Origin of the sequence: Neobacillus rhizophilus (assembly GCF_018343535.1) — a bacterium.
Lineage (GTDB): Bacteria > Bacillota > Bacilli > Bacillales > Cytobacillaceae > Neobacillus > Neobacillus rhizophilus.
The window spans coordinates 1-57,671 of sequence record NZ_JAGYPF010000006.1 but is presented as its reverse complement, the minus strand read 5'-3'; the positions used below and the strand labels follow the sequence as shown (position 1 = coordinate 57,671).

Below are 57,671 nucleotides of genomic sequence, written 5' to 3'. Positions count from 1 at the left end.
ATACTAGATAAATTGGTAATTAAAGTACCTGCGACGAAAGAAGGAATCAAGGCAATAAAAGCATTAAGCGAATCCGGTGTAAGAACAATGGCTACCGCCATATATACACCATTACAAGGATATCTAGCAGCAAAAGCAGGTGCCACATATGTTACTCCTTATGTTAATCGAATAGAAAACCTTGATGGAAATGCTGTTAATGTGGTGAAGGAGATTGTAGAAATAATAGAAAAACATCACTTTAACAGTAAAGTGCTTGCTGCAAGTTTTAAAAGTGTCCAACAAGTGCATGATGTCTGTCTAATTGGAGCACACGGTGTTACAGTCCCACCGGATATTCTAAGATTATTTCTTTCACATCGTGCAACGGAAGCAAATGTGAAAGTATTTATTGAAGAATGGCAAACGGCATATGGAGAGAAGAGTATTATAGATGCGAATAAAATAAAAATTTAATAGAAAGCAGAGGTATTTTTTGGATGATCAAAATTGCACCCTCCATTCTTTCAGCCAACTTTGCAAGGCTTGAAGATGAAATAAAAGATGTTGAAAGGGGCGGAGCCGATTATATTCATGTTGATGTAATGGATGGTCATTTTGTTCCGAATATAACAATTGGTCCACTAATTGTAGAAGCAATTCGACCAGTCACAAATTTACCGCTAGATGTTCATTTAATGATAGAAAATCCAGAAAGATACATTGGGGCGTTTGCAAAAGCAGGTGCAGATATATTAACCATTCATGTGGAAGCATGCACACATTTGCATAGTGCCATTCACCAAATTAAATCAGCAGGGATCAAGGCGGGAGTAGTATTAAATCCACACACACCAGTCTCTTTCATTCAACATATTCTGGAAGATATCGACCTTGTATTGCTGATGACCGTTAATCCAGGTTTTGGCGGGCAATCATTCATACATTCTGTCCTGCCAAAAATTAGACAGGTTGCAAGAATGGTAGAAGAAAAAAATTTGGATGTTGAAATTGAAATAGATGGCGGAGTAAATTTGGAAACAGCAAAACTCTGCATTGAGGCAGGAGCTAATGTCCTTGTTGCTGGATCAGCAATATACAATCAATCTGATCGAGGTAAGGCAATTAGAGAAATTAGGAATGCAAAAGAAATAGTTTCATATTGAGTCAAGAAGTATAATGTTTAACAAGTTATTTAAATAATAACCAAATCCCCATCCTGAATTAGAGATGGGGATTATTTTTTCTAACTGATAAAGGGATTTTTCCACTCCATCAATGTTCCAAAATTGCACGACTCTTCATCTTCCAAATAGTTTGCGACAATTTGAACTGGGGTACGACCACAACGAAGCAAAAACGTGATAACAGGGTCTTTTAATTCCCCTTTTACAACAGCATCCAAGTATTGTTCAGGGGTCAGTTCTCTTGCTTTTTTATGATAGCCTGGCATCCTTCCTCCGCCAAGCAATCGTTCTAAACCTTTAAAAACAACTACATCATACATTGACATCATTAACCATTTACCTAATCCGAGAGTTCGATAGGAGGGACTCACGCTTATATCAACAACATAAAGAGTATTACCGTGGGGATTATGATTACGGATATAACCGTTATCTGTGATTTCCTCCCATGTATGTTCTGGATGTCTAGAATCAAAATCAACCAACAGACCAGTCATAGAACCTGCAATTTTTCCATCAACCTCAATGCAAAGGGCACCCTCGGGGAATAAAGTAATATGATTATTCAATTGTTCTCTATTCCACCATAATTCTGGAGGAAATGGAGGAGGAAAACTTTCCTGTTGAACACGGATTAAATCTGAAAAATCTTTTTCTGTATAATTTCGGATTATAGCTGGGACGGCACGATCTTGATTGAAGACAAAAAATTTTTTAAAATACACCGCTTCCTTACCCCCTAAATTATGTCGAATGAGTTTTTGCGGGCAGCCAATCTGGATATAAATCTATACGGCGATCACGCCAAGTTGTGACGGAACCACTTTCACGAACTTGATAAAGAAGGTTCAAATCTAAGTCGGCTGTTATGATCATATCTTGATTCATTTCACCCTCTGCTTGAATACCACGAGGAGGGAAGGGGATATCGTTAGGTGTAATTACTGCAGCTTGGCCAAAGTTCGCCCGCATAAAATCAATTGTTGGAAGGGAACCAACAGTTCCGGTGGTCACAACATAGATTTGATTTTCTATTGCCCTGGCATGGCTGGTGTATCGAACACGGTGGAATCCGTGCCGATCATCAGTACAAGATGGACTAAAAATGATGTCAGCTCCCTTTGCCTTTGCTATCCGAACTATTTCTGGGAATTCAATATCATAGCAAGTTAACATGGCAATTTTGCCTTTATCAGTTTCAAACACTTCCAGTTTTTCACCAGGTGTTATTTTCCACTCTTTAATTTCAGTTGGAGTAAGATGAAGTTTTGATTGTTCAGCAACTCTTCCATCAGGATAAAATAGGTGTGCAACGTTATATAATTGTCCACCCTTTCGGAGAATGTGGGTTCCTCCAATAATGTGCATCTTTGTTTGCATGGCCAAATTTTTAAATAAGCTTAGGTATTGTTCAGTGAAATTCGGAAGATCTTGAATGGTCAGGGGCTCTCCCTGATTATTACTAATAGACAGTAGCTGCGTGGTGAAAAATTCTGGGAATAAGATAAAGTTTGATTCAAATTCTGCAGCAGTTTTAATATAATGTTCTACCTGGTTAGAAAACTGTTCAAATGAACTTATTGTATGAAGATGATACTGTACCGCTGAAACTCTTAGCTTCATAGTCTCTCCTCCTTTTTTAAGCAAAATTCAATTTTGGTATATTACTGTCTATGAAATGGTGTTATTGTTATTATTAGGTACATAATGGGTTTTAACAAGTACACACTTTTTTGTTAGATAGTGAAAAAAAGTATACTTTCAAGGAAATCAATAGGGAATAAAAAGACGACTCAAAATTCATTTTATGAATTTTTAAGTCGTCTTTTTTGGCTGAAGATAGGAAAGGATAACTTGAAAGCCCTTTAATTAATTAAAAGAATTTAGTATTTTGTTTGATTTCTCTGGTAAAGCGGTTTCAATATATTGTTTTCCCCATTCATGCATGGATTCGAGAATAGGCATAAGACTTATTCCGCGTTCCGTAAGTGAATATTCCACTCTCGGAGGAACAACCGGATACACTTCCCGTGAAACGATCAGGTCATCCTCAAGTTCCCTTAATTGGCTTACGAGCATCCGATGAGTAATTCCCGGAATCATAGATTTTAATTCACCAAACCGTTTTGTCCCCTCTTTCCCTAAATGCCACATAATCAGCATTTTCCATTTGCCGCTAATGATGGATAATGTTAATTCCTTTTCACAATTAAAGATTTTCTCACATAAATGGCCCATTTTGTCTTCCTCCTTGCTCTCTTCAAGTCAGAATTATCAGAATTAAGTGTATTTTTCTATACTATATAATAAAAAAGTGCGTACTTACAAACAAAATTTTTTGAGATTATACTATTTTCATAAGAAACAATAACAAACTACTGGGAAATTTGTTTATAAGAGGGTTTAAAAAATCTAACAATCAGGAGGGGATAGCATGAATGGTGTAATGATTCCTAAGGAGTTTAAATCAGTCGTCAGTGATTTCAACAGTATGAAGCCATCGAAATTGGATTCGTTGACATTCGTTTTGTTTGGCGCAACCGGTGATTTGGCAAAGAGAAAAATAATTCCTTCGCTGTTTAATTTATTTTTGGATAAAAAAATGCCCGATTCATTAACCATCATTGGATTGGGCAGAAGAGAATGGTCCGATGAAGCATTTCAAAAACATGTTGAAAAATCACTGCAATCATTTTCTGAACGTTCAAATAATGTAGACGCTTACAAGGTAAAGGAATTTTTGCGATTTTTTCATTATCGAGCTTTAGATGTTACGGATCACGAATGTTATAACCAATTACTAAATGTCATTCAAAAATATGAGGAAGAGTTGAGTATTCCTGAAAATCGCCTCTTTTATTTATCCGTTGCCCCGGAGTTTTTTGATGTGATTGCCCTGAACATCAAAAAAAGCGGATTAGGGTCAAGCAAGGGATGGAAGCGTTTGGTGATTGAAAAGCCATTTGGGCATGATTTGAAGTCTGCGCAAGAATTAAATGCAAAATTAAGAGAAGCCTTTGAAGAAGATGAAATCTATCTTATCGATCACTATCTCGGCAAGCCGATGGTTCAGAATATCGAAGCCTTGGCGTTTGCAAACCCAATGCTGCAGGCGTTATGGAGCAATAAACATATTTCCAATATTCAAATTACCGCAAGCGAAACGGTCGGGGTTGAGGAAAGAGCAGGTTATTACGACCAGGCCGGTGCCATTCGTGATATGGTCCAGAATCATCTGCTTCAATTAGTGATGATGACTGGCATGCAGCAGCCCAAAAAAATAAGTGCAGAAGAGATTCGCAAGCAGAAGATTAAAGTATTAGAACACTTGAGACCGTTAAATATGGATGATGTCGGAAAAAACTTGGTCCGCGGCCAATACAGTCTTGGGGAGATTAATGGGGAATCAGTTCCATCCTACACAGCGGAACCTGGAATTAAGCCTTCTTCCATGAATGACACATTTATTGCTGCCCGTCTATGGATTGATGATGCTTTTTGGGGCGGCGTTCCATTCTATATCCGAACAGGAAAAAGAATGAAGGAGAAGTCTACTAGAATAGTCATTGAATTTAAAAATTCATTAACAGATTTATATAAAGAAAAAAATGAGAAAACACCTCCTAATCTGTTAATCATTGAAATCAGTCCAAATGAAAGTGTTTCCCTTCAGTTTAATAGCAAAAATCCGTTAAATAACAGCAAAATTGAGCCTATTAAGGTAACTTTTTCTGCAAATAAAAAGGATATCCCAGAGGCTTATGAACTCTTGTTATTTGACGCTCTAAATGGTGATTCCACGTTCTTCGTACATTGGAAAGAGGTAGAACTGTCTTGGAAATGGGTGCAGCCTATTTTGGATGCTTTTGAGCAAAATGCTTTGCCGCTTCATGGTTATTCAGCCGGAACAATGGGTCCAAGGGCAGCAGATCAACTATTGGAGGAAGATGGATTTAATTGGTGGTAAGCAAAAACAAGTGAAAGACAGGATTGGAGGAATGAGGAAATGAAGGCAAGAGTAGCCATCAATGGGTTTGGAAGAATCGGCAGGCTGGTTTTCCGCAAGGCGATTATGGACGATACACTTGATGTTGTGGCAATCAATGCCAGCTATCCGGCTGAAACCTTGGCCCACTTAATCAAATATGATACGATTCATGGCAAATTTAATGGCGACGTGATTCCTGCCGACAATCACCTGATTGTAAACGGCCGAACCATTCAGTTATTAAATAGCCGGGACCCTAAATACCTTCCTTGGAAGGAATATGAAATAGACATCGTTGTCGAAGCAACCGGGAAGTTTAATTCTAGGGAAAAAGCAGTGCTGCACTTAGAGGCAGGGGCACAGAAAGTGATTTTAACCGCCCCCGGTAAGAACGAGGATATAACGGTCGTGATGGGGGTCAACCAAGATCAGTTGGATGTTGAGCGGCATTTTATTATTTCCAATGCTTCATGTACAACAAATTGTCTTGCACCTGTTGTAAAAGTACTGGATGACCAGTTTGGGATTGAAAATGGTTTGGTGACCACGGTCCATTCTTACACTAATGATCAAAATAATCTTGATAATCCACACAAGGACCTGCGGCGGGCCCGGGCGTGCGGTCAGAGTATTATTCCGACAACGACCGGTGCGGCAAAGTCACTCTCGCTCGTATTGCCGCATTTAAAAGGTAAATTGCATGGCCTTGCACTTCGTGTGCCAACCCCCAATGTTTCACTTATTGATTTAGTTGTTGATTTAAAAACGGATGTAACTGTTGATGACATTAATCTTGCCTTTCTATATGCTGCGAACAGCTATTTAAACGGGATTTTGGAATACACAACCGAACCGCTTGTCTCCATTGATTTTAATACAAATTCTCATTCGGCCATTATCGATGGATTATCAACGATGGTGATTGGTGATAGGAAAATTAAGGTGCTGGCATGGTATGACAATGAATGGGGTTATTCAGTCAGGGTTGTCGAGCTTGTAAAGTTTGTGGCTGAAAAAATGGAAAAAGCAGCAAGGGTAAAGGTAAATTAGCAAATTAAAAAATCCCTGTCAAGGATTGACAGGGATTTCCAATGAGTAAGTCATTTTAAAACTAAGATCAATCTGCCTCAATCAATTTCTTTTTTTCAACCAATACTGTATCCATGTAATTCTTTCCCCATTCATACATCGATTCAAGAATAGGCAATAGGGTCTTCCCTTGTTCGGTCAGTGAGTATTCTACTTTTGGAGGGACTACAGGATAAACCTCACGATGGACAATCTGGTCATCCTCTAATTCGCGCAATTGATTAACAAGCATTCTTTGCGTAATTCCCGGCATCAGAGACTTCAGTTCGTTAAATCGTTTTGTCCCTTCTTTGCCAAGATACCATAAAATCAGCATCTTCCATTTTCCGCCGATAATCTCCAGCGTCAATTCTTTTTCACAGTTAAAGGTCTTACTATCAATATGGCCCATCATGAATCCTCCCAAAATCATTATTAGTATATTAATTGATACTATATGAAGTTAAAGTGCGTACTTACATAAAGATATTATACTATTTATAATCATATTTGTACAGATGATTCAGAATTTACGAGATATTCTGACTGTGGAATTCATATCAACCAAAAGGGGTGATGTTTTGGGTACTAGTAGTGTTGTAAAAGAAGGTGTTCATACCCTCGCAATGGATTTTCTTTCTGTTGCACAACAAGCAGCGATTGCTGCCTATCCTTGGGTCGGGAAAGGCAATAAAAATGATGCCGACCACGCCGGAACAGAAGCGATGCGCAAACGCATGAATCTCATTGAAATGAACGGACGGGTTGTTATCGGTGAAGGGGAAATGGACGAAGCCCCAATGCTTTATATTAACGAAGAGCTGGGAACAGGCCGGGGTCCATTGGTGGATATTGCCGTTGATCCAGTGGAAGGAACAACCTTTTTGGCAAAGGGGCAGGAAAACTCTATCACTGTTCTTGCTGTATCAACGAGAGGCAGTCTATTGCATGCTCCGGATATGTACATGAAAAAACTGGCTGTAGGTCCCAAGGCAAAAGGTCATATTAACATTCAGGCATCTTTAACAGAAAATATGATATCAGTCGCAAAGGCTTTAGGAAAGGATTTATCAGAATTAACCGTCATGATTCAAGATAGGCCGCGTCATGACCACTTAATTAAACAGGTTTTTGATGTCGGTGCCAGAGTGAAGCTATTCCCTGATGGCGACGTCACTGCCGCAATTGCTACAGCAATTGATGAATTAGGCATTGATATTTTAGTAGGGACAGGGGGGGCTCCGGAGGGAGTCATTGCTGCCACAGCTTTGAAATGCTTGGGAGGCGATTTCCAAGGTCAGCTTGCCCCGCAAAATCAGGAAGAATTTAATCGCTGTATTAAGATGGGAATACAAGATCCGGAACATGTCTTTACGTTAGACGAAATTGTCCAATCAGATGATTGCTTTTTTGCCGCAACCGGCATTACAGATGGGATGCTGATGCGGGGTGTAAAGAAAAAAGAAAATGGTTTAATGCTTACCCATTCGTTCATAACCGGCAAAGGGGTAAGTGAAAGATATCAGTTGATCGAAGCCTACCACTCGTTATGGACATAAGTTTTAATTGCCAGTTAAAAAACTAATTAAAAAAAGGAGAGGAAATAATATGCCATTAGTCTCAATGAAAGAAATGCTGATTCATGCAAAAGAAAACCATTACGCAGTTGGACAGTTTAACGTAAATAACCTTGAGTTTACGCAGGCCATTTTACAAGCGGCCCAAGAGGAGAATTCACCGGTCATTCTTGGCGTATCCGAAGGCGCTGCCAAATATATGGGCGGATTTAAGCTGATTGTAACCATAGTGAAAGAATTAATGGAAACATATAAGGTGACAGTACCTGTTGCAATTCATCTTGATCATGGTCCAAGTCTTGAGATGTGTGTCCAAGCAATCCATGCCGGATTTACCTCTGTTATGTTTGATGGCTCGCACTATCCGCTCGAGAAGAATATTAAATTAACGAAACGTGTAGTGGAAGTAGCACATGCTGTTGGCGTATCGGTTGAGGCAGAGCTTGGCCGAATTGGCGGACAGGAGGACGATTTAAGCGTTGAGGATGCCGAAGCGATGTATGCTATCCCTGCTGAATGTGAACAATTGGTCCGCGAAACTGGCGTAGACTGCTTTGCACCGGCTTTAGGTTCCGTCCATGGCCCGTATAAAGGAGAGCCAAGACTCGGTTTTGATCGGATGAAAGAAGTGAAAGAATTAACGGGTGTTCCGCTTGTTCTTCATGGCGGTACAGGAATTCCAACAAAGGACATCCAAAGAGCGATTTCGCTTGGAACTGCCAAAATTAATGTCAATACAGAAAGCCAAATTTCAGCTACAAAAGCTGTTCGTGAAGTATTAAGTGCGAAGCCAAAAGAATACGACCCGCGCAAATTCTTGGGACCTGCCCGTGAAGCAATTAAAGATACAGTGAAAGGCAAAATGCGTGAATTCGGTTCTTCAGGAAAAGCTCAACAAGCGGAAGCCAGCTTGGTGACAAACTAAGGGGCCGATAGAAGGAGAAAGGGGAAGCATGATGATTGATCAAAAGGTAGATTTGGATCTGCTATCCATTAACACGATTAGAACGCTAAGCATTGATGCAATTGAAAAAGCCGGAACAGGCCATCCCGGTATGCCGATGGGTGCAGCGCCGATGACTTACACCCTTTGGACGAAATTTATGAATTATAATCCAAAAAATCCAGGCTGGTTTAACCGTGATCGCTTTGTTTTATCCGCCGGCCATGGATCGATGCTGTTATACAGCTTATTGCATTTAACCGGCTATGACTTGTCGCTGGAAGATTTGAAAAATTTCCGTCAATGGGGAAGCAAAACACCAGGTCACCCTGAATTTGGCCATACAGCCGGCGTGGATGCCACAACGGGACCGCTTGGGCAGGGAATTGCAATGGCCGTTGGGATGGCGATGGCAGAAAGACATTTGGCATCCGTGTATAATCGCGATGAATTCAATGTGATTGACCACTGCACCTATAGTATTTGTGGTGATGGGGATTTGATGGAAGGTGTATCAGCCGAAGCGGCTTCACTTGCCGGTCATTTGAAACTTGGCCGTTTAATTGTGTTATATGATTCAAATGATATTTCCCTTGACGGCGATCTCCACATGTCATTTAGTGAAAGCGTTCAGGAGCGTTTCGAAGCATATGGCTGGCAAGTATTGCAGGTCGAAGATGGGAAGGATGTTGAGAAAATAGCGGGAGCGTTAGCTGCTGCCAAGGCTAATCAAGAACAACCAACCTTAATTGAAGTGAAAACAACCATTGGTTACGGTTCTCCTAATAAAGGCGGCAAGTCTGCTTCACATGGCGCCCCGCTTGGGAAAGCAGAAATAAAACTTGTAAAAGAGCAATATAATTGGGAATACGAAGAGGATTTTTATATCCCGGAAGATGTAAAACTTTACTTTAAGGAGCTGGAAGAGGCATCCCAGAAGAAGGAACAGGCTTGGAATGACTTGTTTGCCGAGTATGAGGAGGCCTTCCCATCTCTTGCAAACGAATTAAGATCTGCCATTAGCGGGCAGCTTCCTGAAGGCTGGGATAAGGATGTTCCGCAATATCAAGTAGGCAAAGATACGCTTGCAACTCGTTCTTCAGGCGGAGAGGTGTTAAACGCTCTTGCGAAAAGAGTTCCGCAATTATTTGGCGGCTCAGCCGATTTGTCATCTTCCAATAAGACCTTGTTGAAAGGTGAAGGAAACTTTAGTGCAGCAGATTATAGCGGAAGAAACATTTGGTTTGGAGTACGCGAGTTTGGAATGGGTGCTGCTGTAAATGGTGTGGCACTGCATGGCGGCGTAAAGGTATTCGGAGCAACCTTCTTCGTTTTTTCTGACTACCTGCGCCCGGCAATCCGTCTTTCTGCGCTAATGAAAGTGCCGGTCATCTATGTATTCACACATGACAGCATTGCCGTCGGGGAGGACGGTCCAACGCACGAACCGATTGAACAATTGGCATCCTTACGGGCAATGCCTGGACTTTCAACGATCCGCCCGGCAGACGGAAACGAAACAGCCGCAGCATGGAAGCTTGCAATAGAAAGTACACAAGAACCGACAGCGCTCATCCTTTCCCGTCAAGATTTGCCAACAATCATTGATGCTGAAACAGCCTATGAAGGTGTTAAAAAGGGAGCCTATGTTGTTTCCAAATCGAAAAATATGGATGGACTTTTACTCGCATCCGGTTCAGAGGTAACGCTTGCCATTGAGGCGCAAAAGGCACTTGAAAAAGAGGGAATTCGTGTTTCTGTGGTAAGCATGCCAAGCTGGGATCGCTTTGAAAAGCAATCGCAGGAATATAAAGAAAGTGTGCTCCCAAAAAATATTCCCGTGCGGCTTGCAATTGAAATGGGTGCTTCCTTGGGCTGGCATAAATACGTTGGTGATTGCGGAAGCGTCATTGCTGCAGACCAATTCGGCGCTTCAGCACCTTCCGAGAGAATAATGGAGGAATATGGATTTACCGTTAAGAATATTGTTTCCCAGTTTAAAGCGCTTCTATAAGGTTCTATGAACAATTTGGATAAGGGCAGACTTCAAGCTTTTGAATCTGCCCTTTTTATGGAGGGTTTTGCATGAAAAAGATAGCGGTATTAACGAGCGGCGGGGATGCACCAGGAATGAACACAGCGATTCGTGCTGTTGTTCGCAGAGGGATACACAAGGGATTAGATGTATTTGGGGTGGTAAATGGTTACAAGGGCTTGATTGAGGGCGATTTCACTCCAATGAGCTTAGGAAGTGTAGGGGATATTATTCATCGGGGAGGCACCATCTTAAAAACATCCAGGTGTGAGGAATTCAAGGACACAATCGTACAGCAGCAGGCTATTCAAATATTAAGAGAAAACGAGATTGAGGGATTAATTGTCATCGGCGGGGATGGTTCTTTCAGGGGTGCAAGAAAATTAACAGAGTTAGGCTTCCCGACGGTCGGTATTCCGGGCTCGATTGACAATGATATTGCAGGGACAGACTATTCGATTGGATTCGATACGGCCGTAAATACAGCTGTTCAAGCAATCGATAAAATTCGCGATACAGCATTTTCCCATGAACGTACTTATGTCATTGAGGTGATGGGCCGAGGTGCCGGGGATATTGCCTTATGGGCAGGTGTGTGCGGCGGGGCGGAGTCCATCATTATCCCAGAAGCCGACTATGATTTGGAAGATGTGATTGATCGGATCAAGCAGGGGCACCAGCGCGGAAAGAGACACAGTATTATTGTAGTGGCAGAAGGTGTTGGCAAAGGGCTGCAAATGGGAAAAGAGATTCAAGAAAAAACAGGATTTGAAACAAAGGTTACCATACTTGGGCATATTCAAAGAGGGGGTTCTCCAAGCGCCTATGATCGAATGATGAGCAGCCAAATGGGAGCACTAGCCGTTGATTTGCTCATGGAGGGGAAGAAAGGTGTCATGGTTGGTGTGAAAAGTGGGCAGCTAACCTTTACTACCTTTGTGGAAGTGGAAAAAGGCCGGCACACAATCGATCTTTCCATTTACGAGTTAGCTAGAAGCCTTTCTATTTAAGGAAAATATCCATCTTCAAAATTATGAATAGGAGAGTGGCCACAATGGAAAAAAAATATTGCATTCATTGCAGAGCGCTTTATTCAAAAGTATCGATCTGCAGTATATGCGGAAAAAGTGAATTTCAGGAAATAAAAATTTTAATCCACCACCAAGAACAATCGAATCAAAAAAAAATCCTGGCTGAAAACTCTATATCTTGTAACCTAGCATAATCCCCCTCTCATTATGCAGGGGGATTACGCTAACCACTACAATTATACTTCTACCTTTTTTTCTTGATCACTAACATTTTGGATTGTTTCGATAAATTTCTGCATCGTATTTGTCAAGAATGAATCTGCCCGGCGAATAAAAACCGTTGTGATTTTGGAGTATTTTTCGGGAATATGATAGATTCGAACGACCCCATCTGCCTCCAAGAGACTAACCGTAGATTTTGGGATAATCGTAATACCTAAACCGGCTATTACACTGCCCAAAATCGTCTCCCATGTGCCAAATTCCATGATTTTTGCATTGATTCTTCCTTCATCGCGGACCCAGCCCTCCAATTTTGAACGGTAGCTGCACCCTTGTTTGAAAACAAGGAGCGGCTTGTTTTTTAATTCCTCAAAAGGAATCTCTTCCTTGTTGGAGATTAAAACCAATTCCTCTTCAAAGACTTCATATTGAGCAATTTGTGGATGATTAAAATTTCCTGTTACAAACGCTCCGTCCAGTTTATAGCTGAGAATATCCTCGACAAGATCCTCTGTTACACCGCTTACAAGAGACAAGTCAATATTGGGATATTTCTTGTGATAGGCAGAAAGAATCAGTGGAAGTTTGTATAATGTCTCAACAGTGCCTATTTCAAGGGTACCAACGGGGTTATCCGAGTCTTGAACCACTTTTAACATCTCATCGACCATGGAAATAATTTTTTGAGCATAAAACAATAGTTTTTTTCCTTCCGAATTTATAACCATCCCGCGGCTTGAGCGGTGAAATAACTCGGTTTGAAGTTCTTCCTCCAGCTGCCTGACCCTTACGGTTACATAGGATTGAACATAATTTAGGCTTTTGGCGGCCTTTGAAATGCTACCGAACTCAGCTACCTTTTGAAAAATCCGCAAATCCTTAATTTCCATGGCTATTCCCCCGTATCAATCTGTTATTCCTAACCACATTGCTAATAGAGATAATATTTCTAATAGAGATAGATAGTATCTCTTTTAATCATTTTACATGATGGCAGAAAGGTCGTAAGATATTATTAAAGAATTAAGAAAATTTAAATTATTAAAAAGGAGAGCAGAAACGATGAGCAAAAAAGACTTTGATGTAATTGTTGTTGGCGCAGGATCGATGGGAATGGCGGCAGGTTATTACCTGGCCAAACAAGGTGTAAAAACATTATTGGTAGATGCATTTGATCCGCCTCATACAAATGGCAGCCATCACGGTGACACACGGATTATCCGCCATGCTTATGGTGAAGGACGTGAGTATGTACCGTTTGCATTAAGAGCCCAGGAGTTATGGTATGAACTTGAGAGAGAAACACATCATAAGATTTTTACCAAAACCGGTGTTTTAGTATTTGGCCCTAAAGGTGAATCTGACTTCGTTGCTGAAACGATAGAAGCCGCAAATATTCATGGATTGGATGTTGATCTACTAGAAGGCGATGAAATTCATCAGCGCTGGCCGGGTGTAACCGTCCCTGAAAATTTTAACGCTATTTACGAAAAGAACTCCGGTGTCTTGTTTAGTGAAAATTGCATCCGCGCTTACCGGGAACTAGCCGAAGCGCATGGTGCCAAAGTGTTAACGCATACACGGGTTGAGGATTTTGAGATTTCCGAGGACTCTGTCAAAATCCAAACAGAATTTGGTTCCTTTACAGGCAGTAAGTTAATCTTGAGCATGGGAGCTTGGAACAGCAAGCTTCTATCAAAGTTAAATATTGATATTCCATTACAGCCATACCGCCAAGTTGTAGGATTCTTCGAATGCGAAGAGTCCCAGTATAGCAATACCCATGGATTCCCGGCGTTCATGGTTGAAGTACCGACAGGCATCTATTACGGGTTCCCAAGCTTCAGCGGCTGCGGTTTGAAAATAGGATACCATACTTTTGGTCAAAAAATCGACCCAGATACAATTAATCGTGAATTTGGGATCTATACTGAGGATGAAGGAAATATTCGCAGATTCCTAGAAGAATACATGCCTGGTGCTACTGGAAGCCTTAAAAGAGGGGCAGTTTGCATGTACACCAAAACACCTGATGAGCATTTTGTGATTGATTTGCATCCACAGTATTCCAATGTCGCAATCGCAGCGGGATTCTCCGGCCATGGATTTAAATTCTCAAGTGTCGTTGGAGAAACGCTGAGCCAATTAGTGACAACCGGCAAAACGGAACATGATATTTCTCTCTTCTCTATCAATCGCCCTGCATTAAAACAGAAAGCAAAGATCTAATAGATTATTAAATTGCCAATATACTAGAACGATTAAAAAAATAATAAATTTAGAGGTGCAAAAATGAGCGAAAAAACATTAACACAAAGCCAATTATCTTATTTAGATGCAAAACCGGGCATTCAATTAATTAAAGCAGGAACCTATAAATTAAATGAATTAAGCGTATTGCGGGGAACACCTGAGTTAAAGGGGCAAATCCTTGATGTGCCGGTTACAGATAAAAAACAAGTATTAACAATGGGTTACTATGCACTCCAGCCTTCGGTTGATTATTCTGCAGAATTTACTTTTATTGAAATCAAAGTTGTTACCAAAGGCAAAATGGTTGTCCGCGATGTAGAAGGAAATAAATATGTGGCAGAAGTCGGGGACGTATTAGTTTTCTCCCCTAATACAACTGTTATTTTCGATGGTGAAAGTGATGGCGAAGTGGTTTACTTCAAAAATGTAGAAGCAAATCCTTCTTATTTGTGATAACCAAACTAATCTAAAAAAAGAATTGACAATTATAAACAGAATGATTATTCTGAAAATAATAAAATTGAATAGAGCGAATGATTGTTGTGGGAGAGTGTAATATCTACATCTACCACCGAAGGAGCAAGTTCCAAAAAAACCCTTGGAACCAATCTCTCAGGTAAAAGAACCATAACAGGACGCACCTCTGGAGAGCGTATTTGAAAATGCCACCAAAGGAGAAAGCTCCATAAATATTGGAGTTTAACTCTCAGGTAAAAGGACAGAGAAGGGATGATTTTACACCCCTTTTCTGTCCTTTTTTGTTTTTTAAAAAACAATGATGGAAAAATGGAGGAAGATCAATGAGCTTACAGCATAACGATTCAACAATTTTTGAAGCAATCGAAAGTGAAAAAAATCGCCAGCTCCATACGTTGGAGTTAATTGCATCAGAAAACTTTGTCAGCCCGGACGTTTTGGAAGCAATGGGAAGTGTGATGACGAACAAGTATGCCGAAGGGTATCCCGGAAAACGTTATTATGGCGGCTGTGAATTTGTAGATGTCGCAGAACAGGCAGCGATTGAAAGGCTGACTAAATTATTTGGCGCCAAATTTGCCAATGTCCAGCCTCACTCCGGTGCACAGGCCAATACAGCTGTTTTTTTCGCCCTGCTTAAACCAGGAGATAAGATTATGGGGATGAATTTATCGCATGGCGGCCATTTAACACACGGGAGTCCAGTGGCAATGTCAGGGAAATGGTTTGATGTCGTTTCTTATGGGGTAAGAGAAGACAATCACTTGATTGATTACGATGAATTGGAGGAGGTTGCCAATAAAGAACAACCAAAACTAATTATTGCCGGCACTAGCGCCTATCCAAGAATCATTGATTTTGCAAGGTTTAGAAAAATAGCCGATCAGGTTGGTGCAAAACTGATGGTTGATATGGCGCATATTGCTGGACTTGTTGCCGCCGGTCTCCATCCTTCTCCGGTGCCGTATGCGGATGTTGTGACCAGCACCACACATAAAACATTGCGCGGTCCGCGAGGCGGCGTCATTTTAACAAACGATGAAGAAATCTTAAAACAAATTAATAAAGCGGTTTTTCCGGGAATTCAGGGCGGTCCGCTCATGCATATCATTGCCGCTAAGGCAGTTGCTTTCAAGGAAGCATTGCAGCCAAGCTTTAAAGAATATGCCAAACAGATTATTGATAATTCTGCTGCGCTTGGAGAGGCATTAAAGCAGGAAGGTGCAGCTCTTGTATCCGGCGGGACTGATAATCATATTGTTCTCCTAGATGTGCGTCCGTGGGATTTAACCGGAAAAGAAGCAGAGAAATTGCTTGAAGAAGTCGGAATTACAGTTAACAAAAACACCATTCCATACGACCCGCAAAGCCCGTTTGTGACAAGTGGAATCCGTATGGGGACTGCAGCATTAACCACACGTGGGATGAAACAAGAAGAAATGGTGCAAATCGCAAAAGTGATCGCAGCCGTTCTTAAGAGCAAAGGGGATTTCGCCGTAATCGAACAGGGAAGAAAGACAACAAAAGCAATTTGCGGGGGATTTCCATTATTTCAACAGCCAATCACTGTTTAAGAAAGGGGTAGCTTAATGGAGTATCAAAGCTGTTTTGACATCATCGGCCCGATTATGGTAGGGCCATCCAGTTCTCATACAGCAGGTGTTGTATCAATCGGGAAATTTGTTTATGAGATGCTTGGAGGATCCCCAAAAAAGGCGGATATAACTTTCTATGATTCGTTCTCTGAAACATACCAGGGACACGGAACAGATAAAGCGCTTCTCGGCGGCCTGCTGGGGATGAATACAGATGATACCAGAATTAGATACGCGGTCGAATTAACCAATCGATACGGGCTTCACTACGAATTTAAATTTGAGAATCGCTGCCCGTATTATGATCATCCAAACACAACGGTTGTCAGGGCCAGACGGGCAGACCTTATTGTTAAAGTAGGCGGTGTATCTTTAGGCGGAGGTTTATCAAAAATCTTTATGATTGATGATGAAAAAGTTGATATTCGATTAAGCACAGATGATGATTTTTCGAAAATTGCCGCAAAATATCGTTCCAATACTTTTTATGAAGCGATGTTGGAGGGTGTATGATGGATTTTCGATCAATGAACGAGCTCACCGAACTTTGTACCCGAGAACGGAAAACTGTTGGCGAAATGATGCTGATGGTGGAAATGGAAAAATCGGGGAGAGACAAAGAGATGATTATCGATATGATGGCAGAGCGGTTAATTAAAATGAAGCATGCAGTTGAGAGCGGCGTAGAAGATGGATCCCCAGCACCAAGCGGTATCTCTGGCGGTGATGCCGTTAAGATGAGCGAATACGTAAATAACGGGAAGGGTTTATCTGGTCCGTATATTAACGATGCGATGACTTTCTCAATGGCCACATCGGAAACCAATGCACGGATGGGCGTGATTGTGGCAACGCCAACGGCAGGGGCCGCTGGTATTATACCCGGGGTATTATTTTCTCTTCGCAAGAATGACGGCACCTCCTATCGGGATTTAGTCATGGGTTTGTTTACCGCAAGTGCACTCGGATATGTGATTGCCAACCGCTCCTTTATCTCTGGAGCGGCCGGAGGATGCCAAGCGGAGGTCGGTTCGGCCACAGCAATGGCGGCCGGGGCGATTGCTGAATTAAAGGGCGGGACACCAGAGCAGGTGGTGAACGCCACGGCGCTCGCGATGAAATCCCTTTTAGGATTAGTATGTGACCCGGTTGCTGGTCTCGTGGAAGTTCCATGTATCAAGCGGAACGTAATCGGTACCTCGATTGCCTTTTCAGCAGCTGACCTGTCGCTTGCCGGGATTGAAAGCCGAATTCCATGTGATGAAGTCATTGAGGCAATGTACAAAATAGGCAAGGAAATGCCGCGCACGCTTCGGGAAACAGCGCTCGGCGGCCTGGCCATGACGGCCACAGGAATGAAATTGAAAGATCGGTTACTTTGCAGAAACACATAAGACGGAGGGGCTCAGATGAGTACAGATACAGTATTAAAACGGACACCGCTTTTTGAAACATATAAAAAGTACGGCGCAAAAGTGATAGATTTTGGAGGATGGGGACTGCCGGTTCAATTTTCCAGCATTTTAGAAGAACATGAGGCAGTCCGTAATGAAGCAGGTCTGTTCGATGTTTCGCATATGGGTGAGGTACTTGTAGAAGGAAAAGATGCTGAGAGCTATATTAATTACCTCGTAACAAACGATGTAACCAAGCTTCAGATCAACCAGGCACAGTATACGGCAATGTGTTACCCGGACGGCGGAACAGTCGATGATTTACTAGTTTACAAGTTAGCGAGTGAAAAATATCTTCTGGTGATTAATGCGGCAAATATTGAAAAAGATTACGAGTGGATGAAACAGCAGGCAAAAGGGAATGTCACCTTAACGAATATTTCTGCTGATACTGCCCAGCTGGCTATTCAAGGTCCAAAAGCCGAAAAAATTTTACAAAAAGTAACCGATACAAATTTAGCGGAAATTGGCTTTTTCCAGTTTGCCGATCATGTCACGGTTTCCGGGATCTCTGGTGTACTAGTCTCCCGCACCGGCTATACGGGAGAGGACGGATTTGAGCTTTATTTAGCGGCAGACAAAGTGGAAGCGCTTTGGGAGAGGCTGTTAGATGCAGGAAAAGAAGATGGCTTAAAGCCTTGCGGACTTGGGGCCCGGGACACACTTCGCTTTGAAGCCCGCTTGGCACTGTATGGTCAAGAGCTTTCCAGCGAAATCGGACCTCTGGAAGCAGGCATCGGGTTTGCCGTAAAAACAAACAAAGAATCAGTATTTTTAGGTAAGGAAGTACTTGCTAAGCAAAAAGAAGAAGGATTAAAACGAAAAATAGTCGGAATCGAAGTGACTGGAAGAGGGATCCCGCGGCATGGCTATAAAGTATTTTCTGAAGGCGGAGAGGAAATTGGCTTCATTACATCGGGAACCCATTCCCCGACATTGAAGAAAAGTTTAGGCCTTGCCCTTTTAAGCGCAGAATTTGCAGCAGTTGGAACTCAGGTTAAGGTTGAAATTCGCAATAAGCAAATTGAGGCAGTTGTTGTGAAAACACCTTTTTATAAAAAGAGTTAGGTTCATTTTTTCCGAGATTGATTGGTTTTACAGGATTGACTAAATTTATGAATACTAGGGTGGAAGGAAGGATTCATATGACAAACGCGACAGCAAACCTTTTATATAGCAAGGAGCATGAGTGGGTATTATCATTGGGTGAAAATCGGGTACGAATCGGAATCTCTGGTTATGCGCAGCACCAGTTGGGGGATATCGTTTTCGTTGAGAATCCAGCAGAAGGCGATGAATTAACGGCTAACGAAACAATCGGGACAATTGAGTCGGTTAAAGCAGTTTCTGATATTTACTCACCTGTATCTGGTACCGTTGTAAGTGTCAATGAGGAACTGGAAAGCGCTCCTGAGACAATCAATGAACAACCATATGATGCCGGCTGGTTGGTAGAGGTAGAATTGTCCAATCCAGAAGAATTAGAAGCACTCTTAAATGAAGCTGAGTATCAGGCATTTATTAATGAAGGAGAGGAATAAGATGACATCGACTTATCGATACCTTCCTGATACAAAACAAGATCAAGAGGAAATGCTTGCATTGTTAAGTATTTCTTCGACAGAAGCCTTATTTGAGGATTTACCAGAGGAGATTCGTCTGGATGGTGAGTTAAATATACCGGAAGCGGTTCCTGAACCGCTCCTTCTGAAAAAAATGCAGCAGCTTGCCGGGCAAAATATAAATGCCAATCAATACCCGACGTTTCTTGGTGCGGGGACATATGACCATTACATTCCAAGTGTTGTGAATCACATGATTTCCCGCTCTGAATTTTATACAGCCTATACACCTTACCAACCGGAAATCAGCCAGGGTGAACTGCAGGCGATATTTGAATTTCAAACAATGGTTTGTGAACTGACAGGCATGGATGTTGCCAATTCTTCGATGTACGATGGCTTTACCTCATTGGCAGAAGCGGCATCTCTTGCAGTTGCTCATACGAAGCGTTCTAAAGTAATTGTGTCACAGGCGGTTCATCCTGAATCACGTGCCGTCTTGAAAACGGTAGCTGATGGTCAGACATATATAATAGAAGAAACTCGTCTTGCTGGTGATGTAACAGACTTAAAGCAGCTCGAGGAACAAGTAGACCAAAACACTGCCGCTGTCATTGTCCAATACCCAAATTTCTTTGGTTCGATTGAAGACTTGGCGGAATTGAAGAAGATCGCAGCAGCAAAAGGGGTCCTGTTTATTGTCAGTGCCAACCCGCTTGCACTCGCACTCTTGGAGGCACCGGGAAATCTCGGGGCGGATATTGTGGTCGGTGATATGCAGCCATTAGGAATCCCGATGTCCTTTGGCGGTCCGCATTGTGGTTATTTTGCTGTTGATAAAAAGTTGATGCGTAAAATCCCAGGTAGGATTGTTGGGCAAACGGCAGATGATCAAGGGAAACGCGGCTTTGTATTGACCTTGCAAGCACGGGAGCAGCATATTCGCCGTGACAAAGCATCCTCCAATATTTGTTCTAATCAGGCATTGAATGCCCTTTCATCTGCCATTTGTATGTCGGCCCTTGGAAAACAAGGGATTCGTGACATGGCCCAGCTGAACTTTGAGAAAGCTGCCTATATGGCTAAACGGTTAAAAGAAAAAGGCTTTATCATTGAAAATCAAGCGCCATTCTTTAATGAGTTTATCGTTAAATTGCCGCTTTCGGTCAAGGAAGCAAATGCGAAACTTCTTGAAGCGGGTATCATTGGCGGGTTTGATTTGGGAAGTGATTACGGATTCGAAAATCAAATGCTGATTGCTGTAACTGAGCAGCGGTCGAAAGAAGAGATTGACCAATTTATCAATGTATTGGAGGCAGTTGTAAATGGTTGAATATAATCAGTTAATCTTTGAAGTCAGTCGCCCGGGCCGAGTTGGCTCCAGCCTCCCGGTAAGCGATGTTGATAAAATTAATTTACAAGAACTGCTTCCAAAGCATTTGATCCGTCAAGAAGCAGCAGAGCTTCCGGAAGTATCAGAGCTTCAGCTTGTACGTCATTACACAGCTCTTTCGAATAAAAATCACGGGATCGATAATGGGTTCTATCCGCTTGGTTCTTGTACGATGAAATACAATCCGAAAATTAACGAAGATGTGGCAAGGTTTGAAGGCTTTAGCCGCATTCACCCTTATCAGCCAGTTGAAACTGTACAGGGCGCCCTTAAGCTTCTATATGAATTGCAAGAAGATTTAGCGGTCATTACTGGAATGGATGCCGTTACCCTGCAGCCGTCTGCCGGTGCGCAAGGAGAATGGACCGGTTTGATGATGGTAAAAGCCTATCATGAGCAAAAGGGTGAAAAGAGAACAAAGGTGCTTGTTCCCGACTCGGCCCACGGAACGAACCCTGCCAGTGCAACAGTTGCCGGTTATAAAACAGTAACTATTCCATCCAATAAAGATGGGTTGGTCGACCTGGAAGAATTAAAGAAACATGTCGATAGTGACACAGCCGCTCTTATGCTGACAAACCCGAATACATTGGGACTATTTGAAAAAGAAATCCTGGAAATTGCCAAGGTTGTCCATGAAGCCGGCGGGTTATTGTATTACGATGGCGCCAATGCAAATGCGATATTAGGAAAAACAACGCCGGGGAAAATGGGCTTTGACATTGTCCATTTAAATCTTCATAAAACCTTTACAACCCCTCATGGAGGCGGAGGTCCTGGCGCGGGTCCAGTCGGTGTCAAGAAGAAGCTGATTCCGTTCCTGCCTGTACCGCGTGTTGACAAAGACGGTGACCGCTATGTGATGGACACGAATCATCCATTGTCAATCGGCAGGGTAAAAGGCTATTATGGGAATTTTGGCATTCTTGTTCGCGCGTATACCTATATTCGAACAATGGGGCCTGAAGGATTGCGGCAGGTATCGGAAAGTGCTGTGCTTCATGCAAATTATCTTCGCAAAAAACTTGAGCCGTATTTTGAAGCACCGTATTCGCAAGTTTGTAAGCACGAATTTGTTTTATCGGGATCCAAACAGAAAAAGCTTGGTGTCAGGACTCTTGATATGGCTAAACGCCTGCTTGATTTCGGCTATCATCCGCCGACCATCTACTTCCCGTTGAATGTAGAAGAATGCTTGATGATTGAACCGACAGAAACAGAGTCAAAAGAAACGCTGGATGCTTTTGCTGATGTGATGATTCAAATTGCTATAGAAGTAGAAGAAAATCCTGGCGTGGTGCTGGAGGCACCGCATACAACCGTCATTGGGCGTTTGGATGAAGTGCAGGCGGCAAGGCAGCCAATCCTGCGGTATACGAAGGAAAAACATAAAGAAACAGTAAAATCTTAACCGCTCATGGTTAAAAAATAAACCACTTTATTGGTTACGGAACAGGCGGCTGCTTCGGGGTTTTGGTCACCAATAGTCTTTATTGGTGACCGAACGGGTGGTTGCTACTCGGTTTTGGTCACCAATAGTCTTTATTGGTGACCGAACGGGTGGATGCTACTCGGTTTTGGTCACCAATAGTCTTTATTGGTGACCGAACGGGTGGATGCTACTCGGTTTTGGTCACCAATAGTCTTTATTGGTGACCGGGGCGGGTGGATGCTACTCGGTTTTGGTCACCAATAGTCTTTATTGGTGACCGAGCGGTGACTACTTCTTGGTTTTGGTCACCAATAGTCTTTATTGGTGACCGAGCGGGTGGTTGCTACTCGGTTTTGGTCACCAATACTCTTTATTGGTGACCAAATGGGTGAGTGCATCTTGGTTTTGGTCACCAATAGTCTTTATTGATGACAAAATGGGTGGATTCTTCCGTGTTCCAGGCCCCAACACCTTTAATTTAAATGTAATACAAACTGAATCAATGTATCTTAAATTTGACTCGATTCGTTCATAGGAGTAGATGAAATGTCTGTCGAACATGTTCGCAAACCAGATTGGCTTAAAATTAAATTAAATACGAATGAACAATATACCGGTTTAAAAAAAATGATGCGCGAAAAAAAACTTCATACGGTCTGTGAAGAGGCGAAATGTCCGAACATTCATGAGTGCTGGGCTATCCGGAGAACCGCAACATTTATGATATTAGGAAGTGTCTGCACCAGGGCTTGCCGTTTCTGTGCTGTGCAAACGGGGCTTCCGACAGAGCTGGATTGGGAAGAGCCGGAACGTGTAGCTGAATCGGTCGAGCAAATGGGCTTAAAGCATGTTGTCATCACCGCGGTTGCCCGTGACGATTTAAAAGATGGAGGAGCGCAGGTTTTTGCTGAAGCCGTACGTGCAGTAAGAAGAAGGAACCCATTTTGCAGTGTGGAAGTTCTTCCGTCCGATATGAACGGAGTTTATGACAATTTAAAAATATTAATGGATGCAAGACCCGATATTTTAAACCATAATATCGAAACAGTAAAACGCTTGACCCCAAAAGTGCGTGCCCGTGCCACCTATGAACGATCGCTGGAGTTTTTAAGAAGGGCAAAGGAAATAAACGCAAACATTCCAACGAAATCCAGCATTATGATTGGTCTTGGCGAAACAAAAGAAGAAATTATCGAAGCGATGGATGATCTTCGTGCCAACAATGTAGACATCATCACAATTGGTCAATATTTGCAGCCGACAAAACAACATTTAAAAGTCCAAAAGTATTGGAGTCCGCTAGAGTTTAACGAATTAAAGGAAATCGCCCTGCAAAAAGGGTTCAGTCATTGTGAGGCAGGTCCTCTTGTCCGCTCTTCTTATCATGCAGATGAGCAGGTCAATGCGATAAAAGTGAATGTGTAAGTAGCCGTGTAAGGCTATAAAGGGGGAGAGAGAGAATTGGTAATCAGCTTAACAGAAGCAGCAGTGAACAAGCTAAAAAAAATGAAGACGAACGAAGATCAGCTTCCGCGGATTGATGCTGATATTGCCGGCGGATGCGGAATTTCAGTGAAATTTAATCTTATTTTTGATGGAATGCGACGGAATGACACGGTTATTGAATATGAAGGAATTCAAATTCGAATTGACCATTTTACAAAACGCTATTTAGATGAAATAACTCAAATTGATTATACAGAGGAATATGGTTTTCAGGTTGGCGAAAGTTTTAGCTCAAGTGCATGTGCAATTGAGTTTTAAATAGATATAAAAGGAGATATATAGAATGTCAAAGCAATATGATGTTGTCATTATCGGCGGGGGAACAGGCGGGTATGTGTCAGCCATTCGGGCGTCTCAATTAGGTTTAAAAACAGCAGTAGTGGAAAAAGGGAAGCTCGGCGGAACATGTCTTCATGCAGGCTGTATTCCAAGCAAGGCATTGTTGAGAAGTGCGGAAGTATTTGCAAATGCAAAACACGGAGAAAAATTCGGGGTGATTGCTCCTGAAGTCAGCCTGGATTTTCGAAAAGTTCAGGCTCGGAAGGAAGAAATCACGGAACGCTTGTTTAAGGGTGTACAGCATTTGCTGAAAAAGGGAAAAATCGATGTTTATGAAGGTAAAGGCAGGGTTTTAGGGGCAGGTAATGTTTCGGTAAGACTGAACAATGAGGATGAGGATATCCTCTTAAACTGTCAAAATATTTTAATTGCAACAGGTTCCCGCCCAAGGACACTTCCCGGTTTGGAGGCGGACGGGAAGTATGTCATGACATCGGATGAAGCACTGCAAATGGAAGAACTGCCTAGTTCTATTCTGATTGTTGGCGGCGGTGTCATTGGTATCGAATGGGCTTCTATGTTAATTGACTTTGGTTTAGAAGTAACAGTCATCGAATATGCCGATCGCATTTTGCCGACAGAGGATAAAGAAATTTCGAAGGAAGCACAGCGTCTTATGAAGAAAAAAGGCGTAAAAATTGTCACTGGGGCAAAGGTACTGCCAGAAACATTGGAAAAAGGGGAAGGTGTATCGATTAAAGCGGAACTTAAAGGGAAGGAAGTTCCCTATTCCGCCGATAAACTGCTCGTATCAGTCGGAAGACTGGCCAATGTAGAAGGCTTTGGTCTAGAGAATACAACGGTTGCCGTGGAACGTGGAATCATTCAAACGAACGAATTCTATCAAACAAATGAACCGAACATTTATGCCATTGGTGATGTGATTGGCGGCTTGCAGCTTGCCCATGTTGCCTCCCATGAGGGCATCATCGCTGTTGAACATATGGCAGGCGAAAAAACAGCACCGCTCGATTATACGCTTGTTTCAAAATGTATATATTCAAGCCCTGAGGTAGCAAGTGTCGGCCTGACAGAAGATGAGGCAAAAGAAAAAGGATATCAGGTGAAAACCGGTAAATTCGCATTCCGGGCAATCGGTAAAGCGCTTGTGTTTGGGGAAGCAGATGGCTTTGTCAAGCTGGTTGTTGATCAAGAGTCCAATAAGCTGTTAGGGGCTCATATGATTGGACCGCATGTAACCGATATGATTACGGAACTGGGGCTAGCTCAAGTATTAAATGCTACCTCGATGGAGATTGCTCATACCATCCATCCTCATCCGACCTTAGCAGAGGCGATTGGTGAAGCGGCACTGGCAGTTGAGGGTAAGGAAATACATGCCTAATTATTAAAAGGGTAACCCAGTATTGGGTTACCCTTCTTACATAGGAATTCATTCATGGCTTTCCTTTAATTCATGATGCTTCTTTTCGAATAACAGCTTTCCTTTTATTTTTTTATTTAATTGTGTGGATAATACAAAGGCTGCTAGAAGGAGCCCGCTGCAAAGATATAACGCGGAGGGAATTCCACCAAGATAGTCGATGAACCAGCCGCCAAGGCCGGGGCCAATAAATTGTCCGACAGCAAAATAAACAGTGACATAGCCTAAGGCAACAGGGGCATAAGACTGATGAACCTGCTCTGTTGAAAGGGCTTGGATTAGTGAGAGCATTCCGACGTAAGTAATCCCCCACAGGAATTGACAGATGACAAACCCAAGGTAAACCGGAAATATGATCGGGATGATCATGGAGACGGCACCTAGAAAAAGGGTAATAAGCATGGACGTTTTCCTGCCAATTTTGTCCGAAATCGTTCCCCACAACGGCCCGCTAAAGATAGACATAATGCTTCCCAAAGACATGATATGGCCAGCAGAATATTGATTAATATGTGAGTCTAATAAAAAACTAAAAAGGAAACTTTGTGGAATTAAATAAGCAAATCCTATCAACCCATAAATGACTGCAACCAGGACAACCTTTTTATTTAGGTACACATCATGAACAAAAGAATGTCCCTTTTGATCAGTTTTATGTAACACTGTCGGAGGGTCTCGAAGGATTCGATAGGAAACAAAGGAGGAAAGAAGAGTAACGAAACTGAATAAAAGCCATAGATATCGCCAGCCATTGGTGGAAAACCAATCAGTAAAGACTGGTATTAGTAAGCTTGAAATTAGTGACCCTAATCCTAAACCGCTAATAATAAAGCCAATCATCATTCCTCTTTGCTGCGGGTACCATCCCACCACGATATTTACCAGCGGGGTATAGGTGAAAGCAGCCCCGATCCCTAACAGCACCATTCCAACTAAACAGCTAAGAAAAGTTTGCGTCCAGGTTAAATAGACTAAACCACAGGTGACAAGCAAGGTCCCGATGATGATTAACTTCCTCGATCCCCATTTCGCCGCAAATATGCCTACAAAGAGAACTAGGCTCAAATAGCCGACAGCAGTAACTGTGCCCAATAATCCGGCCTGCTGGTAAGTAAGTGATAAACTATCTTTCATAAAGGGCATTAGAATCCCATAAGACATCCTGCCAAAGCCAATTACACATAAAGATACCAATGTGGATGTCAAGGCATACTTCCAAATTTGCTGGTTTTTCTTCATTTATTTCTAATGCTCCTTTCGGCATAAATTAATAGCTGTTTCAGCAGCATTTCTACTGTAATATAGAGATAGAGTCTAGGCAGGGAGCTCCTGCTATAAAAATAGTATTTTGCTTTATAATCGAATAGAACTGGGGGTTATGAACCCCCAGTTCTAGCAAATTTTTTTAAAAGTTTAGTGCCTAAATTACTTTTTAATAATGTTATATTCAGGGCCGAATGGGAAGCCTGTGATATCTTCAGCAGTACCATCTTCATTAATAACTAGGATATCGTGCTCACGGTATCCGCCGGCACCTGGCTGTCCTTCAGGAATATTGAAGCATGGCTCCATAGAAACGACCATTCCTGGTTGAAGAACTGTTTCGATATCTTCGCGGAATTCCAGCCCGCCTTCACGGCCATAGTAGTGTGATAGAACCCCGAAAGAGTGACCATAACCGAATGTACGGTTTTTAACTAAATCATGCTCACGGAACATTTCATTTAACTCTGCACAGATATCTTTACATACTGCACCAGACTTGATTAATTCAATACCGCGTTTGTGTACTGCAACGTTGATTTCCCAGTATTTAAGATGGGCATCAGAAACTTCTTCCAAGAACATCGTACGCTCTAAAGCTGTATAGTAACCTGCAATCATCGGGAATGTGTTAAGGCTTAGGATATCACCTTTTTGTACTTGTCTAGATGTAGCCCAGCTATGAGCACCATCAGTATTAATACCAGACTGGAACCATACCCATGTGTCTCTTAATTCAGACTGCGGATATAATTTTGCAATTTCGCGAGTCATTGCTTGCGTTCCGGCAAGAGCTACTTCGTATTCAGGCACACCTTCACGGATTGCTTCAACAACTGCATAACCGCCAATGTCAGCGATCCTTGCACCATTTTTAATGTGTTGGATTTCTTCTGCAGATTTGATCCAACGTGATCTCTGAATATCGTGAGAAACATCGACTAATTCAAAGTTTGGAAATGCGTCAACAAATTTTCTGCGAAGATCAACTGATACATTGTCTTCTTCAATACCGATACGGCCATTTTTAACTCCGGCTTCTTCCAAAACTTTTAGGATTGCAAAGAAGTAGTTGTCTCTTCTCCAGTCAGTGTAAACGATATTTTCATCGAAGCTTCTTCTCCAAGGCATACCGCCATCGATGTTGGCACTGACTGTTACATGTTTGTTTTGTGTAACAACTAGTCCATAATTCCGATTGAAAGAAGTAAATAAGAAATCGCTGTAATAGTTAATGTTATGGTAAGAAGTGAATAGTACAGCGTCAATATCTTTTGAAGCCATGTAATTGCGAAGGTTTGTATTACGGCGCTCCATTTCAGCTTTTGAGAAAGTTCCTTTAAACTTTTCGCCGTTGTGCAGAATTTTCGTTCTTTCAAGATCTGTGATTTGTTGCATGTTTCTTCTCCTGCCTTCCTGATAATAAAATTTATTTTTAAACTTTGCTAACCTGAAAATCAAAGTCTTCTATTCTTATGTACTTATAGCAACCACCGCCAATTTTTTAATATTTTGAAAACTACCTGATATAATTTCATCTTACAACCGATATTCCGTGTTAACAATTGGATGTTCATGCTTAATATTTGATTTAAAAACAGGGGATATTTTGTGCACGCAGTACAAGATAGGTCCAATACATTGAAAGCTAGTTTGTAGAAATCTCCTCTTTTGCTTGTCATTTTGTTGTATTTGTCTAAAATAGATATAAAATTATGTACAATTTTCCGAAAATTCAGCACTTTGGGTCAATAGTAATCGTTTTCATAGGGTGTTAAGATTTAAAAAACAAAGCCATTAGCAGCTAGGAGGATACATGACAGAAGTTGGGAGGTAACAATAGGATTTCAGATTAATGAAGGCAGTTTCAGCACGTGATGCAGAAGATTATTACAATTGAAAGGAGTAGAGGAATGAATCGTCTTATTAGTAATATGACCTGGAAAGAATATCGTGACAAAGTAGAGAATGGGCTCTTAATATTGCCTGTCGGCTCTACAGAACAACATGGCCCCCATTTGCCGCTTGGTGTTGACACAATCATCGCGACGCAGTTTAGCTTAGCTATCGCCCAGGAAGTAAATGCGGTAGTAGCCCCAACAGTATCCTATGGGTATAAATCACTTCCGGCCTCAGGCGGCGGGCCGATGTTCCCGGGAACGATTGATCTAAACGGCTCTACTTTAACCTCATTAGTATACGATTTATTGAAAGAGTTCGCAGCTGATGGCTGGAAGCAAATTCTCATTTTCAGTGCCCATTATGAGAATGAGGCATTTCTTTCGGAAGCTTGCGATCTCTTGCTTCGAAATCAAACAGAAGAGTTTCCTAAGGTATTAATTTGCAATTGGTGGGATAATCTATCAGCTGAAACCATTTCAAAAGTATTTAATGAAGTAAAATTCCCGGGCTGGGCCCTGGAGCACGCAGCAATCTCAGAAACTTCCTTAATGATGCATTTTTCACCAGAACTTGTTAACGAAGATTTGATAACGGATGATGGAATGGTTAGTCCTCCAACGTATCAATGCTTTCCTCCTGATAAATCGCTTATCCCGCCTACAGGATGCTTGCATTCAGCACGATCCAGCTCTTCTGCAAAAGGAAAACTAATCGTAGAAGATGCAACAAAAACAATAGTTTCCTTTTTGAAAAAAGAATTCTCCTTAGATTTGGTCACCTTTAAATAGTCTCCATTTGTTTGTTTTACATCTAAACAAAAAATAATCTTTAATAAGGGGAGATTTTATGAACCAGGAAGGACAACTGCAAAAAGGCCTAAAGATTAGGCATTTGACAATGATTGCTTTTGGCGGCTCAATCGGTGCGGGTTTATTTGTGGGGAGCGGGGCTATCATCCAGATGACAGGTCCGGCTGCTGTAATTACAGCATTATTGGCGGGGATCCTAGTCATTCTTATTATGAGAATGCTCGGGGAAATGGTTGTTGCTAAGCCATCATTAGGATCATTTTCAGATTATGCACGCGAGGCACTGGGAAATTGGGCGGGTTTCACCGTGGGCTGGCTGTACTGGTATTTCTGGGTTATTGTTATTGCAGTAGAAGCAATTGCCGGGGCTGCTATATTAAGAGATTGGTTGTTTCCTAATGTATCTCTCTGGGCTTTAAATCTAATCTTGCTTGTAGCCTTAACGATCACGAATATATTTTCAGTTAAAGCCTATGGTGAATTTGAGTATTGGTTTTCATTAATTAAAATTGTTGCCATTACTTTATTTCTTACCCTAGGTGGCGCCTACATTTTTGGTTTATTACCTGGCACAGAAATGCACTTGTCTAACTTAACATCACATGGCGGATTTATTCCTAAAGGTCCTGGAATCGTCTTTATCGCTGTTGCTACCATTATTTTTTCCTTCGTTGGTTCCGAAATCGTAACAATTGCAGCTGCTGAGTCGGTAGAATCTGAAAAGGCAGTCGTAAAAGCGGTAAACTCTGTTATTGTCCGAATCATGACGTTCTATGTAGGGTCCGTCTTTATTATCGTAAGTGTTATTCCTTGGAATGATGCTAAAGCGCTTACAAATCCGTATGTTAGTGCACTTAAAGTAATGGGGATGCCATACGCTGATACGATTATGAACCTGGTTGTTGTAACAGCCGTCCTTTCATGTTTGAACTCCGGCATATACACTGCTTCGAGGATGTTATTTGCTCTGGGGGATAAAGGAGACGCCCCTAAATGGATTACACAAGTGACAAAAAGAGGAGTCCCGTTAAAAGCAATCCTGACATGTACGATATTTGGATTCATTTCCGTCATTATGGCTTTCGTATCACCAGATACAGTGTTTCAATTCTTACTGAACTCTTCCGGAGCTATTGCGCTGTTCGTCTACTTATTAATCGCTATTTCGCAGCTAATACTTCGCAAAAAGATCGAGCGTGAAGAGCCTGAGCGTCTTAAATTACGGATGTGGGCATACCCGTATCTGACAATTTTGGCCAGTTTATCAATCATCGCGGTCATCACGACAATGGCTTTTAACGCTAGTACCCGGTCTCAGTTTACCTTAAGCATACTTAGTGCCGTTGTAGTAGTCATCATTTATGCCATTAAAACGAACCTATCCCGGAAAAAATCAATAAATGCTAACATCCTTAATCCTGAAATAACTAATGCTGAATAGCGTGAAAAAGGTCTAATGGGAGTTCCCCATTAGACCTTTTTTAGATTATGCTATATCGCCTTCTAGTTCATTTTTCTGATCCGATTCTTTGTATTCAGTGGCCAATGATTCAAGGTCAAGAGCTACCTGAATCCAAAATTGGCATCGTGGCGACGTTAAGCTTTCATCAAAAAGTTGTTCGATTCTTTTAATGCGATAGCGTAAAGTATTAAGATGAATGTGAAGCTCTTTTGTTACCTTATCACGATTATAGTTATTTAATGCAAGGCATTTTAACGTTTCGTATAGAGTTGTTCCATGTTCAGTCAATAATTCCTTTGGTAAGATGATTGTTCTAAATTCCATCGCTTTTTTGGGGCTTAGTCCTCCGTAAAGGAACATTTCACGTTTCAATTGGTCAGAAAAGTAGGTACCCCCCGAATGGCTTTGATGGAGGACTAAAGGCGCTAAAGCTTTAGCCTCATGGTAACTTTCTTTAAAAGACAAAACGTGTTGTTTTGTTTCTCCTAATACCACGACGGGAGCTGTTTGGGCAGTTGTATTTCTTAAATTATTTTGTAAATGATTGACTGCTTGTTTAATAGGAGCTTTATCTAGATTAGATGATATAAATAGGACTAACTGCTCCTTATATATCTCGCAAAAGCCGTTCAACCCTTCGGTTTCATCAATCCATTTTTTACATTCATCACGTATTGACTCCATTCCAATTGAGAGGGGAGAAGTAAGCTTGTTTACCCCGACAAGGATAAGCCCTGCCAGCCAATGGTTTTGTTGTTGTTCGATTCTAAGCTCCTGAATTTTTTCTTCTATGACGATTGAGGCAGTTTCAGGATTTTCAAGCAGAAGTTCCAGTAATTCTAGACGTAACTGCCTGCTTCTTGCCTCGAGATCTTGATTATTTATAACGATATCACTCAGGATGTCTGCGGCAAAATTGAGGCTATATGCAAACTCTTCTTTTAATTCTTGTTCCGGACATATCAGCCATAGAGTACCCCTTTCTTTTCCCTCTATCTTTATCGGAACGTTCATAGTATAGGGCGGGGTATTGTTAGTTAAATATAAGGTTTTTACATTATTCATCTGCTGATGGGAGTGACTGTTTTGAATAAAAGTGTTTATGCACTTTTGGAAATTAACACGTTCTCCTCCGTTTGGAGACGCCTTTACAAAGATTTGATTGGCAGTATCCGTTATCGCAACTGGGCAATTAAGATAATCGGCAAGAATTTCGCAAATTGACGAGTAACTGGGAGAAGATTGTAATTTATCTTTGAGTTCAATTGGAACCCGGGCGGATCGCTCCATTTTCTTATAGTTGCGGTCTATAATTTCTAGATGAATATGTTCGGTAATTTTCACGAACGGGACATTATATGGGACCTCGATAATAGGAATGGAATTTTTTTCACCAAATTCTAATGCTGCAGCAGGGCATCCGGTTAAGTATCGTCCGGTGGCAAAGAGAATACCCGAAATTTGGTTGCGAAGAAAAGAGTTGAGAAGTCTTTCTTCCGCTTGTTTATTTTGTGGCCATACTTGTCCACATGTCAAAAGAAATTCTCCTCCCTCTAAAAAGAGGCCTACGTCCTCAGTATCCATTACATGAACCCAGCGAACCTTCCGGCTTAAACCGCCCTTCCCGGCATGGACCACCGCTTTCTGAAGTTCAGGGAAATGTAAAACTTCTCTCATTGTAATCATAGCGCTCACTCCTTAATTCTAAAATTACAAATATAGCGCTTTCATAATGGGCGTAAAAAGAAAATCGCTGCTGCAAACATAAAGATAGTATAGGGTCTAGAAGTGCAGAAAACGTATGTAAGTGTTAAAATAAATATAGTAAATATTAATAAGATTCAGAAAACTAAGTTTATAAAGTTAGAACGACTTTTTAATATTTTATCATAAAAATATTAACTTAATAAGATTAGCATTATTTAAAATCTTGTGCAATTGTACTATAATGCTAAAAAAAGGCAATTGATTTTTGAATTTTCTATATATTCAGCACAAGGGGGAAACTGCGTGATAACAGTTAAAGAGGCATTGCAGCTGCCACAATTGAGCAGTATAACAGTCCGTTCCGGTCATAAAGGGCTGTATCGAAGAGTTCGCTGGTCTCACGCTTTTGAATATGATGATGTGCAGCACTTTCTTGAGGGAGGGGAACTGCTTTTAACTAGCGGACAAAGCTGGCCAAAAGAGAAGGAATTAGAAGATAAACTGCTTGAGGGATATCTACGCTATCAAATTTCAGGTATTCTATTTGCGACCGGACGTTACTTGACAGAATGCCCTCCAGCCGCCTTGGAATTTGGAGAAAAATATGCGATTCCTGTTTTAGAAGCACCCTACCATGTACCATTTGTTAAAATCACACATGCGATTCATATAGAAATTATGAACCGCAAAATTAGAAAAAGAGAATTAGCTGCACAACTGCCTATTAAACTTGCTAAGGAATTAGGAGAGACAACTAGCAGAATAAAAGTTTGCGAGCTTTTAAGCGAACATTTGAAATGTCCAGTCGTCATTACCGATTCAGAGAACAAAGTACTTGAACAAGCAGTTCCAAATGAAACCAGCATCAACCTGTCAAAAGTATTGAGTCCACTTATTCCAATTTTCCAAAAAGGTTTATCAGATTGTCTGCTTGACGACAGACCGATAGAAACTCAAGTACAGGTTATCAGCGAACAAACTAAAACTTTTGTTGTTCCACTTCAAATAGAAGGGGATATTTGGGGAGCTCTTTGGATTTTACCCTCAGGTAAAGACTTGACGGAGGAACAGGTTCCTATCCTTGAATTTGCGGCAGCTCTCCTTATCGATCAGGTACTACATAACAAGGAAACGGAGCTGAAAAATAGACAGTTACGTTTGGAATTACTGGAGTTTCTAATCGAAAATCCGCAAGAAGCCCCCGCCATTATGGAAGAAAAAGTACAAGAGCTGGGCTTTTTACGGGGCACAAATTGGCTTGCGGGTCTGATTCTCTTTGATGAAAATAAGCATGGGCCTCAGGAGCGGGAAGAGATGGACAAGCTGCTGGATGAATGTGAACAATGGATCGAGGATACAGCTGAAGTTGACGGATTATGCGAGATATATGAGAATCAGTTTGTTCTAATCCTGTCTTTCAGCGGAGATCAAATACGAATCGAAGGTGAATTAAAGCGCTTACAAAACAACATCAACAAAAGCTGCCCTAAAAGTACCCCGGTGCTGATATTGGGGGAAACAAAGCCGCGCGTTTCATCCCTAGCTGAAAGCTACCGCGAGGCCAAAGCTTTAGTGCCCATCGTTTTATACAAAAGTCAAACAGAGGGGCCTTATTTTGCCGGACGATTTAGGCGTGAACTGCTTATTTATGGGGGATTGAGTTTGGATAAGGCTGAGCAATTACGGAACTTAATTCTGCCTAAGGAACTGCTTACTGAGCGTGGTTTCATATTCTATGAGACGCTAAAATGTCTCGCCTCGCTTGAGTACAACCGGGAAAGCGCCGCAAAAGCTATGCATATTCACCGGAATACCTTAAGGTATCGAATTGAACGGATTGAAGAACTCATTGGGGACAGCTTGTCATCTACGAGTTGTCAATTTTGGATTAAAGTTGCGCTCGACCTTGAATCATTGTCAAATCAAGCAGTTGTAAATGATAGAAAATAGTTTTTCTAAAAGTAAAAACAGCTTCACCAGGTGGTGAAGCTGTTTTAAAGTTTGCTAATAAGAAATTCAACTACGCCTCTGTCTTTCGTCCTAACGGACTCGCCAATCGGCGAGTTTTCATTTATTCTAAATTTGCATGTCTGCCATACATAACGCCTGACTCTAAACCCTTCTTGCTCATGATCCTTAAGATGGTGGCATCAAAGTAAAGTAAGAGGGTTTGCTCAAATAATGAGCCCATCGGTTGAATGGTTTTGTAATCACTATCCGCACCAGCTTTTGGTTTAGCCGGGATTTTAATGGCTACATCGCTTAATCTGCCAATGGTTGATTCTGGAGAAATCGTAACAACTGCAACGGTGGCATCGATTGATTTAGCCTTTTCTGCCATTGAGACGAGACTTTTCGTTTCACCTGATCCGGAAGCAATTATTAAAATATCATCTTCCTGCAGGCTAGGGGTTACTGTTTCACCAACAACATAAGCATCTAACCCCATATGCATCAAGCGCATCACAAAGGATTTGGCCATAAATCCAGATCTTCCGGCACCGGCTACAAACACTTTTCTGGCTTCAAGAATTCTGTCTACTAATCTTTCAGAATCCTCTTCGGTGATTTGGCCGATTGTCCGATCTACCTCTTTTACAATTTCTGTAGCATACTTAAGAGTTGTCATAATTGAATGGCCCTTCTTACACTAAAACATGTTGCTTAATCATGTCTTGCATTTTAGCCGCAACAGCTTTTTTGTCAGCTTGGTTAGCAATACCGCCGCCGACAATGACAAGATCAGGATTTGATTTAAGAACTTCTGGAAGAGTTTCTAATTTAATACCGCCAGCGATTGCAGTTTTTGCATTTTTCACGACACTTTTAAGTGTTTCAAGATCCTTAAAGGAGTTTTGACCCTTTGCTTGCAGGTCGTAACCTGTATGAACACAAATATAGTCTACACCCATTGCGTCAACTTCTGCCGCGCGCTTTGCAATATCTTTTACAGCGATTAAATCGATAAGGATCTTTTTGCCTTGTTTTTTCGCTTCTGCAACTGCACCTTTGATAGACTCGTCTTCTGCAACTGCTAGAATAGTAACGATATCAGCACCATGTTCTGCTGCTTTTAAAACTTCGTACCCTGCTGCATCCATTGTTTTCGTGTCAGCTAGTACTTTTAATTGAGGGAATGCTTCTTTAACAGCTTTTACTGCTTGAAGACCTTCAATTTTAACAACTGGTGTACCGATTTCTACAATATCGATGTAATCTTTAACTTCCTCCACCAATTTAATTGCTTCTTCAGTATTTACTAGGTCTAGGGCTAATTGTAATTCCATTTTCTCCACTCCTTCGATTATTTGGTTGCTACAATGTCATTATAATTTGCAATTTTCCAAAAACAAAGTATGCACTTTTTTTTCATATAGTGTTAAAAATGACACTGTAAAGGCGTGCCGAAAAGACATATGAACCTGTTTTAAATTTTGGCACCATCTAACAAACTAGGTGTTTTTTTTAGCACTATCTAACAAAAAAGTGTGTACTTGTTAAAACTCAAAATGTACCCAATAATAACTATAACGCCATTTTTATCCATATGGAATTTAAGCGAAAAAAAAGATGAAACCATCAAAAGGAGAGTGGAAAATATGGAATACTATCGAATTAATAGTATACAAGATCCTTATTTTAAACAGTTGCATCAGTTGATGGGAGAAGTGTTCCCTCCGGAAGAAGTGCTGGAATTTGATTTGTGGAAAGAGCCTTTGGAAGACCCAAATATTCGGGTTTTTGTGGCCGTTGAAAATAATAAAGTAGTAGGAGCGACAGAATACCGCTATTATAAAGACTTTAATATCGCGATGACTGATTTTACGATTATTGGCCAAGCAGGGCTGGGGATTGGCCCGTTTTTGGCAAATAAGAGGTTAGAAGATTTAAAAGCTTTAGCGGCAGATAACGGAGAAGAGTTGTATGGTATGTTTGCCGAGATTTACGATCCGTACCAAGTAGAGGATCATAAATTCGGCGGTGTTAAGCCGATGGATCCCTATGTCCGCCGCGAGGTATTGTCGCATCTTGGCTATAAACGCCTAGATTTTCCTTATGTCCATCCATCCTGGAACAATGATGGTGAGCCTGTAACCGGGCTCGATCTTTGTTTTCTTCCGACCGATGACAACATGAAGGAACTTCCCGCAAGCCTAATTGTGAAATTCCTAAAACGATATTATTCCGTTTTATCAAACAAACCAATTTCATGGTACGTAATGGTGCAGAACTTAGAAAAAAATAAACAGGTTCAGCTGCAGCCAATTTAGGTAAAACGAAATTGGCTGCAAGCAAAGCAACCACATTCAAGGTAATGAGAAATGCGCCGCAATATGCTTTATTCTTGAATAGAAAGGAAGAATAATATTTTGCCAAAACAACAGATTGGTGTAATTGGTTTAGCAGTAATGGGGAAAAACCTTGCATTAAATATTGAAAGCCGGGGATATACCGTCTCGGTTTATAACCGTTCCTCAGATAAGACGGAAATCTTTTTAAGCAAAGAAGCAGCAGGTAAAAGGATTGTCGGCACTTATAGTGTTGAAGAGTTTATACGTTCATTAGAAAGACCCCGAAAAATTTTGTTAATGGTTCAAGCTGGTTCGGCGACAGACGCAACCATCCAATCCTTACAACCCTATCTTAAAGAAGGGGACATTATTATTGATGGAGGCAATACATTTTTTCAAGATACCATTAGACGGAATAAAGAATTAGCGGAGTCGGGCATTCATTTTATTGGTACAGGTGTTTCGGGAGGCGAAGAAGGAGCATTAAAGGGTCCTTCCATCATGCCTGGCGGACAGAAGGAAGCATATGAATTGATGAAACCCATTTTGGAGGCGATTTCCGCAAAGGTAGAAGGGGATGCTTGCTGCACGTATATCGGACCAAATGGTGCCGGACATTATGTGAAAATGGTGCATAATGGAATTGAATATGGCGATATGCAGTTAATATCAGAGGCCTATTTTATTATGAAGCAGCTGCTGGGTTTAACTGCACAGGAGCTTCACGAAGTATTTTTAGAGTGGAACAAAGGGGAATTGGACAGTTATTTAATTGAGATCACAGCCAATATTTTTGCAAAGGTGGACGAACAAACAGGCAAGCCGCTGGTTGATGTCATTTTGGATTCGGCCGGGCAAAAAGGCACAGGCAAGTGGACAAGCCAGAATGCCCTAGATTTGGGAGTTCCGCTTCCGATTATCACCGAATCGGTATTTTCCCGTTTTATTTCTGCAATGAAAGACGAGCGCGTGAAGGCTAGCAAATTGTTAAAAGGGCCAAAAGCAACTGTCTTTGAAGGTAAAAGAGAAGTGTTCATAGAGGCGGTAAGAAAAGCCTTATATATGAGTAAAATCTGTTCCTATGCACAAGGATTTGCCCAAATGCGGACTGCGTCAGAAGAATATGATTGGAATCTTCGTTATGGTGAAATCGCCATGATATTCCGCGGCGGATGTATTATTCGGGCGCAATTTTTGCAAAAGATTAAAGAGGCATATGACCGGAATCCAGGTCTTACGAACCTATTATTGGATACTTATTTTCAAGAAATTGCCGAAACCTATCAATCTTCGTTACGAGAAGTAGTTGCTGTAGCCATTACATCCGGCATTCCGGTACCCGCTTTTTCGAGTGCAATCGCCTATTATGATAGTTATCGTTCAGAAACCCTGCCGGCTAATCTCCTTCAAGCACAACGGGACTACTTTGGAGCACACACGTATCAGCGTATTGATAGAGAGGGTATTTTTCATACTGAATGGTTGGAAAAATAAAAAGTTCTAATTAGGACCCTAGGCTTAGCCGAGGGTTTTTTATTTTTTAAAAGCAATTTGCAAATGAAGGGAAATAAGTACAGAGATGAAGACTAAACCGGCCCATGCCAGTGTGGAAAATGGTCTTCATAAGGTATATGAAGACCAAAACGGCTTGTCTGGGGGGCAGAATTGTCTTTCACATCCCCCTTCTTAGGAAGTTTTATGAGTGTCTCGGACGGTTCTTCTGTATCATTTTTGTCCAGAGACATGAATTGATACATGAGAACCGTCTCCGTCCCCTTACGTCAGATCCGGTTTAATCCAGATATTTTTAAAATCAACTTGTCCGTGGGCATTTAACTTTACACCTCTAATGGATGGGTCGAAGGTGGACTCAATGCTTTTATGAACCAGAAAGACGACCGCCTGCTGTGAAATTAGACGTGCCTGCATATCTGAAAATATCAGCGAACGGTCCTTTTCAGTCGAAGTCGAGAGAATGGCTTCTATCTTTCTATCAATAAAATCCGTGGTGCTCTGACTTAGATGCTGCCGTAAAAAGCTAAAGCCGGATTTGTAGAGTTCGAGTTTCGACAATTCCTTTTCTCCCCACACAGCCTCAAATAAAATACAGTCTGCTTGATCGATATATTCCTCTTTCAGTATTTCATCCCAGCCGAGAATCGTTACCTCAATCAAGATGCCATATTGGGCGGCTTCGGTTTTAATCCATTCTGCATCAGGTTGATGACGGTCATAGGTGAAAAGTTGAACAGGTTCTCCATGATAGTCTGATGTCTGCATAAGAAACCCAATTTCCTTATCCTCCACGTTTGGGGAAGTCGCGAGTAGCGAGTGGTGCATTTCAAAACTAAAAGAAGGGGCCATCCTTGGCGGCCCAAGATCAGCAATTAGTTTCTTTCGGTCAATCAGTTTATTTAAAGCTTGCCGAAAATGAATGTTTTGCAGCGGGCCGGTCTTTTTCCGCAAATTGAACGTAAACAGGGTGCTTCCTTCATAACTTCCTTTAATGCGTTCATGGCCCGAATTGCCAAAGTATTGGCCTTCGCCTGTGTTGACAAAAATGCTGCTTTTATCCTCTAACAATTCTACTTCATACTCTTTTGGCACATTCAAGATTTCAAACCGGTCGATGAAGGGCCTTCCTTCATAATAATGGGGATTGGCTTCGAGAACGCAGTAATTGGCATTGTATGTATGAACCATGAAAGGTCCAGATCCGATATAACCCGTACTCCCTAAAGGAATAATCGAGAGAGCCGGAAAGCTGAGGAAGGGCAGGAATAGGGCATTTTGTTTGTACAAATGGAAGCGTACTGCATACGGGTCCAAACATTCGATGGAACGGATATTCTCGACAAGCCATAATTGTTTAAAATCCGGTCGGGTAAGCAATGAAAACGTGTCATGTATGTCTTTCGAGGTCAGTTCCGTACCGTTGTGGAACAGGATTCCTTTTTTTAGATAGAACGTCCACTCTGTTTGATCCTCGTTGCATTCCCAATGATGGGCCAGTTTTCCCGCCGCTTTTTCAGATGAAAAATCATATGCAACAATCGTGTCATACACCTGCCTGATGAGATGGACGTCAAAGTCGAAGAAAGCTTGTGAAGGAATCATGGAATTGAAGGTGCGAAACATAGGGAGACGGATGATATCCTTCACTTCTTGTTTTTCGTAGCCGAAAAAATGAGTCAGCCATTGCAAAAGTTTGTTTTTTAAAGCGGGAGTGCCGTAACGTGCGGCAAGCTCCAATCCCTCCGTAATCTGTCCGGTTTTGAAAAGAGCAACCGCTTCGGCAAATACAGCATCGTCAACCGATTTTAAAAAAGTAAGGTGGGATTTGTTCCCGCGCCCGCGGCCGGGTGAAAAGGACACCAAGCCGGATTCCGCCAGCTTTGTTAAGATAAACTTTGCATTACGCTGCGAACAAAACAGAATGTTCGCAAGCTCTTCCATCGTGGTCGGAAAGGGTGCTTGATCAGGTTGATGCTTATAAAAATCCCGAATGGCTTTGTAGTCCTCGATTAATCTCATGTTCTCCCCCCTAAAAACTCGAAATAAAACCGCATCATTTCTTCTATTTTTACGATTGAAAACTCCCCTTACAATAAAAGCAAAGATAGGAAGGGGATGTAATCGTGTCGATATCATCTGTGAAGGTGAACAAAAAAACAATGAGTATTTGGAGGAATCAATCCTTCCTCATTCTGCTAAGTTCGACATTTCTACTGAGTATTGCCAATCGTATATATGAACTGCTGCTGCCATTGATTCTGTTGGAATTGACTAATTCTTCGGTTGCTGTCACCACGATGAGGACCTCGGAGTTATTGCCTAATTTACTGTTTGGCACCTTCATCGGTGTGTTCGTTGACCGCTTGAATAAAAAGAAGCTTGCCCTCTGGTCGATTGGTCTGCAAGCGGGGCTGCTCCTGTGCTTGGCCTGGATGTTAAAAATAGAAACCACTTTGCTAGCGCCCTATTATCTTATTGGATTCTTGCTGATGACTTTCAATTACGGATATTTCAATGCACAGGTAGGGCTGGTGAAAATGAACATCCCGCCCGAATATTTTAATTCAGCGAATGCCAAGTTTTCGTTCATTGAAACATTTGTTAGTGTGATGGGACCAGTCATTTCCGGATTGATGCTGCTGCTGCCGTTTTTCTATAATGGCCTGTTGGTGACCGCTTTTGCTTATATACTTTGCTTTGTCATACTGTTCCGATTATCACACCAATCGGAATCCCGCCGTCAGGCAAGCTCAGGTTTTATGGCCGACTTTATTGAGGGGTGGAATGCTTTCAAGACAAACAAAGCTCTATGGATGATGACCATGTTTATCATGGTATTAAATTCAACCATGGTAGTGGTCCAGACAACAGTGATTATTTTTGCAAAAATAGACCTTGGCCTCACGTCATCAAAAGTAGCGATGGTGATCTCGGCTGTCGGGATTGGCGGAATGGCGGGCAGTTTGTTGTCGGGCAAGCTGCGGAAGTCGTGGGGTCTCGGTGTGTTGTTCGGTGTGTCCGCAATTCTCCATACTGCTGCCTATTTGTTGATGTATATTTCAAATAATTACCATACGTTGATTATAGCACTGTTTATCAGTGGAATGGCTACATCATTTTATACCGTTTGTGCTTATACGTTCCGGCTTGAACAAACGTCACCCGAACTGATTGGCCGGATTAGCGGAATAACCGGAACGTTTTTCAGAGTGGGGATGCCGGTCACGGTCTATCTGTCGGGCTGGGTGATGAATGTTTGGGGAGCTGCTCCGATTTTTCTCGCGGCAGGGCTCGTGAATTTAATCGTGTTTCTTGCGTATCGCAAAACTTTTTTGTGGAAATTGAAGTAGGATTTCTTGGGGAGGGCTCATATATCCCTGTTCATTTTGGGAGGTTCATAACCACCGAACCCTTGAAAAAGCTAGTGGCCTGGTCGTTATTATAACGACTGAACACTAGGAAAAACCATGTCCCCGGTCGTTATGAAAGATATATATTTCTAACTTCTGGAATAAAAGAAACAATCTATTAGAAAAGAATTTAAAAATAACCTATGAGGTGAAATATGAAAAATTTGACCTTTCCCAATCCGGTCAAGAGAGAGTTCTATTACAAGCAATATGACGAATCACTGAAACACTGGAACATAGAAATAGAGACCTTGTATATCGAAACGACTTTTGGGAAAACACATGTGATTGCCTGCGGACCTAAGGATGCACAGCCGGTTGTTCTGCTTCATGGCATGACCGTAAGTTCGACAATGTGGTTTGCGAATGCTCCCGTTTGGTCCCAAAGCTATCGTATATATGCCATCGACACGATAGGCGATTTTGGAAAAAGCGAATGCATTCGCCCGGTCACAACCAGGCCGGAGTTAAACAGCTGGCTGAATGAGGTACTGGATGCCTTGAACATTGAAGTTTTTTATTTAATTGGTCACTCTATGGGGGGATGGATTGCACTTCAGTTTAGTTTGCAGTCTGATAGAGTTAAGAAATTGGTTTTACTGGCGCCAGTCATGAGTCTTTCTGGTTTAAACTGGAGATTCCCCTTCAAACTGCTCCCGGCAACTTTATTAAAAAACTCCTATTCTATAAGAAAATTGTATGAGTGGATGTTTGCAAAGCAAAATACGCCCAGCCCATTATTGTACAAACAATTCCTGGCAGGTTATAAACTTGGGAAAATTCAATTAAAAGTGGCTCCAACCGTCATGAAAGAAGCAGAACTGAAAGGATTGCGGCCAGAAACTTTAGTTTTAATTGGTGAGGAAGAGGTGATTTATTCCTCTGTCCAAAAGGCAATAAAGCGTGCTGATGAAGCGCCGAACATGACAGTACACCTGATTCCGGCCTGTTCGCATTGTCTGCCTGCTGAACAATCTTATATGGTGAACGATTTGGTTAATCAGTTTTTGGCGGAGAGGTAAAGGGAGGGAACAACGGGCAATCGAAAATTCCCCATTTGTTAGACCGTGCCATGGGGTGGGCTAAAAAGCATGTCCAAACAAGCAAAATGAACTTTATTAGCGAAAATGTTAAGAGGATAGACATCATTCTATCCTCTTTAAATTCCTTTTTATTAAACTATCTAAGTTTAATGAATACCCGCCAACCAGTACATAAATACAAAGACAACAACAAAGGTTAAGACTGCCCCTGCTATTGTTTGATTGCGGATGTCTTTGCCATGTTTGATGTGGTTGATTAATTGCACAAAATTCAAGAACCAAACAACACCAATAAGCGGTACGGCTAATAATAGAACATACGGCATGATGAACCTCCTTATATATCTTCCTACGGTTGATTTTAATACAAAGGTTACTTCTATAGATATTAATAATTTTGGAGGTCTAGACAGATATTTATTAATAAGTAAGTGTTAATGCATAAGAAGCAGTGTCTACTGAGGTTGTTGCACTTATTCCGGAAATGAATACATGGGGACGGTTCTGCTGTATCATTTCTATCCAATGACATAAATTGATGCATGAGAACCGTACCTGGAAGCCCAAAGGAACAGTAAGCTGTTCCTTTTCCTGTTTTCCAAGGTCTTCAAAGTCACAAAATACGGTATGCTAGGTACATGTTAAGAAAATCTTAAGATTTGCATCATGGGTTTATTAAGATTTGCTGGGTATCATGGTCTCAGGACGAAAGATAAAGGGGAGATTGGATATCCGATACAGATATAGAGGTGATTTTTTTTATGAATATATTAGTTTGTGACGATGATCAGGCAATTGTCGAAGCGATTGGTGTCTACTTAGAAAATGAAGGGTATCAAGTATTCACAGCCTATAATGGATTAGAGGCGATTGAAATCATTGATAACCAAACGATCCATTTGATTATTATGGATATTATGATGCCCAAGCTGGATGGGATACGAGCAACGATGAAAATTAGAGAAGCTAACAACATCCCTTTGATCATGCTTTCAGCCAAATCAGAGGATTACGATAAAATTCTGGGGTTAAACGTCGGTGCGGATGACTACATAACAAAGCCATTTAACCCACTGGAATTAATTGCAAGAGTGAAATCCCAGCTGAGACGATACACAACCTTGGGTAGTCTTGAAACCAAGAGTCATGTTTATCAAACGGGAGGGCTCGTAATCGATGATGAAAGTAAAACAGTTACGGTCGATGGAGAGGCTGTTCACCTGACACCGGTTCAATATAAGATTTTAAAGCTGTTGACGGCTAACGCCGGCAGAGTTTTTTCCATGGAAGATATCTATGAAAAAGTTTGGAACGAAACGGCATATAGTCCGGAAAACACGGTTTCCGTTCATATTAGAAAAATCAGAGAGAAAATAGAAATCAATCCTAAAGAGCCAAAATATTTAAAGGTGGTGTGGGGAGTTGGATACAAGGTTGAAAAAATATAGCCATTCAATCATAACCAAGATAATTGTGTTTCTCCTGGTGGTTACCTGTTTTACAGGCTTAATTAAAACAATTGTTGATGTAGAAGTGGTTCACGACGGGGAATTTAGCAGTGCTTTTCAAGACAATTATTTTCAAAGCCATTCCTATGTAAAAGAAAGTGGTTACCTTGCGGAGGATCTCACCCGGTTGGTTGGGTTCTATAAGAGTGAAGAACATATTTTAAATGGCGGAACGGTCGATGAGGATGAATTAAAAAGACGAGAACAAGAGTTATTTTATGACTTTCAAAGTAATTCAAAGAGTTATAATCCCAATTTAACAGAAGCGGAAAACTTTGAAAAATTTAAAACTGAATACGCAGATAAGATCGCCCAAGTTAGGGATGAGCTGATAAGGAATGATTTAAGGGATTTTCATTCGCTATTGCAGAGGGTAGAAGAGGTTAAAAATCCTTTTTATTATGCCAGTGATGGTGTCAATGTCTATAAGAACAGCTCGAATACAGCAAAAGAACAGTTTAAATCCTTTCCTTCCTATTTAATCCTAGAAGACTATAAAAATGAGCTGTACCCAAAAGAAGCGGAGGAGAATGAAAATCTCCATCAGGCGATCCAAAGTAAAGAGGATTGGGACCCAAAAGGCCAGGCCGTATATGTAGCTTATTCGAAAGAGTTTTTACAAACGAAAATCCAAGACTGGAAAGAGACCAAAGCTATAGCAACGGCCAGCTTTTATAAATTGCTAGCCTATCTAACAGGTTTCATTCTTTCCTTCCTGTATCTAGTATTCGTGACGGGCAGAAAGTCATTCAAGGATGAAGAGCTTCACCTGCACTCGATTGATAAATTATTTGTTGAATTGAATATCCTCATATGTATGGGGTTAATGGCGTTATGGGTGGCCCTGTTGGATAACTTCGCATCATCAAACATCCCGAAATTGGTTATTCCGATTACAATCCCGATTTCGGCAGCAGTACTCTTATTCATCTTATCACTCATCAGGCATATCAAAAATCAAACCATCTTCAAGCATACTCTAATCTATCAAATTATTTATAGGCTAATTCAATTTGTCAGACATGTTTATGGGAGCGGAAGTGTTGCTGTAAAGACAGTATTAATCGTCATCGGATATCCAGTGCTGGTTGCTTTAACCTTTTTCATGTTTCCAATTACTATTGGGTTTGCGGCCTGGTTTGCCCTTAAGAAGGTAAAGGCTTTCCAAGCCATAAAGGAAGGCGTTGCAAAAATTAAAGAGGGCGATATTCATCATCGTATTTATGTTGGTGAAAAAGGAGAGTTTGCTGGTCTGGCTGAGAATATTAACAGCATTACTGATGGTTTAAATTCAGCGGTTGAAAGCGAACTGAAAAGTGAACGATTAAAAACGGAATTAATAACAAATGTCTCTCATGATATACGGACACCATTAACAGCCATCATTACCTATGTCGATTTATTAAAACAAGAGAAAGACCCTGTAAAAACAGAAAAATATCTTGAAGTACTGGATCAAAAGTCGAAGAGGCTTAAAACTTTAACGGATGATTTATTTGAGGCAGCAAAGGCGTCCAGCGGAAATATTCCAGTTCAATTGGGGAGGGTCGATATTGTCTCGTTAGTCACTCAGGGGCTAGGGGAAGTGAGCGATAAAATAGAAGCTTCCGGGTTAGATTTCAAAATCAATTATCCCGATGAAAAGTTATATGTCTTAGCCGATGGAAAATTATTGTGGAGGTCCATTGAGAACGTATTATCCAATACTTTCAAATATGCGCTCCCAGGGTCAAGAGTATATATTCAATTCGAGGATGCAGGGAACGTGATTCTACTTACCTTCAAAAACATGTCTGCTTATGAATTAAATATTTCAGCAGATGAGTTAATGGAACGTTTCAAAAGAGGAGATGAATCCAGAACCAGCCAAGGCAGCGGCTTAGGACTCTCTATTGCCCAAAGCCTCATTGAAAATCAAGGAGGAAAGTTTGCCATTCAAATTGATGGAGACTTATTCAAGTCAATGATCTATATGCCGAAGGATCAATGACAGCCTTCCAATCAAATTAAGTGCCTGTCACTTCCCGCATGTTTATTCGGGGCGTGACAGGCACTTTTTTTTGAGGCATGGGGACGGTTCTTCTGCATCATTTTCGTCCAAAGACAAATATTGATGCATGAGAACCGTCCCCGTGCTTCATTATTGACCCAAAGTACTTTCTACCTGGTTAGCTTGCAGTCTTTGTTTCTTAGCTTTCCGGAAGTGGAATAGTTCGTAGAATGTCGGAATGACGATCAGTGTCAGCAGGGTGGACACGATGAGTCCGAAAATAACTACGACGGCAAGTCCCTTGGAAACAAGGTTTAGGCTCATTGCTGATTCATGTGCAAACAAGAGTGGCAGCATGGCGAATACTGTTGCAAGGGCAGTCATCAAAATAGGCCGTAAACGTACGGTACCAGCTTCCAAAATCGCTTCGCGAATACTCATTCTTTCCTCGTTATGACGGATCCGGTCAACCAGCACGATCGCATTCGTTACCACAATTCCGACGAGCATCAGCATTCCGATACCAGAAGAAATATTAATGCTTGAGTTGGTAACAACCAGCCCTAACAGTGAACCGATGGCTGCAAGCGGCAACGAAATCAGGATGGCGACGCTTGCCCGGAACGACTTTAAGGTCACAAGCAAAATCATAAATACGATTCCAATGGAGAACATGGCAAGCTTAGCGAGTTCCCCTAATTGGTCGGATGACTGCATGGATGAACCCGTAAGCTCTGCGCTTGTTCCTTTGGCAAACGTATCATCTTTGCTCCAAGTGACAAGCTGCTGCTGAATTTTGCCGGCCACGTCGACCATTTTGTCTGGATTGACTTGAGCCGTGACTTGAAGATAATGATGTCCGTCTTTAGTAAAAATGGTACCTTGCTGCTTACTTTCTTCAACCTTCGCAATGCTGGATAAAGCAACAGGTCCATTTGGTGACATCAGCTGTAGATTTTTCAAATCGTCTGCCGTTTGAACTTCTTTTAGTGCTCCTAATTTTACAGCGGTCGTCCGTCCGTCTATTTTGATGCTTCCAATTACAGCAGGCTGAAGCATCGCATAAATGGACTGGGAGATTTCCTGCGCATTTGCTACTTTTGAATCTACCTGAATGGTGATGGTTGGCTTTGTATTTTGATCGTTACTTTCTACTTTTATTACACCATCGATGCCACCGATTTTTTCCTTTACCTTATCAGCTGCTTTTTTAATGTCAGTATCATTTTTTCCAATAACATCAACAGAAACAGTCGTTTTGTTGGCTCCTAGCAAACCAGCTGTATCTGCAGTCAGTTCCGCATTTGGAAACTGGTCTTTAGTTTTTCGGATGTCTTTTACAAATTTAGCAGAATCGGTCCCTTCCTTAGGGAAAACCATAAAGCGGACGACGTTTGCATCCTGCAGATTGCCGTATTGTGCCGCTTCCTCATTGACTCCTGCAATGGCAATATGGGTTTTTACACCCTCTTTATCAGCAAGGATGTTCTCCATTTTCGCAACCCCATCTTCCATTTCGCTAAATGGAGTTCCGTTTTGATAGCGAAGACCGATTTCTATATAGGCGGAATCCTTTTGGTCAACAGACCCTTTAGGCATGCTCACAAATAATCCGACAGACCCGACGACAACGAGAACGGCTATGGTGATTGGCAGCCATTTATGGTTAAGCGACCATTTCAACAGCGATGGGTAGAAGGAATTCTTCTGTTTTTCTTTCACCTTTACCTTTGTCATCATACGAGCGCTGAGTGCTGGTACCACTGTCAACGAAACTAGCAGCGACGATAGTAAGGAACAAGTAATCGTAATAGCGAACGGGGCAACAATATCCCGTAAGCCTCCAGAAACAATCAGCATTGGAAGGAATACTGCCACCGTTGTGAGAGTGGATGATGTGATGGCTGCACCCACTTCTTTTACCGCATCGATCAGAAAAGCAGGGGTTAATTCATTATCTTTCTTTCTTCGATAAATATTTTCGACTACCACGATGCTGTCATCCACTAGCCGTCCAACAGATACGGCAATTCCTCCGAGCGTGAGGATGTTTAAGGTAACGCCAAAGAAGGAAAGGAGAATCATCGTAATACAAAGTGACAGCGGAATGCTGACAATCGTGATCAGGGTCATTCGGAAACTGCGCAGGAATAACCAGATAATAAGCGTTGCAAATAATGCTCCAGTCAATACTTCTCTTGTCATCGAATTGATGGAATCAAGAACTGTATCGCCCAAATTCATCACAATCGTTGCTTGGAGCGTTCCCTTATAATCTTGATTGATTTTTTTAACGGTGTCTTGGACCTCTTGCCCAAGCGTTACGGCATTGGAGGTGGAATCCTTCTGAATAACGACGTCAATGAAATTCTTCCCGTTCAAATGGGTAATGCTTTGGGTATCTTTTTGCATGGTAATATCGGCAACATCCTGTAGTTTAGTGTCACCATTTAACTGGATGTTTTTGAGGTCGTTAAGCGATTCTAGTTTGCCTGTTACGATAATGCTCGTTGCTTCGTTATTTAGCGTTTGCTCACCCATTGCGACGGATGCATTTTTTCCTTGAAGAAGGGTATAAAGTTTTTCAAGCGGGAACCCAGCAGCGGCTAATTTTTCTGGATCGACTTTAATCATTACCTGTTGATTTTTCCCGCCGTTTACGATGACATTGCCGATACCTTTTAAGTCTTGGAACATCGGCATAATCTCATTTTCTACAAGATTTAGCTCAGTATTGCCAACTTCCTTATCAAAGGTGAGGCCTAATTCTACAATTGGAATTTCAGATGTGTTCAGGTTGACAACGTATGGTTTCATGACTCCATTAGGGAGATTGACCATCGAAATTCTTTCTTGTATTTGCTGTTTTGCCTCTTTTACATCAATGCTGGACTCAAAGGTGACGGTCAACTGGGTAAAGTTATTCCCGGTTTGTGCGACTACATTTTGTTTTCCTCTAACGCCGTTTATGGCTTTCTCAATTGGCTGTGTAACCTGTTCATCCATGCTGACGGCATCGACACCGTTTCCGACGACAGAAATCGTAACGTACGGCTGATCAGCAGATGGCATTAGCTCCATTGGAATCGTAGTGTAACTGAAAATACCAAAAATCATTGAGGCAAGTACGGAAAAGGTTAATGCCGCTTTATTCCGTAACGCCCACTTGGTAAACCAAGTCATAATATGTACCCCCTAGTACAAAAGTATTACAAACAGGTAAATTATACCTTTTTTGCCACATTCTGAATAGTCCGTTTTTGTTAAATTTACAAAAAAATAACCTTAGAGGACGATCCAGCTGGCATTTTGTATTTAACACTCTTGATTATAGGGCCACAGGGCAATTCCAATGTAGTAACCAAAGTCAATAATTCTATGTGACTTTCGTCATAAATGAGGCATTGGGACGGTTCTTGTGCATCATTTTTTTATGGGTCTCCTTGACAAAAGTCTGCAATTAAGATTCTTTTTGCGGCTAATAACACAGATGTCATTGAAAAAACAGTTGCAGAAGGGAAGATTCAGACGAGGTCTCTTAATTAAATGCAAGATAGTGGCAATAAATAATATAATGGGTAGATAAGCCAAATGTGTAAGGCAGGGAATATGAATGAACGATCATCTGCAACCAGATACCCCAAATCCAAATATTAATCGAAATGGACTTACACCTGAATTCATTGAAGCCGGTCATAAATTCAGGGAAAAATTGCTCTATAGAATTCAAATTGGTGATCGGGAGTTGATAGCTGACTTTGAAAAGGATCCATTTTTGAAGTTAAGTGATGACCAATTTAACCTTCTAAACAGAGTCCCAAATAATAAAATGCGATCCTATAAAAATATTCTATTATCACACAATACTCTCTATAGCTATGCAGCAGAAAAAGGCGGATTAAGTCCATGGCAATGCCACTTTATCTCAGAAAAATATGCCATAATGATTGAGCATGCCGAAACCATTACTAAACTGGATAAAATTCATTCATATATGGTAAAGGAGTATTCTGACCCCACAATTAGAAAATCAAATAGCGGCAGCTTAACAATTGTGGAGAAAGCAGAAAACTATATTGAGATGAACTTTGCAGAGGACATTTCGATGGAGGAAATAGCCCGAAAAATACATGTTCATCCGTCTCATTTAATGCGGACGTTTAAAAAAGAAAAAGGCATAACAATTAGTAATTACCGGAATCTAAGAAGAATGAAGGAAGCAAAGGAGCTCATCCTAAACTCTAATCTTACGATGACGGAAATTGCCATCATGGTTGGCTTCAGCAATCCCCAGTATTTCTCCAAATTTTTTAAAGAGGTAGAAGGAATCACCCCAGTCGAATTTAAAAAGCAGAAAAAGAAATGAAGGGCGCTTGAGTATTTCATGCGCTTATTTTCTGCGTTCTAGGACTTTTTTTTAAAACAGAAATTTCGCAATTATACTATAAAAGGATGCAACTATAATATAAAAACGTTTTCAAAATCAGATATATACTTAATTTCAAGAAATAAATTAAGCGTTTGCAAAATCTACAGGAAAAAATGGGGGCTTTATATGAAGAAGTTTGGAGTAAGAGACCAGGTTGGATATGCGCTAGGGGATATAGGGGGAAGTTTTGTTAACTTATATATAGGTGGATTTTTCTTGATTTTTTGTACTTATGTATTAGGTGTAAGCCCTTACTTTATGGGAACGATGTTTTTGTTGGGTAAATTCTTTGATGCAATTTGCAATGTGGTTATGGGTACTCTTCCTGACCGTTGGAAATTAGGTAAATCTGGCGATAAATTTTTGCCGTATATTAATATTTCTAAATGGATTTTAGCCGCTTCCTGTTTATTAGCATTTGCAAACGTATCCAGTTGGGGATCTGCAGCAACTCATATATGGGTAGTATTCATTTATTTATTCTTCTGTGTTGCATATACAGCCGATTCCATTCCTTACGGTTCGCTTGCATCTGTTATTACAAATGATCCTGTTGAACGCACAAAATTATCTCGTGCCCGTGCTATTGGCGGTATGGTTGTCGGCCTTGGATTTTTATCATTCGTTCCAATGTTTATTTACGATAAGGCTGGAAAAGTGGTTCCGGAAGCATTCTTTCAAATTGCCATCGTCTTCAGTATTTTATCCGTTTTAGCTTATACAGGACTTGTAAAATTATCAACAGAACGTATTCGTGATGAAAATGGCCCAGGAACAAATTCCGACTATCAATTTAAGGATGCGTTTATGGTAGCGATTAAAAATAGACCGTTAATCGGAATGATGGTTGCATCAATTGGCTCACTCCTGATGATAAATGGCGTAAGTCAATTAGCTCCAATTGTCTTTGCAGAACGTTATCATATGCCAAGTGCTTTCGCTATTAACTCTTTCATTAGCATTGGTATTACGCTTGTGTTATTCGCCATCGTTCCTAAACTCGTTGTAAAGTTTAATAAAAGAAATTTAGTTATTGCTACAGCATTCTTCAGTTTAGCAGCATCACTAGTATTGACATTAGTTACAATCGAAAATGTATACGTGTTCATGGTTTTATATAACCTTGCTACAATCGGCTCAGCTGTCTTCGTTATGGTTGTTTGGGCTCTTGTAACAGATTGTATCGATTATGCAGAACTGCAAACTGGAAAACATTACGAAGGAACACTTTACTCCCTCTATTCCTTTGCTCGTAAAGTAGGGATGGGATTAGGTTCTGCGATCGGAAGTTACGCTTTAGGCTGGGTGGGTTTCGTTTCCGGAGCAAAATCTCAATCACCGGCAGTGGCCGAAGGCGTAGCAAAAATGTATACCGGTATGCCAGTCCTTGCATTCATCCTCATATTGATTGGTGTGGGTTTAATCTATAACCTTAATGCGAAAAGAACCAATGAAATGTATGCAGCATTAAAAGAAAGAAGAGCGTCTTAATAAGGTGCTCCCTATACGGTGATGCTTTATAAAATGAAATGGCAGGAGAGGTTTATATGCGTACTAGATTTCTTTCAAAACTGACAAATGGGGAAGTCGAAGAATATTTAAATAGAAATGATATCATATTTGTTCCTGTTGGAGTAACAGAAACACATGGAGCTTTACCGCTGGATTCTGAAACGGTTCTTGCAGAAGCGATTGCATTAAAAATGGCCGAAGAATCAGATGGGCTTGTATTGCACAACCTGCCTTATTTCTTCCCAGGCGGAACGATTGTCGGCCGGGGGACGATTCAAATGAGCGTAAAAGACGGAATGGCTTATTTAGATAAAATCGCCAAGTCACTACTAAACCAAGGCTTTAGACGGCAAATTTATATCACCAGTCATGGTCCAGCTTACTTGACTGTAAGCGGGATGGTTCGTGATTTCTTTGATGAAACGAAAGTGCCTGCTCTTTATATGGACGTATTAAAGGCAGCTGAGGCAGCCAAGTTCAATCTAATGGATGCATTCCATGATATGTCGATTGGTGCTTATAAAATTCTAGGCAGATTAGAAGATGTTCCATTGAATGTACCTGAATCTCATTCTGTAACTTATGATGTGCAGCATATGTTAGCAGGGATGAGTAAGAATCCTGGTAATACATTAGGAAAGTACGCTTATCAATCCGGTGCAGTGGGTTCTTACTTCTATGAGCCATCCGATCATATGGCTACACCGCTTTTGACAACACCAGAGGAAAGAGAAGAGCATGCAGAAGCTGGTGTACAAGCAATTAATGAATTTGTAAAAGCATTGGATATGCCGGCTATTGTTGAAACACTTCGTCAAGTCGATGAATATACGAGGGATACCGTTCTTCCAAAATACGGGGCACATTTGCAAGGCAGAAATGCATAAATTTCAATAAATAAATGAGATTTCAAAAAGCGATTCCTAATATTGGAGTCGCTTTTTTTTCGAAAACTGGTTTCTACCGCCGCCAGAAAAACCATATATATAAAGTAAAAGTTCACAGAGGGTAGATACATTGGACAAACAAAATAGCCGATTTAGATGGGTTGTATTTGCTTCAGTACTGTTTACTTATTTATTCATGTCGAGCCAGCGAACTGCTCCGGGATTGATTACGGACCAAGTGATGAGGGATTTTCATGTAACAGCAACAACGATTGGTTTACTTGCAAGCATTCAATTTTTTGTTTACACTGGTTTGCAAATTCCGATGGGGATTATGGCTGACCGATTTGGCCCCAATTTTTTTCTCATTATCGGTGCGATCCTTACGGGTCTCGGTACCATCATTTATAGTCTCGGCACCCATGAATTTGTCTTGTTTTTTGCCAGAATCCTGACGGGGATGGGGGATGCGACCATCTGGGTCAATATGGTGTTAATCTTGAGCCAATGGTTTAGTGCGAAGGAATTTACCCGCTTAATCGGTGTGGCAGCAATGACGGGGAGTCTTGGTTTTCTTTTGGCGACAGTCCCATTCTCCTTATGGATTGACCTGTTTGGTTGGAGGGCAGCGTTTTTTTCAACAGGCCTATTATTATGTCTATGTGGCATTTTCCTATATTTTGTGCTCGTCAAAAAGCCAAAACAAATCTTACCTGATAAAACAATAACTGAAAAAAGTGAGATCCAACGGGAAAAAACGTTGGTTTTACTGCGAAGAATTGTTTCATATCGCCAGGCATGGGCGTTATTCTTATGTCACTTTGGGATTGTCGGAACGTATGTAGGTTTTATCGGTTCATGGGCAGTGCCCTATGGGATGGATATGTATGGAATGACACGTTCCGAGGCGAGCCGGCTTATTTTGATTGGTCTGGTTGGGGCACTGATTGGTGCTCCTTTATCCGGCTGGATTTCAAGCCGGTTAGAGATGATTAAACGCCCTTATGTGGTTGTCCATATTATTCTAATCTTGAGTTGGTCTACCTTTCTTTTATTTAAAGGGAATCCTCCCAATTTCTTGTTAACGATGCTTTTCTTTGTTATTGGTCTTGCGTATGGGGCAAATGCCTTAACGTTTGCTGCTGTTCGTCAATCTTTTCCAATCATGGAATCTGGCCTTGCCTCCGGATTTGCGAATACAGGTGGATTCTTGAGTGCCGTATTGCTGCCAAGTATTTTTGGAAATGTCTTGGATCACTTTCAGACCGCTTCAGGCAGTGTAAGTGCCGGCTACTACCATGGTCTCATCACACCAGTCATCTTCTCCATAATTGGCTTGATTGGAGTGATCACGATCAAGGAATGAGGCATGGGGACGGTTCTTCTGCCTCATTTTTTATTTGTCTAGACTGGTTTCGTAAATGTTTTCAGGTTTTATTTGCGATTTTAAGGGTTTTATTTGCGAATCCAGCACTTTTACTTGCGATTTTACGAGTTATATTTGCGAATTCGACCCCTTTATTTGTGAAATCCTTAAGCAGTAATGTTTTTTAAGTATTTTTCTTTGAGGGTTAGTTCCCTGTCACTTTCAAGCCTTACTTGGCAGGAGGACTGCCCTCCCGTTTCTCTATTGTTTTTTTGAAATCCGGTTGGCAATAATGTAATATTAGTTAAATCAAATGGTGCTTGGACATGCGAAAGGCACTAATTTTTTTATATGGAGGCCAATTGTGGATAATAACGATATATTAATACGGCTGCGATATGCGCTGGAACTAAAAAATAAAGAAATGGCTGAGATCTTTCAGCTTGGCGGTGTTGATGTAACAGTTCCGGACGTAATAAAGATCCTCACGAAGGAAGATGATGAAAGCGAAGACCAGCTTAAATGTAATAACAGTATGTTCGATTCGTTTTTAAATGGATTTATTGTCTATAAAAGAGGAAAGCAAGAGCCAAAACCAGGACAGCCTGAATCATATGAACCGTCAATTAAGAAAAGTGCAAACGTTAATAATCTCCTCTTGAAAAAAGTAAAAATAGCTTTAGCATTAACTACTGACGATATGTTGGATATTTTTGAGGAAGCAGGAATCACGGTTTCAAAAGGGGAACTCGGCGCTTTATTAAGAAAAGAAGGGCACAAGAATTATAAAGAATGCGGCGATAAATACGCCAGGAACTTCTTAAAAGGACTGGCGATTAAATATAGAGGATAAGCCTTGCAGGTGATGACATGATACATACCTACTTAGGGGAGACAATACGTTTTGAGATCAAGTACAAAAATCGTACATCTGTAGGAATGACGATTGATAGCTATGGAAATGTAGAAATCCAGGCTCCGAAAGGGACATCTGATGAAAAAATTCTTCAGTTATTAGAGGAAAAATGGGACATCATTCAGCGAAAATTAAAGGAAATGAAGGGCAGGCTGGACGGGCCACAGGAAAAGGCCTATAAGCATGGTGAAAGCTTCCTTTATTTAGGGAATACCTACCCCATACAGATCATCCAGGATAAAAATATAACGGAGGACCGTGTATCGTTTGAAGGTGAAAGGCTGCATATATATGTGAAACAGCTTGATGATGAAAAAATCAAACAAGCCTTAAAGCGATTTTATTATCAGCAATGTAAGGCTTTAGTGGAGAAAAGCATATCCTCCTATCAAAGCCACTTCAAAACAAAGCCACGTTCCATTCGGATCACGGATAGCAAAACCACATGGGGAACCTGTGATTCAAAACTGCAGTTAACCTTTAACTGGAGACTGGCAATGGCACCACGAGAAGTAATTGACTATGTAGTCGTTCACGAAATGTGCCATATGGTTCACTTGAACCACGACCGATCCTTCTGGCGCCTGGTAGGAAAAATAATGCCTGATTATAAAGAAAAGGAAAACTGGCTGAATTTATCAAGTTGGAAAATGACAGTTTGAGGCATGGGGACGGTTCTTCTGCCTCATTTTTTATTTGCCTATTAATTTTTTTCGACGTCAAAAGTCGTCAATTTTTTTGTGTGGTAATAATGCGAAAACCTTTAGCAGCAAAGTTTTTTTAGTATTTAATTAAACGTTTGAATAACAGACAAATATTTTAATCGCTTATTAGGGTTTATGCTTTCATAACAGGCATGACCGAGTTTTTAAACAAACGTTTGTATAGATTGCTAGAAGGGAAATCTGACGAAGATTGACAATGGTAGTTGAGGTTAGGGTGTTTGATCGGTTTGGAATATAAATTCTTCGTTTTTCTTCTTGTTTATTCAGCAATTTTTTTGCCTCAAAAAGCAGTCAATTCCCCGCTATGAATAGATCTTGAACAGATTTAATCAGACGTTTGTGTAAACGACAATAATTTTAGCCGTATAATAAATAATTGCTTATTTTTGTTCACTATTTATTAATTTTAACCAAACGATTATTTAAAAAAAGCGAATGGGGAATTATGTCGGAATTTGGGTAGCGCTATAAAAGGCCAGCCTCCCTAACATTAATCGTAAAACAGGAGACTGTCCCTTTTTTGGTGCTAAACTCTAGATACATTATTATTAACCTGCTCCAATTTAGTGGCGATTGCAGTAACCATATCCTTCGTTACATTAGGAAGCTGAGACTTTAAGATTGCATTAACCACCGGTCCCGTTGCGCCACCGGCAGTGAGCTCAAGAAAGCCTGTGATCTTCGTTTTATTTTTATCCACCGCTTCTGCTAGAAAATATCCTTCACCAGTAAGTCCTTCATTTACTCCCTTTAACTGAAATGTAATCTTTGTCGGTTCGATCCATTCTTTTATGGTGACCATCAGACTCATCTTTTTCTTTATAAATCCGATGTTACTATTAAACTCCCAAATAGATTGACGGTTCGTAAATTTTCGATGTTGAATATATCCGGGGATAAGAGGAGCCCAATTATCCATATCCTTAACAAACTTCCAAACCTTATTGATCGGGACATCCACCTCAACTTGATGCATTCCGGTTGGCATTCATTTTTCCTTCTTTCCGTTACAATATAAGATCTTCTTATATTTATATGTTTCATTATTTAAAGGGAGATTTGTCCCTTATAGCTTGGGCGAAGGATATCAATGGTTTCAGATGTACCGTGGCTTTTAATTCAATAAGGATGAGGTATAAAGTTTGGGATTCATCTAAAAAAAATGAAAAAATAGATTGACGTGTTAAAAATAATCTAGTAATATAACATTTGTCGCTAAGAGATATGGCGAAAAACATTTTATCTCTAAAAAACAGTTGACATTTAAAGATCACTACAGTAATATTAATTACTGTTGCTGAATTAAGTTGCTAGCCTCTTGAAAAAAGCGGTTGACTAGTTCAGAAAGAGATGATATATTATTATTCTGTCTCTGATAAAATTGTTCTTTGAAAACTAAACAAACAAAAACGTCAACAAACAATAATTATCATGTTTCTTCTATATTAAATAGAAAACATGAGCCAACGTAACATTTTTGAGCTAATCAACTCAACTTTATTGGAGAGTT

The 57,671-nt window shown here is 41.0% G+C and carries 49 protein-coding genes and 2 riboswitches (1 of these 51 running past the window's edge); of the genes, 35 read left to right on the top strand and 14 right to left on the bottom strand.

Features of this window, described 5'->3' with window-relative positions:
- On the top strand, positions 1 to 456 hold the 3' portion of the coding sequence (locus KHA99_RS27610) for a transaldolase family protein (protein WP_213120726.1). Its footprint begins 234 nt before the window's first position; 456 of the gene's 690 nt are visible here — the last part of the coding sequence; the start codon falls outside the window, past its left edge; its stop codon occupies positions 454 to 456.
- 23 nt (positions 457 to 479) lie between these two features.
- Positions 480 to 1,145: a ribulose-phosphate 3-epimerase gene (gene rpe / locus KHA99_RS27605; protein WP_213120725.1), complete on the top strand. Its 666-nt coding sequence runs from the start codon at positions 480 to 482 to the stop codon at positions 1,143 to 1,145.
- Positions 1,146 to 1,225: 80 nt separating this feature from the next.
- On the opposite strand, the gene KHA99_RS27600 is transcribed toward rpe, so the two are convergent.
- The 3 genes from KHA99_RS27600 to KHA99_RS27590 all read right to left on the bottom strand — a co-directional run bounded on the left by KHA99_RS27600 (position 1,226) and on the right by KHA99_RS27590 (position 3,404).
- Positions 1,226 to 1,891, bottom strand: a complete 666-nt coding sequence (locus tag KHA99_RS27600; protein WP_213120724.1) for a GNAT family N-acetyltransferase — start codon at positions 1,889 to 1,891, stop codon at positions 1,226 to 1,228.
- A 19-nt stretch (positions 1,892 to 1,910) separates the two neighbouring features.
- Positions 1,911 to 2,789, bottom strand: a complete 879-nt coding sequence (locus KHA99_RS27595; protein WP_213120723.1) for a carbon-nitrogen hydrolase family protein — start codon at positions 2,787 to 2,789, stop codon at positions 1,911 to 1,913.
- Between the two features lie 246 nt (positions 2,790 to 3,035).
- Positions 3,036 to 3,404 carry a winged helix-turn-helix transcriptional regulator gene (locus tag KHA99_RS27590; protein ID WP_213120722.1) on the bottom strand — a complete coding sequence of 123 codons (369 nt, stop codon included), beginning with the start codon at positions 3,402 to 3,404 and terminating at the stop codon, positions 3,036 to 3,038.
- A 268-nt stretch (positions 3,405 to 3,672) separates the two neighbouring features.
- Here KHA99_RS27590 and zwf point away from each other — a divergent pair, with 268 nt between their 5' ends.
- Both zwf and KHA99_RS27580 read left to right on the top strand, forming a co-directional pair.
- On the top strand, positions 3,673 to 5,133 hold the full coding sequence (gene zwf / locus KHA99_RS27585; RefSeq protein ID WP_213120919.1) for a glucose-6-phosphate dehydrogenase: 1,461 nt from the start codon (positions 3,673 to 3,675) through the stop codon (positions 5,131 to 5,133).
- 39 nt (positions 5,134 to 5,172) lie between these two features.
- The gene (locus tag KHA99_RS27580) at positions 5,173 to 6,204 is read left to right on the top strand and encodes a glyceraldehyde-3-phosphate dehydrogenase (RefSeq protein ID WP_213120721.1); all 1,032 of its coding nucleotides are present in this window, start codon (positions 5,173 to 5,175) and stop codon (positions 6,202 to 6,204) included.
- Between the two features lie 67 nt (positions 6,205 to 6,271).
- Here the strand turns inward: KHA99_RS27580 and hxlR are convergent, their stop codons facing one another.
- Complete coding sequence (hxlR, locus tag KHA99_RS27575; RefSeq protein ID WP_213120720.1) at positions 6,272 to 6,634, bottom strand: transcriptional activator HxlR; 363 nt, start codon at positions 6,632 to 6,634, stop codon at positions 6,272 to 6,274.
- Positions 6,635 to 6,848: 214 nt separating this feature from the next.
- Between hxlR and glpX the strand changes: the two genes are divergently transcribed.
- From glpX to pfkA, 4 genes are all read left to right on the top strand, one after another.
- Positions 6,849 to 7,781, top strand: coding sequence for a class II fructose-bisphosphatase (gene glpX / locus KHA99_RS27570; RefSeq protein ID WP_372447646.1), 933 nt, complete (start codon positions 6,849 to 6,851; stop codon positions 7,779 to 7,781).
- Positions 7,782 to 7,830: 49 nt separating this feature from the next.
- Positions 7,831 to 8,724, top strand: a complete 894-nt coding sequence (gene fba / locus KHA99_RS27565; RefSeq protein ID WP_213120718.1) for a class II fructose-1,6-bisphosphate aldolase — start codon at positions 7,831 to 7,833, stop codon at positions 8,722 to 8,724.
- 31 nt (positions 8,725 to 8,755) lie between these two features.
- On the top strand, positions 8,756 to 10,756 hold the full coding sequence (gene tkt / locus KHA99_RS27560; protein ID WP_213120717.1) for a transketolase: 2,001 nt from the start codon (positions 8,756 to 8,758) through the stop codon (positions 10,754 to 10,756).
- 71 nt (positions 10,757 to 10,827) lie between these two features.
- Complete coding sequence (gene pfkA, locus KHA99_RS27555; protein ID WP_213120716.1) at positions 10,828 to 11,787, top strand: 6-phosphofructokinase; 960 nt, start codon at positions 10,828 to 10,830, stop codon at positions 11,785 to 11,787.
- 257 nt (positions 11,788 to 12,044) lie between these two features.
- Here pfkA and KHA99_RS27550 read toward each other — a convergent pair whose 3' ends face one another.
- On the bottom strand, positions 12,045 to 12,920 hold the full coding sequence (locus KHA99_RS27550; protein WP_213120715.1) for a LysR family transcriptional regulator: 876 nt from the start codon (positions 12,918 to 12,920) through the stop codon (positions 12,045 to 12,047).
- Positions 12,921 to 13,092: 172 nt separating this feature from the next.
- Here KHA99_RS27550 and solA point away from each other — a divergent pair, with 172 nt between their 5' ends.
- From solA to lpdA, 12 genes are all read left to right on the top strand, one after another.
- The gene (gene solA / locus KHA99_RS27545; RefSeq protein ID WP_213120714.1) at positions 13,093 to 14,259 is read left to right on the top strand and encodes an N-methyl-L-tryptophan oxidase; all 1,167 of its coding nucleotides are present in this window, start codon (positions 13,093 to 13,095) and stop codon (positions 14,257 to 14,259) included.
- Between the two features lie 63 nt (positions 14,260 to 14,322).
- Positions 14,323 to 14,736, top strand: a complete 414-nt coding sequence (locus KHA99_RS27540) for a EutQ-related cupin domain-containing protein (RefSeq protein ID WP_213120713.1) — start codon at positions 14,323 to 14,325, stop codon at positions 14,734 to 14,736.
- Between the two features lie 80 nt (positions 14,737 to 14,816).
- Positions 14,817 to 14,921, top strand: a riboswitch (glycine riboswitch).
- A gap of 3 nt (positions 14,922 to 14,924) precedes the next feature.
- Positions 14,925 to 15,007: riboswitch (glycine riboswitch) on the top strand.
- Positions 15,008 to 15,083: 76 nt separating this feature from the next.
- Positions 15,084 to 16,334, top strand: a complete 1,251-nt coding sequence (gene glyA / locus KHA99_RS27535) for a serine hydroxymethyltransferase (protein ID WP_213120712.1) — start codon at positions 15,084 to 15,086, stop codon at positions 16,332 to 16,334.
- Positions 16,335 to 16,349: 15 nt separating this feature from the next.
- A complete protein-coding gene (locus KHA99_RS27530) occupies positions 16,350 to 16,868 on the top strand; it encodes a serine dehydratase beta chain (protein WP_213120711.1) in 519 nt (172 codons plus the stop codon).
- On the top strand, positions 16,868 to 17,749 hold the full coding sequence (gene sdaAA, locus KHA99_RS27525; RefSeq protein ID WP_213120710.1) for an L-serine ammonia-lyase, iron-sulfur-dependent, subunit alpha: 882 nt from the start codon (positions 16,868 to 16,870) through the stop codon (positions 17,747 to 17,749). The genes KHA99_RS27530 and sdaAA overlap by 1 nt, the downstream gene beginning before the upstream one ends.
- Before the next feature lie 15 nt (positions 17,750 to 17,764).
- A complete protein-coding gene (gene gcvT, locus KHA99_RS27520; protein WP_213120709.1) occupies positions 17,765 to 18,877 on the top strand; it encodes a glycine cleavage system aminomethyltransferase GcvT in 1,113 nt (370 codons plus the stop codon).
- Positions 18,878 to 18,954: 77 nt separating this feature from the next.
- A complete protein-coding gene (gcvH, locus tag KHA99_RS27515; RefSeq protein ID WP_213120708.1) occupies positions 18,955 to 19,350 on the top strand; it encodes a glycine cleavage system protein GcvH in 396 nt (131 codons plus the stop codon).
- 1 nt (position 19,351) lies between these two features.
- A complete protein-coding gene (gene gcvPA, locus KHA99_RS27510; protein WP_213120707.1) occupies positions 19,352 to 20,704 on the top strand; it encodes an aminomethyl-transferring glycine dehydrogenase subunit GcvPA in 1,353 nt (450 codons plus the stop codon).
- Positions 20,697 to 22,175, top strand: a complete 1,479-nt coding sequence (gcvPB, locus tag KHA99_RS27505) for an aminomethyl-transferring glycine dehydrogenase subunit GcvPB (RefSeq protein WP_213120706.1) — start codon at positions 20,697 to 20,699, stop codon at positions 22,173 to 22,175. The genes gcvPA and gcvPB overlap by 8 nt, the downstream gene beginning before the upstream one ends.
- Positions 22,176 to 22,742: 567 nt before the next feature.
- Positions 22,743 to 23,621: a lipoyl synthase gene (gene lipA, locus KHA99_RS27500; protein ID WP_213120705.1), complete on the top strand. Its 879-nt coding sequence runs from the start codon at positions 22,743 to 22,745 to the stop codon at positions 23,619 to 23,621.
- 36 nt (positions 23,622 to 23,657) lie between these two features.
- A complete protein-coding gene (locus KHA99_RS27495; RefSeq protein WP_213120704.1) occupies positions 23,658 to 23,960 on the top strand; it encodes an iron-sulfur cluster biosynthesis family protein in 303 nt (100 codons plus the stop codon).
- Between the two features lie 25 nt (positions 23,961 to 23,985).
- Positions 23,986 to 25,386 (top strand): dihydrolipoyl dehydrogenase, encoded by a 1,401-nt coding sequence (gene lpdA / locus KHA99_RS27490; RefSeq protein WP_213120703.1) that lies wholly within the window; start codon positions 23,986 to 23,988, stop codon positions 25,384 to 25,386.
- 48 nt (positions 25,387 to 25,434) lie between these two features.
- Here lpdA and KHA99_RS27485 read toward each other — a convergent pair whose 3' ends face one another.
- Positions 25,435 to 26,664, bottom strand: a complete 1,230-nt coding sequence (locus tag KHA99_RS27485) for a YbfB/YjiJ family MFS transporter (RefSeq protein WP_213120702.1) — start codon at positions 26,662 to 26,664, stop codon at positions 25,435 to 25,437.
- Between the two features lie 186 nt (positions 26,665 to 26,850).
- On the bottom strand, positions 26,851 to 28,086 hold the full coding sequence (locus tag KHA99_RS27480; RefSeq protein WP_213120701.1) for a M24 family metallopeptidase: 1,236 nt from the start codon (positions 28,084 to 28,086) through the stop codon (positions 26,851 to 26,853).
- A 515-nt stretch (positions 28,087 to 28,601) separates the two neighbouring features.
- On the opposite strand from KHA99_RS27480, the gene KHA99_RS27475 reads away from it, so the two are divergent.
- Positions 28,602 to 29,378 carry a creatininase gene (locus tag KHA99_RS27475; RefSeq protein WP_213120700.1) on the top strand — a complete coding sequence of 259 codons (777 nt, stop codon included), beginning with the start codon at positions 28,602 to 28,604 and terminating at the stop codon, positions 29,376 to 29,378.
- A gap of 58 nt (positions 29,379 to 29,436) precedes the next feature.
- Positions 29,437 to 30,840 carry an amino acid permease gene (locus KHA99_RS27470; protein WP_213120699.1) on the top strand — a complete coding sequence of 468 codons (1,404 nt, stop codon included), beginning with the start codon at positions 29,437 to 29,439 and terminating at the stop codon, positions 30,838 to 30,840.
- A 45-nt stretch (positions 30,841 to 30,885) separates the two neighbouring features.
- On the opposite strand, the gene KHA99_RS27465 is transcribed toward KHA99_RS27470, so the two are convergent.
- On the bottom strand, positions 30,886 to 32,538 hold the full coding sequence (locus tag KHA99_RS27465; RefSeq protein WP_249366994.1) for a PucR family transcriptional regulator: 1,653 nt from the start codon (positions 32,536 to 32,538) through the stop codon (positions 30,886 to 30,888).
- 333 nt (positions 32,539 to 32,871) lie between these two features.
- Between KHA99_RS27465 and KHA99_RS27460 the strand changes: the two genes are divergently transcribed.
- Positions 32,872 to 34,518 carry a PucR family transcriptional regulator gene (locus KHA99_RS27460; RefSeq protein WP_213120697.1) on the top strand — a complete coding sequence of 549 codons (1,647 nt, stop codon included), beginning with the start codon at positions 32,872 to 32,874 and terminating at the stop codon, positions 34,516 to 34,518.
- A gap of 121 nt (positions 34,519 to 34,639) precedes the next feature.
- On the opposite strand, the gene hxlB is transcribed toward KHA99_RS27460, so the two are convergent.
- Both hxlB and hxlA read right to left on the bottom strand, forming a co-directional pair.
- Entirely contained in the window at positions 34,640 to 35,197 is a 558-nt protein-coding gene (hxlB, locus tag KHA99_RS27455) for a 6-phospho-3-hexuloisomerase (RefSeq protein WP_213120696.1), read from the bottom strand.
- A 16-nt stretch (positions 35,198 to 35,213) separates the two neighbouring features.
- The gene (hxlA, locus tag KHA99_RS27450; protein WP_213120695.1) at positions 35,214 to 35,855 is read right to left on the bottom strand and encodes a 3-hexulose-6-phosphate synthase; all 642 of its coding nucleotides are present in this window, start codon (positions 35,853 to 35,855) and stop codon (positions 35,214 to 35,216) included.
- 312 nt (positions 35,856 to 36,167) lie between these two features.
- Here hxlA and KHA99_RS27445 point away from each other — a divergent pair, with 312 nt between their 5' ends.
- Positions 36,168 to 36,839, top strand: coding sequence for a GNAT family N-acetyltransferase (locus KHA99_RS27445; RefSeq protein ID WP_213120694.1), 672 nt, complete (start codon positions 36,168 to 36,170; stop codon positions 36,837 to 36,839).
- A 99-nt stretch (positions 36,840 to 36,938) separates the two neighbouring features.
- Positions 36,939 to 38,354, top strand: a complete 1,416-nt coding sequence (gene gnd, locus KHA99_RS27440; protein ID WP_213120693.1) for an NADP-dependent phosphogluconate dehydrogenase — start codon at positions 36,939 to 36,941, stop codon at positions 38,352 to 38,354.
- A gap of 282 nt (positions 38,355 to 38,636) precedes the next feature.
- Here the strand turns inward: gnd and KHA99_RS27435 are convergent, their stop codons facing one another.
- A complete protein-coding gene (locus KHA99_RS27435) occupies positions 38,637 to 40,394 on the bottom strand; it encodes an ABC transporter substrate-binding protein (protein WP_213120692.1) in 1,758 nt (585 codons plus the stop codon).
- A 104-nt stretch (positions 40,395 to 40,498) separates the two neighbouring features.
- On the opposite strand from KHA99_RS27435, the gene KHA99_RS27430 reads away from it, so the two are divergent.
- Together KHA99_RS27430 and KHA99_RS27425 are read left to right on the top strand one after the other, a co-directional pair.
- Positions 40,499 to 41,725, top strand: a complete 1,227-nt coding sequence (locus KHA99_RS27430) for an MFS transporter (RefSeq protein WP_213120691.1) — start codon at positions 40,499 to 40,501, stop codon at positions 41,723 to 41,725.
- A gap of 215 nt (positions 41,726 to 41,940) precedes the next feature.
- Positions 41,941 to 42,807, top strand: coding sequence for an alpha/beta fold hydrolase (locus KHA99_RS27425; protein ID WP_213120690.1), 867 nt, complete (start codon positions 41,941 to 41,943; stop codon positions 42,805 to 42,807).
- A gap of 167 nt (positions 42,808 to 42,974) precedes the next feature.
- Here the strand turns inward: KHA99_RS27425 and KHA99_RS27420 are convergent, their stop codons facing one another.
- Positions 42,975 to 43,154 carry a hypothetical protein gene (locus tag KHA99_RS27420; protein ID WP_213120689.1) on the bottom strand — a complete coding sequence of 60 codons (180 nt, stop codon included), beginning with the start codon at positions 43,152 to 43,154 and terminating at the stop codon, positions 42,975 to 42,977.
- Positions 43,155 to 43,589: 435 nt separating this feature from the next.
- On the opposite strand from KHA99_RS27420, the gene KHA99_RS27415 reads away from it, so the two are divergent.
- A complete protein-coding gene (locus KHA99_RS27415; protein WP_213120688.1) occupies positions 43,590 to 44,276 on the top strand; it encodes a response regulator transcription factor in 687 nt (228 codons plus the stop codon).
- Positions 44,251 to 46,326, top strand: a complete 2,076-nt coding sequence (locus tag KHA99_RS27410; protein ID WP_249366983.1) for a HAMP domain-containing sensor histidine kinase — start codon at positions 44,251 to 44,253, stop codon at positions 46,324 to 46,326. Before KHA99_RS27415 ends, KHA99_RS27410 begins: the two co-directional genes overlap by 26 nt.
- 150 nt (positions 46,327 to 46,476) lie before the next feature.
- Here KHA99_RS27410 and KHA99_RS27405 read toward each other — a convergent pair whose 3' ends face one another.
- The gene (locus tag KHA99_RS27405) at positions 46,477 to 49,509 is read right to left on the bottom strand and encodes an efflux RND transporter permease subunit (protein WP_213120687.1); all 3,033 of its coding nucleotides are present in this window, start codon (positions 49,507 to 49,509) and stop codon (positions 46,477 to 46,479) included.
- A 430-nt stretch (positions 49,510 to 49,939) separates the two neighbouring features.
- On the opposite strand from KHA99_RS27405, the gene KHA99_RS27400 reads away from it, so the two are divergent.
- The 6 genes from KHA99_RS27400 (at position 49,940) to KHA99_RS27375 (ending at position 56,098) form a co-directional block, all read left to right on the top strand.
- A complete protein-coding gene (locus KHA99_RS27400; RefSeq protein ID WP_213120686.1) occupies positions 49,940 to 50,692 on the top strand; it encodes a helix-turn-helix domain-containing protein in 753 nt (250 codons plus the stop codon).
- 189 nt (positions 50,693 to 50,881) lie between these two features.
- On the top strand, positions 50,882 to 52,246 hold the full coding sequence (locus KHA99_RS27395; protein ID WP_213120685.1) for an MFS transporter: 1,365 nt from the start codon (positions 50,882 to 50,884) through the stop codon (positions 52,244 to 52,246).
- Between the two features lie 56 nt (positions 52,247 to 52,302).
- Positions 52,303 to 53,154 (top strand): creatininase family protein, encoded by an 852-nt coding sequence (locus KHA99_RS27390; protein ID WP_213120684.1) that lies wholly within the window; start codon positions 52,303 to 52,305, stop codon positions 53,152 to 53,154.
- Between the two features lie 130 nt (positions 53,155 to 53,284).
- On the top strand, positions 53,285 to 54,520 hold the full coding sequence (locus KHA99_RS27385) for an MFS transporter (protein ID WP_213120683.1): 1,236 nt from the start codon (positions 53,285 to 53,287) through the stop codon (positions 54,518 to 54,520).
- 364 nt (positions 54,521 to 54,884) lie between these two features.
- Positions 54,885 to 55,373, top strand: a complete 489-nt coding sequence (locus KHA99_RS27380; protein WP_213120682.1) for a YehS family protein — start codon at positions 54,885 to 54,887, stop codon at positions 55,371 to 55,373.
- A 17-nt stretch (positions 55,374 to 55,390) separates the two neighbouring features.
- A complete protein-coding gene (locus tag KHA99_RS27375) occupies positions 55,391 to 56,098 on the top strand; it encodes a M48 family metallopeptidase (protein WP_213120681.1) in 708 nt (235 codons plus the stop codon).
- A gap of 589 nt (positions 56,099 to 56,687) precedes the next feature.
- Here KHA99_RS27375 and KHA99_RS27370 read toward each other — a convergent pair.
- Positions 56,688 to 57,149 (bottom strand): SRPBCC family protein, encoded by a 462-nt coding sequence (locus KHA99_RS27370; RefSeq protein ID WP_213120680.1) that lies wholly within the window; start codon positions 57,147 to 57,149, stop codon positions 56,688 to 56,690.
- Positions 57,150 to 57,671 lie beyond the last annotated feature (522 nt).

Excerpts from the sequence above, each read along its gene's own strand:
- gcvPB (WP_213120706.1), top strand. The coding sequence starts at position 20,697 with ATGGTTGAATATAATCAGTTAATCTTTGAAGTCAGTCGCCCGGGCCGA.
- tkt (WP_213120717.1), top strand. The coding sequence starts at position 8,756 with ATGATTGATCAAAAGGTAGATTTGGATCTGCTATCCATTAACACGATT.
- lpdA (WP_213120703.1), top strand. The coding sequence starts at position 23,986 with ATGTCAAAGCAATATGATGTTGTCATTATCGGCGGGGGAACAGGCGGG.
- KHA99_RS27435 (WP_213120692.1), bottom strand. The coding sequence starts at position 40,394 with ATGAGATTAATCGAGGACTACAAAGCCATTCGGGATTTTTATAAGCAT.
- KHA99_RS27480 (WP_213120701.1), bottom strand. The coding sequence starts at position 28,086 with ATGCAACAAATCACAGATCTTGAAAGAACGAAAATTCTGCACAACGGC.
- solA (WP_213120714.1), top strand. The coding sequence starts at position 13,093 with ATGAGCAAAAAAGACTTTGATGTAATTGTTGTTGGCGCAGGATCGATG.
- KHA99_RS27550 (WP_213120715.1), bottom strand. The coding sequence starts at position 12,920 with ATGGAAATTAAGGATTTGCGGATTTTTCAAAAGGTAGCTGAGTTCGGT.
- glyA (WP_213120712.1), top strand. The coding sequence starts at position 15,084 with ATGAGCTTACAGCATAACGATTCAACAATTTTTGAAGCAATCGAAAGT.
- KHA99_RS27590 (WP_213120722.1), bottom strand. The coding sequence starts at position 3,404 with ATGGGCCATTTATGTGAGAAAATCTTTAATTGTGAAAAGGAATTAACA.
- hxlA (WP_213120695.1), bottom strand. The coding sequence starts at position 35,855 with ATGGAATTACAATTAGCCCTAGACCTAGTAAATACTGAAGAAGCAATT.
- KHA99_RS27445 (WP_213120694.1), top strand. The coding sequence starts at position 36,168 with ATGGAATACTATCGAATTAATAGTATACAAGATCCTTATTTTAAACAG.
- KHA99_RS27400 (WP_213120686.1), top strand. The coding sequence starts at position 49,940 with ATGAACGATCATCTGCAACCAGATACCCCAAATCCAAATATTAATCGA.
- rpe (WP_213120725.1), top strand. The coding sequence starts at position 480 with ATGATCAAAATTGCACCCTCCATTCTTTCAGCCAACTTTGCAAGGCTT.
- KHA99_RS27580 (WP_213120721.1), top strand. The coding sequence starts at position 5,173 with ATGAAGGCAAGAGTAGCCATCAATGGGTTTGGAAGAATCGGCAGGCTG.
- KHA99_RS27370 (WP_213120680.1), bottom strand. The coding sequence starts at position 57,149 with ATGCCAACCGGAATGCATCAAGTTGAGGTGGATGTCCCGATCAATAAG.
- KHA99_RS27425 (WP_213120690.1), top strand. The coding sequence starts at position 41,941 with ATGAAAAATTTGACCTTTCCCAATCCGGTCAAGAGAGAGTTCTATTAC.
- glpX (WP_372447646.1), top strand. The coding sequence starts at position 6,849 with ATGGATTTTCTTTCTGTTGCACAACAAGCAGCGATTGCTGCCTATCCT.
- KHA99_RS27595 (WP_213120723.1), bottom strand. The coding sequence starts at position 2,789 with ATGAAGCTAAGAGTTTCAGCGGTACAGTATCATCTTCATACAATAAGT.
- KHA99_RS27470 (WP_213120699.1), top strand. The coding sequence starts at position 29,437 with ATGAACCAGGAAGGACAACTGCAAAAAGGCCTAAAGATTAGGCATTTG.
- KHA99_RS27375 (WP_213120681.1), top strand. The coding sequence starts at position 55,391 with ATGATACATACCTACTTAGGGGAGACAATACGTTTTGAGATCAAGTAC.
- sdaAA (WP_213120710.1), top strand. The coding sequence starts at position 16,868 with ATGGATTTTCGATCAATGAACGAGCTCACCGAACTTTGTACCCGAGAA.
- gcvT (WP_213120709.1), top strand. The coding sequence starts at position 17,765 with ATGAGTACAGATACAGTATTAAAACGGACACCGCTTTTTGAAACATAT.
- lipA (WP_213120705.1), top strand. The coding sequence starts at position 22,743 with ATGTCTGTCGAACATGTTCGCAAACCAGATTGGCTTAAAATTAAATTA.
- hxlR (WP_213120720.1), bottom strand. The coding sequence starts at position 6,634 with ATGGGCCATATTGATAGTAAGACCTTTAACTGTGAAAAAGAATTGACG.
- KHA99_RS27405 (WP_213120687.1), bottom strand. The coding sequence starts at position 49,509 with ATGACTTGGTTTACCAAGTGGGCGTTACGGAATAAAGCGGCATTAACC.
- hxlB (WP_213120696.1), bottom strand. The coding sequence starts at position 35,197 with ATGACAACTCTTAAGTATGCTACAGAAATTGTAAAAGAGGTAGATCGG.
- pfkA (WP_213120716.1), top strand. The coding sequence starts at position 10,828 with ATGAAAAAGATAGCGGTATTAACGAGCGGCGGGGATGCACCAGGAATG.
- KHA99_RS27475 (WP_213120700.1), top strand. The coding sequence starts at position 28,602 with ATGAATCGTCTTATTAGTAATATGACCTGGAAAGAATATCGTGACAAA.
- KHA99_RS27530 (WP_213120711.1), top strand. The coding sequence starts at position 16,350 with ATGGAGTATCAAAGCTGTTTTGACATCATCGGCCCGATTATGGTAGGG.
- gcvPA (WP_213120707.1), top strand. The coding sequence starts at position 19,352 with ATGACATCGACTTATCGATACCTTCCTGATACAAAACAAGATCAAGAG.
- KHA99_RS27485 (WP_213120702.1), bottom strand. The coding sequence starts at position 26,664 with ATGAAGAAAAACCAGCAAATTTGGAAGTATGCCTTGACATCCACATTG.
- KHA99_RS27415 (WP_213120688.1), top strand. The coding sequence starts at position 43,590 with ATGAATATATTAGTTTGTGACGATGATCAGGCAATTGTCGAAGCGATT.
- KHA99_RS27395 (WP_213120685.1), top strand. The coding sequence starts at position 50,882 with ATGAAGAAGTTTGGAGTAAGAGACCAGGTTGGATATGCGCTAGGGGAT.
- KHA99_RS27390 (WP_213120684.1), top strand. The coding sequence starts at position 52,303 with ATGCGTACTAGATTTCTTTCAAAACTGACAAATGGGGAAGTCGAAGAA.
- KHA99_RS27540 (WP_213120713.1), top strand. The coding sequence starts at position 14,323 with ATGAGCGAAAAAACATTAACACAAAGCCAATTATCTTATTTAGATGCA.
- KHA99_RS27465 (WP_249366994.1), bottom strand. The coding sequence starts at position 32,538 with ATGAGAGAAGTTTTACATTTCCCTGAACTTCAGAAAGCGGTGGTCCAT.
- gcvH (WP_213120708.1), top strand. The coding sequence starts at position 18,955 with ATGACAAACGCGACAGCAAACCTTTTATATAGCAAGGAGCATGAGTGG.
- fba (WP_213120718.1), top strand. The coding sequence starts at position 7,831 with ATGCCATTAGTCTCAATGAAAGAAATGCTGATTCATGCAAAAGAAAAC.
- KHA99_RS27420 (WP_213120689.1), bottom strand. The coding sequence starts at position 43,154 with ATGCCGTATGTTCTATTATTAGCCGTACCGCTTATTGGTGTTGTTTGG.